The following is a 48,682-nucleotide window of genomic DNA, read 5'->3' on the forward strand; positions in this document are numbered from 1 at the left end:
GTCGCCCTTGGCGCCGTATTTGTCCACACTATAGTCCTTGGCGCTGGCGGCCGGCATGGCCAGCGCCATGACCGCTGCCAACCCGGCCGCCAGCGCGGCGCGTATCCAGTTTGTCTGCATGATGCTCCTCATTTGATTTGCTCTGACAGCAGGAGCACGGGGCCGAGCATGCCGGATGGCCTGGGCTCGATCAGGTGGGTGTCCTGCGGGACGAAGCGCTGCCCGTAGCGGGCGGACAGCAGACGGTAGTCGGGGCGTTCCTGGCCGGCGAGGCCGTTCAGCGCGAGATTGGCGACGCGCACTTCGATGCGATTGCTGCCTGCTTTGAGCCATGGGGTGACATCGAGCTGGTACGGCGGCTTCCAGACCGAGCCGGCGCGCTGGCCGTTGATATAGACCACGGCGGCTTCACGCACGGGGCTTTCCAGCATAGCGCGCATACCTGCCGGGACCTTGGGCGTGCTTTCCAGCGGTGCGCCGGGGCCAAAGTCCAGCGTGACGCGCGAGCCTGCCTGCGGCGCTGCCGGCAGGTTCACGTCTTTCGTGTAGACGCCTTCGCCGGAGTAGTAGCGTTTCGCGGGGGTGTCGGTCCAGGAACGCAGCTCTGGCATGGCCTGCGGCTGGGCGCCGGGGAAAGCCAGCCGCCAGTCGCGGCTCAGGTCCGCCAGGAGCGCCGGCGCGCTCGCCGGCGTGGCGACGCCAGGCGCGCCGGCTGAACCGGCTGCGCGGGGCACGGTGGCCTGCGCCGTGTCGGACAGCACCAGCACGCGCGACTCGTAGGGCGCCAGGGTCAGCGCGAAGCCGGACTTCACGTCGGCCGGCGTGACTTTGCCGTCCTGCGGATCCCACCACGCGGCCGAGCGGCGCGTGTTAGCTAGCGTCGCGGTGGTGCGGACTTCCCGGTTGCTGGTATTGGCGATGAAGTAGATATCGCCGTCGGCCAGCTTGCGCCGGATGAAGCCGACGTCGGACTGATCCGTTGCCAGGCGCAGATCGCCCGGCAGCGCCTTCTTCAGCGCCGCGCCCACAGCGCCGTCGTCGCCCACCAACTGCGCCCGCGAACCGGAACCGAACATGAGATCCGATATGGCCGCGACCTTGGCGCTGAGGCGGGCGGCATCGGCATAGCCGGGCGCCAGGGACGGCTTGCTGCCGACCGCGATGATCTTGCCGCCGTTCCGCACGTAAGCATGCAGCCTGGCCAGCACGTCCGGCGCCAGCCTGGTTACGTGCGGCATGACGACCACGTCGTGCTTGATGTCCTGCGCCAGGATGGACTCGGCGTCGATATAGTCGAAATTATGGCCGCTGTCGAGAATCTGCTCCGTCAGCAGCGGCGTCACGTGCTTGTGCATTTCGGCCGACAGCGACACCTTGGCCGGCTTGAGTGCGGCGTAGACGTCGTCATTCGGCAGCAGCACGGCGACCCGGTTCGCCGGATGCCCCTGGCGCAGCAAATAGCTGGTGCGCTGCAGATAGGCGTTCACGTCCGGCATGACGCTCCACCATGGCTGGTGGTCGTTGAAGACGGCGGCGGCGTAAAAGGCATAGCCGGGTTCCTGCGCACCGGGCGGCGTATACGGCCAGCCATGGCCGACGAACTGGTTGACGCCCTGCAGCAGCATGCGGTCCGCTTCGACTTTCATGTCCAGCGGCGTGGCGCTGAAGGCAGGCGAGTTGAGCCAGGTCCAGGTCTCGGCGGAGATCACCGGACGGTTGTACAGGTGGCCGGCCGACGTGGCCAGCCGGGTGAACGAGAAGCTGCGGAACTGCGGTCCCTCGCCTTCCGGCAGCGCCACCAGGCGGTTGCTGGACATGGAGACGGCCGGCTCGCCGTAAGTCTGGGATCGGAACTGCGTGCGGTGGGCGGTGGCCCAGTCGTTCAGCGGGGTCAGGTAGCGTTCGTTGACCAGTTCCGTTTGCGTGAGCGCCCAGTCGCGGCGCAACGCGCCTGCGTCCGGCCCCTGCCCGCTGTAGACGGCAGGCAGGTGCGGCTTCAGGTCGTAGCCGCGGCGGCGCCGGAACTCGGACAGGAAATCGTCGGTCCAGTCGGTGCCGTAGACTTCCAGGCTATCCGAAAACACGGCGTAAGGCGGCCGGTCGCCGAAGGCCTTGAGCAGCGGCTCGGCGACAGCGTTCAGGTGGTGGTCGATGGCGGTGCGGCTCAGGTGGTCCAGTACGAAGCCTTCGGCGCCGAGCGCGGCGCGCTTGACTTGCTGGCCGGTGCGGCTGGCGATGTAGTACACGGCCACGCGGTCTTGCGCGGCCGGCGCGGCGGAGGCGCGCCCGGGGCCGGCCGATTGGGCGTCCGCAGGCCCGATCAGGCGCAGCTTGGTGGCGTCGTACTGCTTGTCTGTACCCTCGCCGATGAAGGCGGCCACCAGCTTTTCGCCGCTCATGACGGACGGCAGCGGCCATGATTCGGCATTGGCGGGGATGGCGACGGCAGCGACCCGCATGCGGCTTGCCGCTTCGGTGACCGGCACGTTGGGACCGCCGTATGGCCAGCCGCTGGCCAGCGTCATGTCCACGCGCAGCTTCTGCTCGTGCGCTTTCATGTTGACGAAGCCGAGCGCGTCGAGGAATTCGGGGGAAAGATAGGGAACGTTGCGGATGCCGCGCGCCGGGTCGTCCAGCTCCATCGGGTATACCGGCTGGATCTCGAAACCGCCGAAGCCGCCCGCCTTCATGGCCTGCATTTCGCGCTCGAGCTGCGATTTGACTACGTTGGGGCCGAACCACCACCAGCGCACCAAGGCTTTGGCGTCGTCCGGCGGGGCCGCCAGCCGTTCGGCAACGTCTGCCACGCGGTTGAACCGCACCGCCGCCGGCGGCACGTACGGCTTGGCGCCGCCAGCGGCACCGGGGGCAGCCGCCGCACTCGCGCCAGCCGCTGCGGCACCGGCGCCGGCCGAGGCAAGCGCGCCGCCGGCAGCCATGGCGGCCACTGCGGCAGCCGCCGCCGCAGCGAGCCATGTTGAGGAAATGTTACGCGTAGCCGCCGTCCTGCGCATGGTGCGCTTGCTCATCGATAGACTCCGGGCGAAGGCTTAGACGATGCCGCTGCTGCTGGCGCCTGCCTTTGCTGGACGTGCTTCGGCTGCCTTTTCGCGGTAGCCCGAAGCGCGGTAGCATGCCACCGGATCGATGGCGCCGCCGGAACGCACGCGGGCCATGGCCAGGATGGCACTGACGTCGGTGCGGTAGGCCTGTTTCAGCGCCTGCGCCGATTGCAGCGCGTCGTTGGCTTCCTGGTACTGCTTGAGCGCCGAGCGATCCACCAGCGCAGCCTGGACCGCTGCGCGCTGCACTTCAGCGGCGCTGTTCATCAGGCTTTCGATTGGATCGGTCACGTTGTGCGACTGGTCCAGCATGTAGGCCGGATTGAAGTTGGCGCCGTCGCGCTGCTCCGCGTCGGCCAGCTCGTTGAAGACCAGGAACAGCTGGAAGGGGTTGATGCTGCCCGAGTCCAGGTCGTCGTCGCCGTACTTGCTGTCGTTGAAATGGAAGCCGCCCAGCTTGCCGAACTGCGCCAGGCGCGCCACGATCATCTCGATATTGGTGTTGGGCGCGTGGTGGCCCAGGTCGACCAGGCATTTCGCCTTCGGGCCCAGTTGCTGCGCGCAGGCGAAGCTGGTGCCCCAGTCGGCGATGGTGGTGGCGTAGAACGCAGGCTCGAACAGCTTGTGCTCGATGTACATCTGCCAGTCGTCCGGCAGGGCCGCGTAAATGCCGCGCGCGCTGTCCAGGTAGCGTTCCAGCGCGCCGCGCAGGTTGTGCTGGCCGGGGAAGTTGGCGCCGTCGCCCACCCACACGGTCAGGCCTTTCGAGCCGAGCGCCTTGCCCAGTTCGATGCATTCGATATTGTGCGCAACCGCCTGCGCGCGGGTGGCCGCGTCCTGCGAGGTCAGGCTGCCGTACTTGTAGCTATGTTCCTGGCCCTGCTGGTCCTGGAAGGTGTTCGAGTTGACCGCGTCGAAGCCCAGGCCATAGCCTTCGGCCTGCTGGCGCAGCGCGCTCGGGTCGGTGGTCTTATCCCATGGGAAGTGCAGCGACACGCTCGGGGTGGCGCGCGTGAGCTGGTGGATCACGCCGCAGTCTTCCATTTTTTCGAACACGTTGCGCGGCTCGCCTTTGCCCGGGAAACGCGCGAAGCGGGTGCCGCCGGTGCCCACGCCCCAGCTCGGGAGCGCTACCGCGAAGCGTTGCGCGACGGCGGTCAGCTTCTCGATGTCCTGGCCACGGCGGGCCAGCACGCCGGCCAGCGCGTCGTAGTCGGCCTGCAGGTTAGCTTCCAGTTTTGCGTTGTGTTCGGCCACGCGGCCAGCGTCGATCAAAGTGCTCATTCCAGTCTCCATCTCTATTCTTTTTACGAAGCGGGCCGCGGCCCGCCCCCTGCATATTAACGCGTGAAGGCGGCCGCGTTGCCGGCGTCCACATTCAGGATGTTGCCGGTGCTCTTGCCTGCCTTGTCGCTGGCCAGGAAGTACACCGCTTCGGCGATATCTTCAGGCAGCACGCTCAGTTTCAGCATGCTGCGCTGGCGGTAGAAATCTTCCACGTCGTCCGCGCCGATTTTATTCGACTGAGCGCGTTCCTGCTTCCATTTCCCGTCCCAGATGCGGGAGCCGCGGATCACGGCGTCCGGGTTGACCACGTTGACGCGGATGCCGTGCGGCGCGCCTTCCAGCGCGATGCAGCGGGCCAGGTGGATTTCGGCAGCCTTGGCGGTGCAGTATGCCGATGCGCCGGCCGAGGCCACCAGGCCGTTCTTGGACGCCACGAACACCATGCTGCCACCCAGCTTCTGCTGCTTCATGATGCGGAACGCGGCGCGGCTGGCCAGGAAGTAGCCGGTCACCAGGATGTCCTGGTTGCGGTTCCAGATTTCCAGCGTGGTCTCGTCCAGCGGCGCCGACGAGGCGATGCCGGCGTTGGAGACCAGCAGGTCGATGCCGCCGAAACGCAGCGCCGAAGCGTTGATCACGTCCTCCACCGCCTGTTCGCTGGTGATGTTGGCGACGATGCTGCCCACGCTGTCCTTGCCTGCGGCCTTGGCCAGGTCTTTGTGGGCCTGTTCCAGTGCCTCGGCATCGATATCGGTCAGCATCACGCATGCGCCCTCTTGCAGCAGCTGGCGGGCAACCGCCTGGCCGATGCCGCCGGCGCCGCCGGTTACCAGCGCGATGCGGCCGGCCAGGCTTTTCGGCTTGGGCATGCGCTGCAGTTTCGCTTCTTCCAGCAGCCAGTATTCGATGTCGAACGCTTCCTGCTCCGGCAGGCCGACGTAGGTGTCCACGCCGTTCGCGCCGCGCATCACGTTGATGGCGTTGACGTAGAATTCGCCGGCGATGCGCGCGGTGGCCTTGTCCTTGGCGAACGACAGCATGCCCACGCCAGGAATCAGGTAGATGATCGGATTGGCGTCACGCACGGCTGGGCTGTTGTCATGCTTGCAGCGCTCGTGGTAGGCACGATAGTCGGCGCGGTAGGCTTCCAGCTGCGCGTCCAGGCCGGCCACCAGGCCGTCGAAGTCCGGCTTGGCCGGATCGAAATCGATCACGAAGGGACGGATCTTGGTGCGCAGGAAGTGGTCCGGGCAGGAAGTACCCAGCGCTGCCAGCGGCGCCAGGTCTTTGCTGCACACGAATTCCAGTACCGCGTCGCTGTCGTCGAAGTGGCCCAGCTTGTATTCGTCCTGGCTGATCTTGCCGCGCAGGACAGGCATCAGTTTGGCCGCCAGCGCGGAGCGTGCTTCGGCCGCCAGCGGCGTGGTGCCGGCGCCGCCGAACACGGGTTGCTTGACGTTCGCTGCCAGCCATTCCTCGGCGCGTTTGATGATGTTGAGCGTGGTTTCGTAGCAGCTCTTGGCGGTATCGCCCCAGGTGAACAGGCCGTGGCCCTCCAGGATGATGCCCTTCAGCTGCGGCTGCGATTTCGACAGCGCTTCCAGCTTCAGGCCGAGATCGTAGCCTGGACGCTGCCAAGGCAGCCAGCCCAGTTCGCCTTCGAAGATCTTGGCGGTCAGCGCTTCGCTGTTCTTGCACGCCGCGATGGCGATGCAGGAGTCCGGATGCATATGGTCGACATGCTTGCGGTCGATGTAGGCGTGCAGCGGGGTGTCGATACTGGCGGCGCGCGGATTCAGGTTGAAGGTGCAGTGCGGCAGGTAAGCCACCATCTCGTCTTCGAGCGCCAGGCCGCGGTAGCGCTGCTTGAGCGCCTGCAGCTTGTCCATGTACAGCGTGGAGAAGCCGTCCAGCTTGATGCTGCCCAGATCGCCGCCGGAACCTTTCACCCACAGCACTTCCACCTGTTCGCCGCTGAGCGGGTCGGCCATCATGACCTTGGCGGAGGTATTGCCGCCGCCGAAATTGGTAATGCGCAGGTCCGAACCCAACAGGTTGGAACGGTACAGCAGCAGTTCCGGCTCGCTCATGGCGGCGGCGGCGCTGTCATTCCATAGGGAAGCGATCGGTTCTTTCTGCTTCGGGTCTTTCATTTGCTGATCTCCGTTGTGGGGTATGTGTGACTTTTTGCCGTCAGGGCAACTGCAATCAGTAGAAATCAGCGGGGTATGGGGTGTCAATGCGGAAGCAATCAACATGATGACTAAGAACGAAATAATCATATCGTTGATTGAAACGTGCTCGCTATGCTGCAATGCGGCGGAAATAATCAAGTAGTTGAGCGAAGCCTGATTGACTGGTCAGGCCAAAATGATTAGTCTCTACGTTAATAAAGTGATCACCTGGCACCGCCGGCGGATAAAACCGGCGGGCGAACTTGAGTAGACACAAAATAAGAGGAGACAGAAATGGTAAATCACAAGCGCCGTAAACGTTTGTTGAAGCTGCTCGCCGAACATAATACGGCTAGCGTGCCTCAACTGGTCGAGTGGCTCAATGCCTCGCCTGCTACCGTCCGCAGGGACATCAGCTGGCTGGCCGGCCGCAATCTGCTCACCCGCACACGGGGTGGCGCAACCAATCTGCAACAGAAAAAGCGCGGTTTCCCGCTCACCAGCGAAACCTTCCAGAACAACATCCAGTGCTACGCCGAGCGCAAACGCGCCATCGCCCGCTACGCGGCCGGCATGTGCACCGAGGGCGAAACCATCATCATCAACGGTGGCACCACCACCTTCATGATGGCCGAGTTCCTGGTGGACCAGCACCTGAAGATCCTCACCAACTCCTTCCTCATGGCCGAGCGCCTGCTGGTATCGAGCGAGAACGAGATCATCCTCCCCGGCGGCAAGGTATACCGCGAGCAGAACGTGATCCTGAGCCCGTTCGACAACGACATCACCCAGCACCACTACGCGGCCAAGATGTTCATGAGCGTGTACGGCTTGTCGCTGCTGGGACTGATGGAGGCGGACCCGCTGCTGATCCAGGCCGAGAAGCGCCTGATCAGCCAGGCCGAAGAATTGATCGTTCTGGCCGACAGCTCCAAGTTCCAGAAGAAGGCCGGCCTGATCCTGTGCGGCTTGAACCGTGTGGCCACCGTCATCACCGACACCCACGCCTCCGATTCGGCAGTGCAGTTGATGGAGCAGTCGGGCATCCGCGTAGTGACCGTGGAGCCGGAAGCGATGCCGCCGCAAATCAATACCCCCAACTACAACCCGGCGTTCGACTATCAGACCGCGTCCATGTACCAATCGGAGATCTCGCATTGAAGCTCAAGAAACTCGCAATCGCGGCGCTGGCCGCCAGCATGCTCGTTGCCGTCGCAGGCTGTGAAAAAAAGCCCGAGAAGGTGCGCATCGCCATGGTGGTGAAGAGCCTGGGCAACGGCTTCTTCGACGCGGCCCACAGCGGCGCCAATGAAGCGGCCGCACAGCTGAAGGATGTGGAAATCATCTACACCGGCCCCACCACGCCGAGCGCTGAGGGCCAGATCGAGATCATCAACTCGCTGATCAGCCAGAAGGTCAGCGCCATCGTGATCTCGGCCAACGATCCGGATGCGCTGGTGCCGATCGCGAAGAAGGCCATGGCGCGCGGCATCAAGGTGATTTCCTTCGACAGCGGCCTGGCGCAGGAAGGCCGCCTGATGCAGCTCAATCCCTCGAACGCCAACCTGATCGGGCAGAAGCAGATCCAGATGGCCTCGGACGCCATCGGCGGCGCGGGCGAGATCGCCATCCTGTCGGCGTCGGCGCAGGCCACCAACCAGAATATCTGGATCAACGTGATGAAGAGCGAACTGGCCAAGCCGGAGTTCTCCAAGCTCAAACTGGTGGCCACCGTGTACGGCGACGACCAGTCGGACAAGAGCTACCGCGAAGCCATCGGCCTGCTGCGCAGCAATCCGAACCTGAAAGCCATCATCGCGCCGACCACCGTGGGCATCAACGCGGCCAGCAAGGCCGTGGTGGACGAGCACCTGGTGGGCAAGGTGTTCGTGACCGGCCTGGGACTGCCTTCCGAAATGGCCGGCCATGTCAAGACCGGGGCGGTGCGCGAGTTCGCCATCTGGAATCCGATCGACCTGGGTTACGCGGCCACCTACGCGGCGTATGACTTCGTCAAGGCTGCGCCGAACGCGAAGGCAGGCGGTTCCGTCTCGGCCGGCCGCATGGGCACCATCGCGATCGACGCGAACGGCGAGGCGGCTATGGGCGCCCCGTTCACCTATAACAAAGAGAACGTCGACAAGTTCTCCAAAATCTTCTGACGCGGACGTAGCATGCAACTCAATTTGTTAGTAGATGGCGGCCTGCCGTTGCAGGCGGGCGGCGCGGCGGTCACGGTGCCGGGAGCCGGCGCGGCGGCTGGCGCGCCCTCCAATACCGCCGCCCTGTCCGCGCCGGTGCTGGCGTTGACCGGCATCAGCAAACGCTTCGCCGGCATTGTCGCCCTGAACAAGGTAGCGCTATCCGTGCGCCCAGGGGAAGTGATGGCGCTGATCGGCGAGAACGGCGCCGGCAAATCAACCCTGGTCAAGACCCTGACCGGCATTTACCGGCCGGACGAAGGCACGATGGAACTGTGCGGCAAGCCGGTGACCTTCGCCAGCGCGCAGGAGGCCATGCGCGCCGGGATCACCGCGGTGCACCAGGAAACGGTGATGTTCGACGAACTGACCGTGGCCGAGAACATCTACGTCGGCCGCCAGCCGTGCAAGGGTGCGCTGGGCCGGGTCGACTGGCGCCTGATCGAGGCTGAAGCCGAGAAACTGTTCGAGCGCCTGGAGGTCTCCCTGCCGGTGCGCGCCAAGGTGAAAGACCTGAGCGTGGCGCAGCGCCACTTCGTGGAGATCGCGCGCGCCCTGTCGCAGGATGCGCGCGTGGTCATCATGGACGAGCCGACCGCTTCGCTGTCGCAGCGCGAGATCCAGGAGCTGTACCGCATCATCGCCCAGCTGCGCGCGGCGGGCACCGCCGTCATCTTCATTTCGCACAAGTTCGACGAGATTTTCGCCGTGGCGGACCGCTACACCGTGCTGCGCGACGGCCAGTTCATCGCCGAAGGCGCACTGTGCGACATCACCGAACCGAAACTGGTGGCGCTGATGGTAGGCCGCGCGGTGCACCAGGCCTATCCCAAGGCCGACGTGGCCCCCGGCCCGGTGCTGCTGGAGGTGGACTCGTTCTGCCACCCCACCGAGTTCGAGAACGTCAGCTTCACGCTGCGCCAGGGCGAGATCCTGGGCTTCTACGGCCTGGTCGGCGCCGGCCGCTCCGAAGTGATGCAGGCGCTGTTCGGCCTGAGCACGGGCGTGCGCGGCGCGGTCAAGCTGGGCGGGCGGCAAGTGCGCATCACCTGCCCAGCCGACGCCATCGCCAATGGCATCGCCTACGTGCCGGAAGACCGCCAGCACCAGGGCGCGCACCTGTCGCTGCCCATCCTGCATAACATCACCCTGCCCATCCTCGACAAGGTGGGCTTCCTGCTGCGCGGCCGCCGCGCCAAGGAAAACACCATCGCGCGCCACTTCAGCGAACAGCTGGAACTGAAGGCCAGCCACCTGACGCAGCTGGTGTCGGAACTGTCCGGCGGCAACCAGCAGAAAGTGGTGCTGGGCAAATGGCTGGCCACCAATCCACGCGTGATCATCCTGGACGAGCCGACCAAGGGCATCGACATCGGCTCCAAGGCCGCCGTACACAAGTTCGTCAGCGAACTGGTCGGCAAGGGCCTGTCGGTGATCCTGGTGTCGTCCGAACTGCCGGAGGTGCTCGGGCTGGCTGACCGCGTAGTGGTCATGCACCAGGGGCACATTACCAATGTATTCGAGCGGGCCGAGGCCACGCCAGAGAAAGTGGTGGCGGCGGCTTCGGGCTGCGCGCTGCCGGTAGAGGAATGCGCATGAACGCACTGAAAAGCGTACTGAAACAAAGGGAGGCGCTGCTGGCGCTGATGATAGTCGGCCTGATCCTGCTGGTCGGCCTGCGCGCGCCGGTGTTCCTGAGCGGCGCCAGCCTGGCCGGCCTGCTCACCGACAGCACCTTGCTGGTCATGCTGGCGCTGGCGCAAATGCTGGTGATCGTCACGCGCGGGGTGGACCTGTCGGTGGCGTCCAACCTGGCCTTGTCGGGCATGATGTCCGCGCTGCTGGCGGCGCGCTACCCGGAACTGCCGCTGGTGCTGGTGGTGCTGTCCGCCGTGGCCATCGGGCTGGTGCTGGGACTGATCAACGGCTGGCTGATCGGCTACCTGCAACTGCCGCCCATCGTCGTCACGCTGGGCACCATGAGCGTCTACCGGGGCATGGTGTTCGTGCTGTCCGGCGGCGCCTGGGTATCGTCGCACCAGATGCCGCCCGGCTTCATCGCCTTCCCGCTGGCGCGCCTGTTCGGCATCAGCCACCTGGTCTGGATCGCAGCGGCCACTGTTCTGGCGGCCCTGTTCATTGCCCGCCACAGCCGCTTCGGCCGCGACCTGTACGCAGTCGGCAACGAGCCGGCGTCGGCGCGCTACGTCGGCATCCCGATCGCGCGCCGCCTGCTGTGGACTTACGGCCTGTCGGGACTGATGGCCGGGTTGTGCGGCTACCTGTGGGTGGCGCGCTACGCGGTGGCCTATACGGAAATTGCCTATGGCTTCGAGTTCACGGTGATTGCCGCCTGCGTTATCGGTGGCATCAGCATCGCCGGCGGGACCGGCACGGTGGCGGGCGCGGTGCTCGGCGCGCTGTTCCTGGCGGTGATCGGAAACGCGCTGCCGGTGCTCAAAGTGTCGCCGTTCTGGCAAAGCGCGCTGACCGGCATCGTCATCCTGACCGCCGTCATGATCAACGCACGCGGCAACAAGAGCGCCGGCCGCCAGATCCTGCCGCTGCATCTCGTTAAACCTGCTCAACCTGCCACTGGGAGTGCCGCGTGAATCCTGCGCCTGTTTCTTCTACATCCACGTCCGCGTCCACCTCGCGCTACGTCATCCAGGACCGTCCCGGCTTCCGCCTAAGTGCGGCGCTGGGCCGCTGGGAGAGCCTGCTGGCCTTGCTGCTGCTGGCGTCCTTCGTGGTCTGCGGCATCGTGCTGCCGAACTTCCTGGACCCTTACAACCTGGCCGACGGCACCTTCAACTTCAGCGAGAAGGCCCTGATCGCCCTGCCGATGGCGCTGCTGATCATCTGCCGCGAGATCGACATTTCCGTGGCCGGTACGCTGGCGCTGTCGTCGGTGGCCATGGGCTACGCCAAGTCCATCGGCCTGCCTCCCGAAAGCCTGCTGTTCGTGGCGCTGGCCACTGGCACCGCGTGCGGCTGGCTAAACGGATGGCTGGTGACGCGCTGGGCGCTGCCTTCCATCGTCGTCACCATCGGCACCGTCTCGCTGTTCCGCGGCCTGGCCAGCGTGGTGCTGGGCGACCAGGCCTACACCGGCTACCCGCAGATCATGATGGACTGGGGCCAGGGCTACTTCTTCGACTTCATCCCGCGCGAGTTCGTGGTGCTGCTGGTGTTCGCCGCCCTCTTCGCATTCGTGCTGCACGCGACGACCTGGGGCCGCCGCATCTACGCCATCGGCAACAACCCGGTGGCGGCACGCTTCTCCGGCATCCCGGTGGAACGCTACCGCCTGGTGCTGTTTATGGTGGCAGGCGCCATGGCCGGCCTGGCGGCCTACCTGCTGACCGGCCGCATCGGCAGCACGCGTCCCAACATCGCCATGGGCTGGGAACTGGAAGTGATCACCATGGTGATCCTGGGTGGCGTCAGCATCGCCGGCGGCGCCGGCACCATCGGCGGCGTGCTGCTGGCGGTGCTCACGCTGGGCACCGTGACGTACGGCCTGTCGCTGGCCAACATTCCCGGCATCTACATGACCATCGTGGTCGGCATCCTGCTGCTGGTGACCATCGCCCTGCCACGCCTGCTGCGCGGCCGCAAGGTGGCCAAATGACGCAATCCAATCCAGCCACCATCGTCCTCGACATCGGCAAGACCAACGTCAAGCTGGCGCTGATCGATGGCGGCGGCCGCACCCTGGCCGAACAGCGCAGCCCGAACGCCATCGTCATGGACGGGCTCTATCCGCACCACGACACCGAGCGGATCTGGACCTGGATGCTGGACGCCATGCGGGCATTTGCGCAGTTGGCGCAAGTGGCCGCGATCGTGCCCGTCACCCACGGCGCCACGGCGGCGCTGGTGGACGACGACGGCCTGGTGCTGCCGGTGCTTGACTACGAGTTCGGGCTGCCGCCGTCGCAGGACGCGGCCTACCGCGCGCTGCGCCCATCTTATGCGTCCAGCTATTCTCCCCTGCTGCCCGCCGGCCTGAACCTGGGACGCCAGCTGGCCTGGCAGGCGCACGCCTATCCCGAGCAATTCGCGCGCGCGCGCCACATCCTCATGTATCCGCAATACTGGGCGTGGCGCCTGAGCGGCGTGCCAGCCAGCGAAGTGACCTCGCTCGGCTGCCACACCGATTTGTGGCAGCCGGCACGGCAGCAGTATTCCGCACTGGTGGAGCGCATGGGCTGGAGCGGCCTGTTTCCTGCGCTGCAGCCAGCCTGGGCGCCGCTCGGCGCACTGAAGCGGGAACTGGCGGCGCAAACCGGCCTGCCGGCGGACTGCCAGGTGATCTGCGGCATCCACGACAGCAACGCCTCGCTGCTGCGCCATCTGAACGGCGCGGGTCCGCGCACCGTGCTGTCGACCGGAACCTGGGTGATCGCCGCCGCCATCGGCATGCCCCTGGACGGCTTGCGGGAGGCCGACGACATGCTGGCCAACAGCAACGCGCTGGGCGAGCCGGTGGCCTGCATGCGCTTCATGGGCGGGCGCGAGTTCGCCGAACTGGCCGGGCCGGCGCCAGAACCGTGCTCGGTGGACGATCTGCAGCGGCTGATATCGCAAGGAAGCATGGCGCTGCCGTGCTTCGCCGCTGCAGGCGGCCCGTTCGGCGGCCGGGCGGGCGCCATTGCCGGACCGGCGCCGCAGACAGCGCAAGAGCGCTATGCGCTGGCCACGCTGTATTGCGTACTGATGAGCGACTATTGCCTGTCAGCGCTGAACGCGGCGCAAGGCGATGTGGTGGTGGAAGGCAGTTATACCGGCAACCCGCATTTCGCGCCGCTGCTGGCGGCACTGCGGCCCGGGCAGGCGGTCGGCTGTTCCGACGACGCCAGCGGCACGACCTGCGGCGCATGGATGCTGGCGCATTGGACCGCCGCCGGCCGGGACGGCGACGGCGTAATCGGCACCGGCAGCACGCCCCCGGCAGCCGCCAAAGCGCTCACGCTGGACGGTTGGACAGAGTACCGCGCACGCTGGCTGGCGGCACTGTAAGCACGGGATCTATCCGCGAACGGCTGCCTCGATTCGGGCGACATCGATCTTCCGCATCGTCATCATCGAATCGAAGGCGCGCTTGGCCACCTCGCCACCCTGAGCCATGGCGTCGGTCAGCACGCGCGGGGTGATCTGCCACGACAGGCCCCATTTATCCTTGCACCAGCCGCAGGCGCTCTCCTGCCCGCCGTTACCGACGATGGCGTTCCAATAGCGGTCGGTCTCTTCCTGGTCGTCGGTGGCGATCTGGAACGAGAACGCCTCGCTTTGCGTAAAGGCCTTGCCGCCGTTGAGTCCCAGGCACGGCACGCCGCAGACGTTGAACTCCACCGTCAGCACCTGTCCTGCCTGCCCGCCCGGAAAATCCCCCGGCGCGCGGTGCACGGCGCCAACCGAGCTGTCCGGAAAGACGCTGGCGTAAAAGTTCGCGGCGTCTTCCGCGTCCCGGTCGTACCACAGGCAAATCGTGTTCTTTGGCATTTGTCGTTCCTTAGAAAATAGTCAGTCGAAGTACCCGGATCAGCCTTGCCAGCATAGCAAAAAAAGCCGCGACATGGCGTTGGCCAGCATCGCGGAGAACGCCCCGCATTGAACGTGCGGGGGGCGGGAGCTCGTACCCCCGGCGCTAAGGCGCCGGCGCTTTCAGCAGGATATGCGTCGGCTTGTCGCGTTCGGCGCGCAGCACGCCGTTGGATTCGGCCAGCTCAACTACCTGGATCGCGCTGCGGCGCTGTTCGGGGCCGTCGAGCCTGGCGTCCGCGCCGCGCCGGCCTGGATGGGTAAAGTAGAACAGGTAGGCCCGTTCCTCGGTGACCACCACGTCCGCGTGGCCGCCCATCACCTGGTCGTCGGCGCCCTGCCCGGCAACTTGCAGCAAATTGTCCGGCTGGCGCTTCCAGTTCACGGCATCGTCCGAGCGGTACACGCCCAGGCCTTGCCACACGTCGGTGATCATCCACCAAGAGCCGCGCCACTGGAATACCTTGGGCCCCTCGCCGCCCTGGTCGCCGACGGCGCGGCCACGGTCGGTCCAAGTCGCCAGATCCTTGCTGTCCGCGTAGTAGATGGCCTTCTTGTCGGTTTCATTGTTGTACCACATGCGCCATCCGCCGCCTGGCATGCGCGACACGCACGCGTCGATTATGCGGTCGGACGCCAGCTTGATCAGCTCCGGCCTGCGCCAGTTGCGCATGTCGGTGCTGGTCAGGTGCACCATGTGGCGCGGGTGCTTCCAGTCGGTGAACACGCCCGGCACCACGGTCAGGTACATGTGGTAGACACCGTCATCGCCCTGCACGATCTCTGGCGCCCAGTGCGTGGCGTCCTTGCCGCCCAATTCAGGCGGCAGCTCAATATCCGCCGTGCCCGTGTAGGTCCAGGTGGCGCCCGCGTCCTCCGACTCGGCGATGCCGATGCGGGTGCCGTGCACCCAGGTGACACCGGACAGGCCGGGAGATTTGGCGCGACGGTTGGTGTAGTACATCCACCATTTGCCGCGCGCCGCATTCCAGATCACCACCGGGTCGGCCGCGCCATCCTCCACCGGATCGCGGAACAGCGGCTTGGCCGCCACCCTGGCCTGGTCGGCCACCGGCTCGCCGAAGTCGGGCGTGCCGTCTGGATGCCAGCGCAGCACTTGCGCGCGGGTGTGCCGGTTCTGGTCGCGCAGCGGATCGCCCTTGATGTCGCGGTAATTGCGCGCGTGGTAGACCAGCAGGTCGTTCTTGCCGTCCGGCGTGGTGGTGAAGGAGTTGTGGCCCGGCCCGTACTGGCCGTTGGCGCTCTTGAACACCGGCACCGGCGATTTGCGCCACGAGGCGCTGTCCAGCAGGTTGGCGTCCACCGGCGCGCTCAGCAAGCCCAGCGCGTAGTTGGCGTCGGTGGCGCTGGCCGAATAGGTCAGGAACACGCGGCCGTTGCGCACCAGCGCAGAAGGCGCTTCGTTGACGTCGTGCTTGACCTTCTCCCAAGCGTACTGGGGATGCGACAGCATGGTGGCCGGGCCCTTGATCGACAGCGGCGTATCCATCTCGGCCAGGTAGATATTGGTGCCCTGGTATGCCGGCTCGGCGCCGCGCTGCGTCCATGCCAGGTAGCGCTTGCCGCCCAGCGCGAAGGTGGTGGCGTCCAGCGCAAAGCTTTCCCAGCCGGTTTTCAGCTGGCCGCGTTCCACCCACTCGCCCTGCAGCGGGTCCGGCGAGCTGTTCTCCAGCACATACAGGCGGATTTCCCAATGCGCGTCGGCGCGGCCGGCAGTGAAGTAGATATACCACTTGCCGTCGATGCGGTGCAGCTCCGGCGCCCAGATGTGGTAGCTCATCGGCCCGCTGGCGTGCTGGCGCCAGAGCACTTGCGCCTTTGCGCTGCCCAGTTCATCCAGCGTGCGCGCGCGGCGCAGTTCGATGCGGTCGTACTCCGGCACGGTGGCCGTGAAATAGTAGTAGCCGTCGCTGTGCAGCGTCACATGGGGATCGGCGCGCTGGCGCACCAGCGGGTTGCCGAACACGGGACCGGTAGCGGCAGCCGTCTCGGTGGTGGCCGCCGATGCCGCTGGCGGGAAGGCGATCAGTGCTGCGGCGGCGAGTAGTGTCAGTTGTGGAAGCATCAGTTTTAATCGATACGCGGAGGAAGTGGCGGCGGCCCGCGAAGGCGGCCAGTGCCCGGCCCTTCAGCTTCCCGCCCTGATTGTTAGCGATACCACAGCATTGTATCGGGACTGGAACCGCGCGTCGAGCGGCAACAGCTGCGCCCGTCGCGTCCTCGTGCGGAGCCGCGCTGCCCGCCCTTCCCTTTCTTTGCCGCCGGCTGTTGTCGGGCGGCGGCTTGATGTAGTTCTCAATCGACCCGGGAATGGACGGCGCCATGGCAACCGCTCCCACACTGCGAAGCGGCGCCGACAGATGTCGCAGGGCTGCAAGGTTGCGGCGGCGATCTCCGTTCTCCGGAGTACCGTGCAAGACCTGAAAAAAAAGCCGCGCCATTTCTGGCGCGGCCTGGTCAGCGGCTCACTGGCGCGAGCTGCCAGATATCAGAACTCTTCCCAGTCGCTGCTGGCAGGCTTGGCGTTGGCCAGCTTGGCCGGCGCTGCGCGCTTGGCTGCGGGCGCCGCAGGCGCGCGGGCCACGGCCGTGCCGATAGGGGCGACCTTGGCACGGTTGGCCGCCTGCCGGGCGGGTTGAGGCGCCGCGACAGCGCTGATCTTGAAGGCGGCCACCGCCTGCGACAATTCCTCGGCCTGGTCGCGCATCAGCTGCGCGGCGGCGGCCGTTTCTTCCACCAGCGACGCGTTCTCCTGCGTCACCTGGTCCATCTGCGTGATGGCCTGGTGCACCTGGGCGATACCCGCGTTCTGCTCGTCGGTCGCGGCGCTGATGGCGGCCACGATGTCCGTCACCTGGCGCACGCTGGTCACCACCTGGCTCATGGTGGCGCCTGCCTGCTCGACCAGCTTGGTGCCCGAACCGACCTTGTCCACCGAGTCCTCGATCAGCACCTTGATTTCCTTGGCCGCCGCCGCCGAGCGCTGCGCCAGGTTGCGCACTTCGGTTGCCACCACGGCAAAGCCGCGGCCCTGCTCACCGGCGCGCGCCGCTTCCACCGCAGCATTCAGCGCCAGAATGTTGGTCTGGAAGGCGATGCCGTCGATGACGCTGATGATGTCCACGATCTTGCGCGACGATTCGTTGATCGACGACATGGTCTCGGTCACCTGGTCGACCACGCTGCCGCCCTTCACCGCCACGTCCGATGCTGACAGCGCCAGCTGGTTGGCCTGGCGCGCGTTGTCCGCGTTCTGGCCGACGGTGGAGCTCAGTTCTTCCATGCTGGACGCGGTCTGCTCCAGCGCCGCCGCCTGCGCGGCGGTGCGCGAGGACAGATCGCCGGTCCCGGCCGCGATCTGCTGCGACGCCGAGCTGACCGTCTCGGTCGAGGTGCGCACCTTGCCGATCACGCCGCCGATATCGGCCAGCAGCTTGTTGAAGGCGACCGCCGTGTGCCCCACTTCGTCCATGCGCTCGACGCGCACCTGGTGCGTCAGGTCCAGCGATTGGCTCACATCCTCCAGCGTGCCCTGGATATTGCTCAAGCTCACGCTGATGATGCGGTACAGCTGGTAGCCCAGGAAGCCGGTCACCACCAGCGCGGCGACGATCACGCCCACCAGCAAGGTAAAGGCGGACTGGTAGGCGGCGATGGATTCGGCCCGCACCTTGTCGATTAGGGTATTGTTGTAGGCGATATGGTCGTCCAGCGCTTTCTTCACGCCGGCCGCGCCGATCGCCAGCGGCGAGCCGCCAACCAGGGTGGCGCGCACACCGTCCATGTCGCCCGCGTGCGAGGCTTCCAGGAAGGGCACCAGCGCCTTGCGGTAAGTGGCCATCGCTTCGCGGTCCGCTTCGACCATCTTGCGGTCGGTCTCGTCGGTGACGTTCTCTTTCTCGTACTTGGCCAGGATCTCGTCGAACTTGGCGTGCGCGTCGTTGTAGGCTTTGAGCAGCGAGGCTTTGTCCGGCATCTTGCATGGGTCCGGGCATTCGGCCGGCGCGGGCGCGGAAAACACGGACAGGCGATAACCGGCCAAGCGGCTGTCGGACACGGCATTCTTGGCCATGTTCAGGCCGGCGATGCTGGGAATCAGTTCTGTCTGCACGGTGTCGAGGCGGGCTTGCGCACGCTGCAGCTGCAGCACGCCGTTTCCGCCGACAAATAGCAGCGCCAGCAATGCCACTGACAGTGTCAGCATCAGGCGTTTGGTAATCGTCATGGTGATTCTTCTCTGAAGGTTTGATACGGGATGGTGACTATGGTGTGACTATCGTGTGACTATTATATTGCCATGAAGTGACTATCTTGTTACAAGGCAACTAGTTCCATTCCCATTGTAACTAGCGGGCCTGCTCTTGGCTATAATGCCGGGACCGCCGAACTGGCATTTATCAAGGACTGTTGGGATGACACATCACATAGCGGCGAAGGCGGTGAAAAAGGCGGCCGGAATCGCCGGCAATTTAACCTTTGCGGCAATCCTCTCGGTGCCCGCGGCCGCCATGGCCGGCGATGCGTATTCTTTCGAGCTAGTGGAAAGCAAGCCGCTGAGCGAACTATGGATCAACCCGGGCTTCTATTCCTACCATTTCGACCGCGAAAAGAATCTGAACGACCGCAATCCCGGCATCGGCGCGGAATACCGTTTCTCCACGGTCGCAGCAGCGACTGCGGGACGGTTCTATAATAGTGACCGCCAGTATTCCAATTACGCGGGCTTGTACTACCAGCCCTTTGCAATTGGTCCGGTGCGCCTGGGCGCGGTGGTCGGCGGCTTCAACGGCTATCCCAAGATGCGCGACGGCGGCTGGTTCCTTGCCGCCATTCCCGTCATGAGCTTCGAGTACCAGCGCGTGGGCGCCAATATCGCCGTCATCCCGCGCTACAAGGACAGGTTGCATGGGGCACTATCGATACAGCTGAAATTCAAACTGACCGACTGACATGGATCTCACGGCACCACAGGACGACGCCACCCGGCTGGCCGCCTACATCAGGCGCGACGCGCTGGCCGATCCCTGCGCCCAGCAGGCGGCGCTGGCGGCGCTCGAGCGGCTGCGGCTGACGCAGGCCGAGCTGCAGGAAAAGCTGGTGCGCCACGACAGCTTCTATGTGCTGCTGTCGCGCCTGACCCCGGTGGTGTCGCGCGCGCGCTCGCTGGAAAGCCTGTGCCTCGGGGCCTGCCGCATCATCGCCGCACAACCCGGCATCCAGATCGTCGACGTCAGCTATTGCGACGAAACCACCGGCAAGCTGCGCCTGCTGACCTCCGTGGAGCGCGACGGCGCCGAACGGGAATGGCACAGCGGCGAGGCCACGGACGCCGCCGACTGGTTTACGCCCGAACTGGCGCTCGAGGCGCTGGAAGCGGGCGAAATGCGTTTCTCCAACCAGCTCACCCCCGGCTGCCAGCGGCGCTGCATCGCCTCCTGCATGGCTATCCCGCTGTTCGCCAACAACCGGCGCTGGGGCGTGCTGTCGCTGTATTCGCTGCACAGCGACCTGTTCGACGCCTTCTACCTGGAGCGCGCCGGCGAGATCGGCTCCGAACTGAGCTTCGGCCTGGAACGCCTGGTCAACGCGCAGGAGCTGTACCGGCTGGCGCGCACCAATCCCCTGACCGGCCTGCCCAGCCGTACCCACTTCGAAGAACAGGTCGCCGTGCTGGCCGCCGCCGAGCAGCGCGGCACCGTGCTGCTGATTAACATCAACCGCTTTGACGAAATCAGTTCGGCCTACGGCAACAGCGCCGCCATCGGCCTGATGCGCGCCATCGCGCAGCGCCTGAACATGGAAGTGGCGCCGCGCATGCTGCTGTCGCACATCGGCATCGGGCGCTTTGCGCTGTTCTATCCTGCGGACGAGGCGGGCACGCCTTCGGCCTTCGTGCGCGACACCATCGTGCCGCTGCTGCAGGGCTCCTATCACGTGGACGAGCACCGCATCTGGTGCACCATCAATGCCGGCGCGGCGGCGCTGCCCGAGGACGGCACCTCGGCCGACGCGCTGCTGGTGAAAGCCTGGGATGCGCTGGCCGGCGCGCGCCTCAAGGAAGAACGCTTCGGCTATTACGACCGGCACGCCGACCAGGCCCTGGCCCGTGAGCTGAGCCTGGAGTCCGAACTGCGCGACGCCATCGTGCGGCGCGAGTTCGTCAACTACTACCAGCCCAAGATCGACATGAAGACCGGCAGGCTGTCCGGCGCGGAGGCGCTGATACGCTGGAACCATCCCACGCGCGGCATTGTGGCGCCGGCCGAATTCGTGCCGGTGCTGGAGCGCAGCGGACTGGTGATCGCGGCCGGACGGCAAGTGATGGAACAGGCCATGGCCGATTGGCGCGCGTGGTACGACGCCGGCCTGAAGCCGCCGCAGATCGCCGTCAACGTGGCGCCGGCGCAGTTCCGCTGCGATACGCTGATCGGCGATATCGAACGGGTGCTGCAGACCGCCGGCGCCGAGCTGCAGCCGCTGTCGATAGAAATCACCGAGAGCAGCCTGGTGGCCGACCATGCGCGGGTGGTGGACATCCTGACCCGCATCCGCAGCCACGGCGTGCCGATCGCCATCGACGATTTCGGCACCGGCTACTCGTCGCTGGCCTACCTGGTGACGCTGCCGGTGGACGTGCTCAAGGTAGACCGCTCGTTCGTGATGAAGATGGCGCACGACGCAGGCTATATGGGCCTGGTCAGCACCATCGTGTCGCTGGCGCACAACCTGGACTTGAAGGTGGTGGCCGAGGGGATAGAAACCGAGGAAGAAGCCAAGCTGCTGCGGCTGCTGCGCTGCGAGCAGGGACAGGGCTATCTGTATAGCAAACCTGTCCCCGCCGCGGACTTCGCCGCCATGCTGTGCCGCCCGGAAGGCGGCGGGTTGCGCGCTGCCGGTTAGTGCCCCCGGCCCTTCGACGACACCGCAATCTGGTCGAGGATGTGCTTCGGCACCTCGGCATAATGCTTGAACTCCATGGTGTAGGTCGCCCTGCCCTGCGTCAGCGAACGCAAGGTAGTGGAGTAGCCGAACATCTCGGCCAGCGGCACCAGCGCGCGGATGATCTTGCCGCCGCCGCCCGGGATCTCGTCCATGCCCTGCACCATGCCGCGCCGCGCCGTCAGGTCGCCCATGGCGTTGCCCATGAACTCTTCCGGCGTCTCCACCTCCACGTGCATCATCGGCTCCAGCAGCACCGGCGAAGCGCGCCGCATGCCCTCCTTGAAGGCCATCGAGCCGGCCATGCGGAATGCGTTCTCGTTCGAGTCCACGTCGTGGTAGGAGCCGAAAGTGAGCGTCACTTTCACGTCCACCACCGGATAGCCCGCCAGCACGCCGGTCTGCAAGGTCTCCTGGATGCCCTTGTCCACCGCCGGGATGAATTCGCGCGGTATCACACCGCCCTTGATGGCGTCGACGAACTCATAGCCCTTGCCCGGCGCTGCCGGCTCCACCGTCAGCACCGCGTGGCCATATTGGCCGCGCCCGCCGGACTGTTTGACGAACTTGCCTTCCACGTCGCTGGCGGTCTTGGTGATGGTTTCGCGGTACGCCACCTGCGGCTTGCCCACGGTCGCCTCCACGCCGAACTCGCGCCGCATGCGGTCCACCAGGATCTCCAGGTGCAGCTCGCCCATGCCGGACATGATGGTCTGGCCCGATTCCTGGTCTGTGTGCACCTTGAACGACGGGTCTTCCTGCGCCAGGCGGTTCAAGGCGATGCCCATCTTTTCCTGGTCGGCCTTGGTCTTCGGTTCCACCGCCTGCGAAATCACGGGCTCGGGGAAAATCATCTTCTCCAGCACGATCACGTGGTCCGGATTGCTCAGCGTATCGCCGGTGGTGACGGCCTTCAGGCCCACCGCCGCCGCGATGTCGCCGGCGTAGACCTCCTTGATCTCCTTGCGCTCGTTGGCGTGCATCTGCAGGATGCGGCCCAGGCGCTCCCTCTGGCTCTTGGTAGGGTTGTACACCGTGTCGCCCGAATTGACCACGCCGGAATAGACGCGGAAGAAGGTCAGCTGGCCCACAAAGGGGTCGGTCATGATCTTGAAGGCGAGCGCCGAGAACGGCTCGTCGTCCGTCGGATGGCGCTCGATCGGGTTGTCCTGCTCGTCGTGGCCGTTGATGGCGGGCACGTCGACCGGCGAAGGCAGGTACTCGATCACAGCGTCCAGCATGGCTTGCACGCCCCGGTTCTTGAACGCGCTGCCGGCCAGCATGGGCACGATCTCGTTGCGGATGGTGCGCGCGCGCAGGCCCTGCTTGATCTCGGCCTCGCTCAAGGCTTCGCCATTCAGGTATTTGTCCAGCAGTTCGGGCGAACCCTCGGCGGCCGCTTCCACCATGTGGTCGTGCCACTTCTGCGCCAGCTCTTTCAAGTCGGCGGGGATTTCCTCATAGGTGAATTTCACGCCCAGGCTGGCGTCGTCCCAGTTAATGGCGCGCATTTTCACCAGGTCCACCACGCCGTGGAAATTGTCCTCGGCGCCCAGCGGAATCTGGATCGGCACGGCGGTGCCTTTCAGCCGGTCCTTGATCTGCTGCTGCACGCGGAAGAAGTCCGCGCCCACGCGGTCCATCTTGTTGATGAAAGCGATGCGCGGCACCTTGTACTTGTTGGCCTGGCGCCAGACGGTCTCGGACTGCGGCTGCACCCCGCCCACCGAGTCGTACACCATGACTGCCCCGTCCAGCACGCGCATGGAGCGCTCCACCTCGATGGTGAAGTCGACGTGGCCGGGCGTGTCGATGATGTTGATGCGGTGCTCGGGGAAGTTGCCGGCCATGCCTTTCCAGAAGGCCGTGGTGGCGGCCGACGTGATGGTAATGCCGCGCTCTTGCTCCTGCTCCATCCAGTCCATGGTGGCCGCGCCGTTGTGCACCTCGCCGATCTTGTGATTGACGCCGGTGTAAAACAGGATGCGCTCGGTGGTGGTGGTTTTTCCGGCATCGATGTGAGCGCTGATGCCGATATTGCGGTAACGCTCGATAGGTGTCTTGCGGGTCATCACAATCTCCTTGGAACGAGGGCCCGGCAGTGGGTCGTCGTTGATTCTAACAGTAATGGCAACTCAGGATCACTGAAGTATGGCGTGCTTGACAGAATTCAAGCCCACCCAAAAGAGGGGTATGCACCGGCGATATTCGCCTGTAGTGCGCCGCATTTGCCAATAATCAATATAGACTGCCTGCCAACGCATACTTTTCGTCATCCCATGAAGACCAACCAGACCCGATCGCAGCACACCATCCAGTCCCTGATCGCCACTGCGGCGCTAAGCGCCATCGCGCCGCTACCCGCCTGCGCCCAGGACGCTGCCGAAGTCGAAGTCCTGCTGCAGCGCTGTTCCACGCTGGGCGACCCGAGCGCCCGCCTGGCCTGCTACGACGCGCTGGCCAAAAAAGGGCCGCTGGCTTCGACGCCGGCGCCCGCCGGCGCCGCCCCGGGCACCCACGCGGCGCCAGCCACGGAAACGGCTGCCGTGATCGCCCCGGCGGTGGCGGCTGCCAAGGCCGAAGCCGCGCCCACCGCCATGGATGCGGTGAACGGCGCCGAGCCGGAACGGGAACTGTCGCGCATGGTGCAGCGCTGGGAGCTGGATAAGCCGTCCAAGCGCGGCGTGTTCTCGTTCAGCCCGCACCGCGATACCTACCTGCTGCTGGCCAACTACAGCAATGGCACCAATGACGGCCCGTTCAAGGATTTCACGCCGGCCGGACTGAAAAGCCAGCACGTGGAGCTGAGCTACCAGCTCAGTTTCAAGATGAAGATGATGGAAGGCATCGCCAACAGCCCATTCGACCTGTGGTTCGCCTACACCCAGCAGAGCTTTTGGCAGGCCTACAACCGTTCCGCCTCCAGCCCGTTCCGCGAAACCAACTACCAGCCCGAGCTGATGGCGGTGGCGCCGCTGACCGCCGGCATCGGCGAGGCGCGGTTACGCTATGTGAATTTCGGCCTGGTGCACCAGTCCAACGGCCAGACTTCCACGCTGTCGCGCAGCTGGAACCGGCTCTATGCCGAGGTGGGCGGCGAATGGGGCAAGCACTTCAGCGGCTCGCTGCGCTACTGGCGCAGGCTGGACAACGCCAAATCGGACAACGACAACATCGACATCAGCGACTACATGGGCCGGGGCGACTTGCGCCTGGCCTACCGCAACGCCGGCCACGAGTACTCACTGCTGGCGCGCCGCAACCTGAGCACCAAGCACGGCTTCCTGCAGCTGGGCTGGAATTTCCCGCTGCGGGACAATCTGAAGGGTTATCTGCAAGGCAGCACCGGCTACGGCCAGAGCCTGATCGACTACAACTACGCCCAGATGTCGGTGGGCGCAGGCGTGCTGGTGGAGTTTTAACGGCCGGGCGAACCGCGCAGCACGCGGGCCGGCAGCATGACGATGGCGCGCAGCAGCTCGAACACGGCTTCCGCGCCGACGCCGATCAGCCGGAACGGCAGCAGCACCAGCCACACCAGCGGGTAGAGCAGCAAAGCCAGCAGGGCCAGCGGCCAGCACAAGAACAGCAGAACCAGCCACAACATAAAACTCAGCATGATGCGCTCCAGGACGGTACGTTACGGACAACGTTAATGTAACCGAAGCGGCGGCCCTGCCAGCCGCGATGCGACCGGCTGCACGCTGGACCGACAAAAGGCAGAAAAGCGGGGCCGAACGGCGCGCCGCCCCGTGCGCCTGCGCTTCTGGCCCCTCAGCCGGCGCCGCCCGGCCGCACGGGGATGCGCGCCAGCACGCCGCTGCCGAAGTCCGAATAGAACGGCAAGTCCTCGCGGTGCGCATAGCCGATGTAGCAGTCGCACTTGTGGCGCGGGCAGGAGCGCTGCTGCAGCAGCTGTTCCAGCGGGTCCGTATAGAGGTTTCCCAGCCGCTCAGGCAGGAAGTGGCAGCGCCGCAACTCCCCATCCCCATCCACCGACAGCACGTCGGCGCCCGCCCGGCATGGCTTGCCGCGCGACGGCGCCGGCCTGCGGCTGTAGGCAAACCACGGATCCAGCGCGTCGAGCCACGCCAGGTCTTCCTCGCGGTAGTAGCCCGGGCCGCGCCGGTCGTAGGCGTTGAGCCAGATGTAGTGCCGGGCCGGCAGCGCCGCGCGCAGCGCGCGGATGGCGCCGAAATGCTCGCGCATGGCCACCACGCCGACCGAAAAGCGCGCACCCAGCCGCTCCAGGCGGCCGCAGCGCTCCAGGAAGCGTTCCAGGCTGGTCTGGTCCGGATGGTAGGTGCACCACAGGCCGATCTTGTTGCGGTCCGCATCCTGCAGCCAGGCGAGCGGACCCGACAGATTGGTCTGCAGCGCCACCTGGCCGACGTGCGGCATGAGCGACAGCGCCTGGATTGCGGTCCGGTAATGGCGCCGCACCAGCGCTTCGCCCCAGGGGGTAAACAGCACGTTGAGCGGGTCCTGCCGCTGCGCCGCCCAGGCGGTGAAGCGGGCCACCTCGGCCGCGTCGCGCGCCAGCCTGGCCCGGCTGTCGACGCGCTTGGCGAACGGACAGTAGCCGCAGGTGTAGTTGCAGCTTTCCAACGTGCCCCGGTACAGCAGGGTCAGCCCCTGCCCTGCCGCCAGCGCGGCGGCCGGCGCCATCGCCAGCGCCTGCGGCCCGGCTAGCATGCAGGTCCGCCCTCGGCCATCAGCGCGCGCACAGCGTCCGAGGCCAGCCACGGCCCTATCGTATCGGCGTAGGCATAGCCGCGCTGGTTCAGGCGCATCAGGTCCGATTCGCCCTCAAGCAGGCCCAGCTGGTCGAGCTCCAGCAGCTGGGGCAGGTCCCGCAGGCAGTCGCTGCCGAAGCGCGCGCGGTAGGCGGCCCGGTCGAGCCCGGGCTCCGTCAGCAGCGACTGGATCACGTAGCGCCTGCGCTGCTCCTCCGGCCCCAGCGCAAAGCCGTGATGCGCCTGGGCGAAGCCGTCCTCGCCGAGCGCCAGGTAGGCTTCGATGATATCGGCGGTGCCGCTGCGGCCCACCGCGTAGTCCGTTGAATAGTGCAGCCGCTGCGTATAGGCGCGTGCCCCCGCCCCCATGCCAACCATGCCGTCGTTCTGGCAGCAGTAGGACGGGCCGTCCTGCGCGGGCGCATGGGGAGCGCGGAACATGCGCATCGACACCTGCTGGTAGCCGTGCGCCAGCAAATGGTCGCGCGCCGCCTGGTACAGGTCGAGGCGGCTGTCGCCGGCTTGCGCCAGCATCACCGGGTCGAACGAGGTGACGCCTTTGCGGCTGGCCAGCTTGCCCAGGCCGGTATGCGGCCGCACGTACAGCGGATACAAGTACAGCTCTTCCGGCGCGAATGCCAACGCGCTGTCGATCGAGGCCAGCAGGCTGGCGACGCTCTGTCCTGCGATGCCGTAGATCAGGTCCAGGTTCAGGGTGGGGAAACCGGCAGCGCGGATGCGCGCGATGGCCTGCTGCACCACACTGTTCTGTTGCGGACGGGCCAGCGCGCGCATTTCTCCGGCGGCGAAACTCTGGATGCCCAGGCTTACCCGGTCCACCCCCATGCTGCGGCACACGGCCAGCCGCGCCGGCGTGACGGTTTCCGGCGACGCTTCAATACCGGCCGGCGTGGCGTGCAGGTCGATGCCGAGGATGTCGCGCGCGCCGTCCAGCAGCGTTTGCAGCTGCGCCGCGCTCAGGTAGGTCGGGGTGCCGCCGCCAATGGCGAAACGGGCGAAGCGGCGCTCGCCCAGCACGCGGTCCAGCACCCGCATCTGCCGCAGCACCTGGGCCACATAGCGGTCCACCATCTCGGGCTGCGGACGCGCCATGGCGAACAGGTTGCAGAAGCCGCAGCGCATTTCGCAGAACGGCACGTGGATATAGGCGAACAGGGCCGAGCGGTCCTGCTCGGCCCACAGCCGCTCCAGCGATTCCGGCTGCGGCAAGGCGCGGTAAGCCGCCTTGTGCGGGTAGGAATAGGAATACGCCTGGTAAGGGGTCAGGCGCAGGCGCTGTGCCAGTGTGCCCGGGGCATCGGATTGGTTCACGGTGGGCTCGCTCCTTGTTGTTCGATGAAGAAATGCGCGTAGGGGACGGTCCAGACCGTTTCATGCGCCACGCGGTGGCCCTGGTAGCCATCCTCGCCATAGGCGCTGCCGTGGTCGGAACACAGGATGACAAAGGCCGGCCCGGGCGCCGCGCAGCCGGCCAGCAGCGGCGCCAGCGCGGCGTCCACATGGCGCAGCGCGGCCGCGTGGCTTTCAACAGTATCGGCGGCGCTGCCGGGCAGGTGCACCCGGTTGGGCGCATGGATCGCCGCCACGTTAATGAACAGAAAGACGCGCTGGCCGCCGGCCCGGCGGATTTCCTGCAGCCGCTGCAGCGCCAGGGCCACCTGGCGTTCGGCCGAGCGCCGCTGGCCGACACCCATCGCGGGCGACCAGTGGCTCTCGTCGAACATGGCCGGCAATACCCGCCCCAACGCCGTGAGCTTGTTGAAAAAACCCACGCCGCCTACGCAAATGGTGCGATAGCCGCGCGCGGACAGCCCGGCGACGATGCTCTCCTCCTGGAACACGCAGGTGTGCGCCGACGTGGTCTCGCTGCCGCGAAAGGCGGTGGCGAACAGGCGCGCGTGGCGGCCCGGCGCGGCCGGCGTCGGCAGGAAGCCGGCAAAGAAAGCATGGTGCGCGGCGTAGGTGAAACTGGCCGGGCTGTGGCGCCGCTCCCAACCGCCGGGCGGAAGGTGCGGCCCCAGCACCGGCAGCTCGCCGTCCAGGAACAGCTGCTGCGCCACGTCGTAGCGCAAGGTGTCGAGGGTGATGAAGACGATGTCGTGGCTGCCCACCACCGCCCGCATGTCAGGAATCGCGTTCGGATCAGGTTTCATGGCGCGGCAATGCCTGCAGCTGCCCGGCATAGCTGTCCCAGCCCTTGTGCAGCAGTCCGGGCAGCAGGTCGCCGAAGGCGTTGGCTTCGAGCACGTGCGCGTGGCCGCGCCGCACCACGATGTCCAGCCCGATCACGTGGCTGGCCGGGAAGGCCGCCGCCGCCAGGCAGGCCGCGTGCTCCAGCACGAGCTGGTCCGGGGCGGCCAGCAAGCTGTCGGTCTGCGCGCGCTGGTTGCCCAGGTGGAGATTGGTCATCATTTGCGTCCCCATGCGCGCCACGCGGTGCGCCGGCTGGCCGGCCAGGGTCAGCATGCGCACGTCGAAGTGCCCGTTGGCGCAGCGCGGCTTGGGCAGCCAGGCTTCCGCATACGCCTGCTGGCCCGCCAGCAAGTCGACCAGCTGCACGATGTCGTCCTGCCTGTGGTAGCGGCGCAGTTGCTTCACGTTGTACAGGCGCGCACCGCCCGCGCCCGCCACCAGGTGCGCCGAACTGGTGGCCTGCTCGGCCCCTCGGCTGTTGCGGCGGTAAGCGATCACGCCGGAGGCGCTGGAACCGTAGCGCGCCTTCACAAACAGCTGGTTCAGGCAATGTTGGTCCATGATGGCCCGCAAATGGGCATAGCCGTCCAGCGGCCCAAAGAGCCGGGGTGCCGGCACCTGGTGGGCGATCAGGTGCTGCTGGCAACGCAGCTTGTCCGTCATCAGCAGCAGTTCATCGGGCGCATTCAGCACCCGCACGTGGGGCCGCCCGGCCACCAGCGCGGCGATGCGCGCCATGGCGGTGGACAGGCCGGCGTACCATATGGGCGACACGGCCAGCTCCCCGAACTCGGGCGCCGGCGGCGCGGCGCAGCCGAACGCCCGCGCGCCCTCCCGCACCAGCTGGTGGTGCAAGGCCGGATCGTCGCCGGGGGATTCGATCTTGAAAACGCAGGGCCGGGCCAGCGCCGCTTCGAGCAGCGCCGGTTGGGCCAGCCACGCGCTCCACTCGACCAGCACCGCCGGCGCCAGGCCCAGCCCGCCGCGCGCGGCCTGCATCAGCCGCACCCGCTTGCCCGAGCCAACGCCCAGCAGTACGAACGGCAGCCTATTCACCAGCGGTGCACCAGCTATCGGGCAATTACTCGCCAACGGCAACGTAGCGGTCACCGTCGTCTTCCTGCGCCGGATCGTCCAGCAGCACCTGCAGTGGCAGGGTGCCGAGCTTGGCCTGCCATGCAGCCGAAATGTAATGGTGCGACAGATTCAGGCATGTGAGCCGGGCTACCAGCTGGCTGCCGTACAAGGCCTCGGCGCCGGTATCGCCGATGGTACCCAGCGACAGGTCTAGCGTGTCGAGCTGCCCCAGCACTGGATGGGAAGCCAGCATGACGGCCAGTTCATCGGCGATTTCCGAATCGCGCAATCCCAGGTACTTCAATTCCGGCGTCAGCAGCGCGTCAAGCACGCGGCGGTACAGTGCCACGTCCCCGGAGAAGCCGTACTCCTCAGTGCCGAGCCACAGCTCGAGGTGGGCCAGCTTGGGCATGGACGACGCCGCCAGCGATTCCGCCACCCCGGCAGGCAAACCGCCGCTTTCGATGGTGAAGGAACGCAGCGCCTGATGGGTGAAGGGCGAGATCTCAAGGTCGGTGCCGCCACGGATGCGCAAGGCTTCCAGCTGCGGGAAAGCCGCCAGCAAAGGCGTGTAATCGCCCTGGATGATCCAGGAGATTTCGCACTCTTCAAACGTCATGTCGCCGATGAACAGCGCGCGCAGCTTGGGCAACTCCGGCGCCAGGACAACCAGCTTGGCCAGGATGTCCTCCACGCCGTTTTCCGCGGGCGCGCCCCAGCTGCCGATAATCAGCGCGTCGAGCTCTGCCTTGTCGGCCTGGGCCAGGAATTCGTCGATCAGGACCACCATTTCCTTCTCGTCGTCATAGTCGAGCGCCAGGCGGTAGACCGACTTCCCAGTATCGATCGCCTCGCCGGGCACGAAGGCGGCTACCGGCTTGTTGAAAAAAGTCTCTGTTTCCTGTGAAATCGTCATTGGGCCATCCCCTGGGTTAGAAAAGCAACTGGCCCACAGGATAGCAGCTTGCCCGCGTAAAAAATGCACGCTTTGTCACGTTTGCCTAAAAGTACATACTCAAGTCTCGGGGTCTTGCAGCGACAGCAGCACCGCGCGCACGGCCGACTTGAACAGCGCGTCGGGGTGTTCCTTCTTCAGGTAGAAGCCCTTCAGCTCCAGGCTGGCGATCCCGTGCAGCGCCGCCCACAGCAGGCGCGCCGCCGCCGTGGGGCTGGACTTCGGCAGCAGGCCCTGCTCCATGCAGCGCTCGAACTGCCTGATCAATGGCGTGAAGGTGCCCCAGGCGGACACGCGCGACGCCAGCGGCGGAATAAAGCCGGCGATGGCGTCGCCGAACATCACCTGGTAGTAGGCCGGGTTGCGGCGCGCGTAGTCGAGGTAGGCGCGGGCGCAGATCCAGACGCCTTGCAGCGCATCGGTCTGCGCCAGTTCCGGCTCGGCGGCGGCGAAGTCGCGCTTCAGGCGCTCGCAGCCCTCCAGGTAGAGCGCGTTGCTCAGTCCGTCCTTGCCGCCGAAGATGGAATACAGCAGCGTGGTTGAGCAATTAACCGCCTCGGCCACCTTGCGCACCGTGAGCGCGGCCGGCCCCTCCTCCACCAGCAAACGGCTGGCGGCGTCCAGCATGCCCTGGCGCAGCGCGCCCCGCAAATCTTCCTGTTCCTGGCGGAAATCGACCACTTTGGCTTTATTCATGAAGCTGCACTCTAAATTTCAATGGAAAAAACAGCGTTTTTTCTGATAACATCGTATCAGACCTAACCCGACGGAGCATATCATGACATCGAACCACATCCCCGAGGTATTGCGCAACCTGGCCCTGCCTGTGATCGGCTCGCCGCTGTTCATCGCCAGCGGCCCGAAACTGGTGGCGGCGCAGTGCAAGGCCGGCATAGTCGGCTCCTTCCCGGCGCTGAACGCGCGGCCGGCCGAGCTGCTGGACACCTGGCTGACCGAGCTGAAAGCCGAGCTGGCCGCCTACAAGGCAGCCAATCCGGACGCCATTATCGGGCCCATCGCCGTCAACCAGATCGTGCACCAGTCCAACACCCGCCTCGCGCACGACGTGGAAATGTGCGTCAAGCATCAAGTGCCCATCATCATCTCCTCGCTGCGCGCGCCGCCGAAAGAGATGCTCGACGCCATCCATAGCTACGGCGGCATTGTGCTGCATGACGTGATTTCGATCCGCCACGCACAGAAAGCGCTGGAAGCGGGCGTGGACGGCCTGATCCTGGTGGCCAGCGGCGCCGGCGGCCATGCCGGCACCTTGTCGCCGTTCGCGCTGGTGGGAGAAGTGCGGAAATTCTTCAAGGGACCGATCGCCCTGTCCGGTTCGATTGCCACCGGCGACGCCATCCTGGCCGCGCAGGCCATGGGCGCCGACTTCGCCTACATTGGCTCGCGCTGGCTGGCCACGCAGGAATCGAACGTGGACGACAGCTACCGCCAGGCCATTATCGAATCGACGGCGGCGGACATCGTCTACACCAACCTGTTCACCGGCGTGCACGGCAACTACCTGAAGAAATCCATCGTGGCAGCCGGCCTGGACCCGGACGCGCTGCCGGAAGCCGACAAATCGGCCATGAACTTCGGCTCGGGCAGCTCGAGCGAAGCCAAGGCCTGGCGCGACATCTGGGGCGCAGGCCAAGGCGTGGGCCTGATGGAAGACGCGCCGACGGTGGCCGAACTGGTCAGCCGCCTCACGGCCGAATACGAAAGCGCCCGCGCCCGCCTGCTGGACAAGCGCGCAGCTTAACTTTCGTCAACCGGGGCGATGGATTTTGCAGGATTTATAAACGCATAAGCAACTTCATCTCCCTTTCCAGCCGCCCCAGCGTCAGAGCTGGGAGAATTGCTGGTCCGCCTGTCACGCGGACAGGCGGCATAGGGCATGGCTGAATTACTGGCCGACGCAGATGATCTTGGTTTCGTACTCTTTTGCGTTCGGCTTTTTCTTCTGGGCCCAGGCGATGGCCTGCTCGGCCTCGGGCACGGTCAAAATCGTGGCTTTTTCCTTCGACTTGATGAAGGATACGCCCTCGAACACGCCCTCCTTGCTGCGCATTACCTTCGCGAACACGGGCGGCTTGTCGCCTTCCGAGATCTTCTTCTGTTGCACGATGTAGCGGCGGTCTTCTTGTTCCATGGCGAATACTCTTTAATCAAAACCCGGAGTATACCGCCATGGCGCCCTCAGGCGAAAGCCGGGGCGTAGTGGTGGGGCTGAAGCGCCGATTCGTACAGCACGTCCACCCGCAGCGAGGCCTGCAGCGACGGCAGCGAGCCGCCGGCGCGGTACTGGAAGCTGACCGCCAGCACGTCGCCTTCCTTGGCTTGCACCGGCTTGGCCAGCGGCAGAGTCATGTAGTGGTTCAGCCAGTCGATGGTGCTGTTGCGCTCCTGGACCACGGACAGGATGTTCTTGGTGACGAAACGCATGGCGTTCACGCAACCGCTGCGCTCGACTACGAATTTGCCTTCCCAGCCGATCAGCAGCTCGTTCGGCTGCGTGAAGTCGAGCACGCTGTACACGGCGGGCTGCGCCATCTCGACGGTGCCGGGATAGATGACCTGGGTTTCCTGGAACTGCACGATGGGCGCGAAGAAGCCTTCGAAGTCGTACTCCTGCTGCAGCGGCTGCACCGCCATGATGACCGCTTCCGGCATAAATACCGGCAACGGCCCGCCGAAGCGCTCCAGGTAGCGGCGCTTGAACGATTCGATCACTTCCACCTGCTTTTCGCGCAGCATGCCGACATGGATCATTTCGCAGATCACCACGTCCACCGGCTCGGGCGGCAGGTATTCGAACGCGTCGGCGTGGATGACTTCGACTTTTTCACCGTTCGGGTTGATGGCGAGGAATTTGCGCGCTTCCTTGACCATGTCCGGGTTGAATTCGACGCAATAGACTTTGCCGGCCTTGGCTGCGGCGAAGAAGGAGAGCACGCCGGTGCCGCCCCCGAGTTCCAGCACTTTCATGCCCGGCTTGACGGCGTAGTCGATGGCCGACTTGAAGCTGTGCATGCGGTTCTGGTCCATCAGCATGTTGTGATGGTAATGGACCGGGATGAATTGTCCCAGGTAGCAGCTCTCTATTTCACGTTCGTTCAGCATGGTTTTTCCTTGTTAGCGCAACGTAGCCATTATCTTTGCCCGCCGGGCAAAGTTAAGCGGCGAGTTGGCGCGGAAAAACCGTCTACTTTGCCGCTTTCGCGGCCAGGTGGGCCTTGATGGCCTTGGTAATCCAGGGTTTGTCGGCGCGCGCGGCGAACTCGGCGGCATCGATGCGGAAGGCGCCGTCTTTCAGCGCGGCGTCCGCGCCCTGCTCCAGCAGCAGCTTCACGGCGTCCTCCATGCCTTCGCGCGCGGCCAGCATCAGCGGCGTGAGCCCGGACGGCGAGCCGGCGTCGATGTAGGCGTGGTGTTCGAGCAGAATGTTCATGATGTCCAGGTCGCCGGCCGCCGCAGCGAAGTGCAGCGGGGTCCAGCCTTTGCGGTTGACTTGCGCGCCCTTGGCGATCATGGCCTTCACTGCACGCTTGTTGCGCTTGAAGGCCGCCATCATCAGCGCGGTGCTGCCGTTGGCGGACTGGGCTTCCAGGTCGATCTTCGGATGCTCCAGCAGGAGCTTGAAGACACGGTTGGCGTCGTGCCGCATGGCGATGATGAGCCCGGTTTCGCCGCGCTCCGGTTCGTGCAGGTTCGGGTCCAGTCCGCGCTTGAGCACGTCGCGCACCACCACCGTGTTGTCGATCTGGGCGGCGCGGAAGAACTGGACTTCGTCTTCGGTCTCGGAAAACGCCGGGGCGGCCGGCAGCAGGGCGATAGCGGTGAGCAGAGACAACAATACCCGGCGTTTTACGATCATGTTTTACCTTAAAAGATCAACGTAGCACGTTGAATAATTTGAAGAAATTGTCGCTGGTCTGCTGCGCGACCTGCTCCACCGGCACACCTTTCAGCTTGGCGATGTACTCGCCCACGTGGGCCACGAAGCCGGGTTCGTTCATCTTGCCCCGGTGCGGCATCGGCGCCAGGTAGGGCGAATCGGTTTCGATCAGCATCTGTTCCAGCGGCACTTCCATGGCCACCGCCTGCAACTCCTTGGCGCTCTTGAAGGTGACAATGCCGGAGAACGAAATGTAAAAACCCATCGCCATCGCCGCGCGCGCCACGTCCAGCGATTCGGTGAAGCAGTGCATCACGCCCGCCACGCCGCCCTTGTCGGTGCCGGCCCGCTCCTCCTGCATGATGCGGATGGTGTCTTCGCTTGCCGATCTTGTGTGGATAATCAAGGGCTTGCGGGTGATTCTTGAAGCTTTGATATGGGTGCGGAAGCGCTCACGCTGCCACTCCAGGTCGCCTTCCAGGCGGTAGTAGTCCAGCCCGGTTTCGCCGATGGCGATGATGCGCGGGTTGTCGGCCAGCCGCACCAGCTGCTCGACGCTGGGTTCCGGCGTGTCTTCGTAATCGGGATGGACGCCGACCGAGGCGTAGATGTGCGGGTACTGCTCGGCCAGCGCCAGCACTTGCGGGAAGTCCGGCAGGTCGACCGAAACGCAGAGCGCGTGCGTCACCTTGTTCTCGGCCATTTTGCCGAGAATCTCGGGCATGCGAGCAGCCAGCTCGGGGAAATTGATGTGGCAGTGGGAATCGATAAACATGACGTGATTGTACGCGAGCGAGCGGGCCCGCGCCAAACCCCGCGCAGCGGACACCGGGACCGGCGCCGGCCCCGGGGCGCCGACTAGGGCATCAGCCGGTACGCGGCAACGAAATCGCGGATGCCGTCCGGGCGCGCCTTCTTCCAGGCTTCAAGTTCCGGCCGGTAGGCTTCGCGGTACATCAGCAGCAGGATGGCCGCTTCCAGGTCGGCCGGGGACTTCAGGCCGCGCAAGGTCAGCAGCACGGGAGACGCCAGCGGCGGCGCCCCCTTCTCCTGCAGCTCGCCGGCCACCTTGAGGGCGGTGCTCCAGCCGGCCTGCTCCAGCGCAAACGGCGACAGCGTACGGCCTTCCTTGGCCGCCGACGTGAGCGCATTGGCCTGCGCCAGCGCGTACGCCAGCCAGACCGCGTAATCGCTGTTGTCCTCGACCTTGGCGCCTTTGAACTGTTCGGCCAGGCTGATGGTGGCCTTGCCGGTCTTCGGGTCCAGCGACACCGTGGCGAGGCGCACCACTTGCAGGCGCGTCAGCGGCTTGCCGTCCAGCCTGGCCACCGCCGCCAGCCGGTCCCAGCTCGGCATTTGGCTGGGTTGCGCGGCGACGGCGTGCAAGGCGGCGTGCTCCAGCCCGGCCCGGTTACCCAGGCGCGCCAGGGTATCGGCCAGGAAGCGCCAGGCTTGCGCGTTCTGCGGATCCACTTGCGTGGCCTTGTTGAACAGCATTTCGGCAGCCAGCCAGTTCTTCTCCATGAAATAGGTGTCGCCTTCCATCAGGAAGGCCGCGGAAAACGTGGGATCGGCCAGCTGCGCCTCACGGTACTTGACGCGGGCGGCCTCGTACTGGCCCTGGTGGAACAGCACTTCCCCTTCCGTGTACGCCTTGTCCGCTTCCGCGTTGGGCTTGTAGCCGGAAGTCGCCATCGGGTCCTCCAGCATGCGCAGCACTTCGGCGGCCAGCGGATCGTTGGCCGCCAGCTTCAGCGCTTCGCGCGCCAGGCCCTCGGCCTGCCGCCGCGCCTTGCCGGCGGCGTCCTCGGGCAGGCCGGGAAGCAGCATTTGCAGCAGGTAGGCCGCCGAGGACAAGGGGCTGGACGCCTCAGGCGACAGCTTGCGCGCCGCTTCGAACTTGTCCAGCGCTTCCTTGTACTTGCCGGCCGCCTGAAGGGCATGCCCTTCGGACACCAGCTTCTGGCTCTCGGCGTTGCCCAGCAGTTCGGCCCCGGCCGGCCGTGCTGCGCAAATGCCCAGGATCAGGGCGAAGGCTAGTTTACGCAGCATGGTGGCGTTCAATTCAGGCGACGCGTTTGCCGAGGATGATCAGGTCACGCTCGATGCCGTCGAGGTTGGCGACTTTGGGCAGGTTGGCCCAGGTTTCAAAGCCGAACTTGGTGAACAGGCCCAGGCTGGGCTGGTTATGGCCGAAGATAAAGCCCAGCAAAGTATGCACCTTGATGCTGGGCGCAAAGTCGATTGCTTGCTGCAAGGCGTAGCGTCCAATGCCTTTGCCGCGCGCCGCTTCGTCGATGTAGATCGACACTTCAGCCGTGCCCGAGTAGGCCGGGCGGCCATAGAAATTGGAGTATGAAATCCAGCCCAGGACGGCCGGTGAGGCCGAATCGTCGCCGGCGCGTTCGATCACCCACAGCGGGCGGCGTTCCGGCGTGTGCTCGTGAAACCAGGCCAGGCGCGACTCGACCGAGACCGGTTCGGTGTCGGCGGTGACTTCGCGGGAAGCGACGGTGCTGTTGTAGATGGCGACGATGGTGGGCAGGTCGTTGAGCGTGGCGATGCGGTGGCGGAAAGACATAGGCAAAGGCTAAGATGATTAAAGGGTATGCGTGGCGCGCGAAGAGCGCAGCGCGGCGCCGAGGATTTCCTCGATGCGGGCGCGCACGCGCTGGCCGGTTTCGTCGTCGGGGAAATGCAGGCCTATCCCTTGCGCCTTGTTGTGGGCGGCCGAAGGCGGCGTGATCCAGGCTACTTTGCCTGCGATCGGGTACTTGGTGGCGTCGTCCATCAAGGCGAGGATCAGGTAGATCTCGTCGCCTATCTTGTAGGGCTTCTGGGTCGGCACGAAGATGCCGCCGTGCTTCAGGAACGGCATGTAGGCCGCGTACAGCGCAGCCTTTTCCTTGATGGCCAGCGACAGCACGGTGGGCCGCGCTATCGGTACGGCATTCGGATCGATGGTACTGCCGGTCAATTCGGTTCCTTTCAAGCGCAGCTAGCCGTGTAGTCCAGCAGCATGTCCTCGATAAACAGCTTGGGCGACAAGGGATGGTCGGCAATTGCGCGGCGTTCGTTGACGCCCTTGATCGCCGCCATCAGCCTGGCCGTGTGCACCTTGTCGGCCAGCCCGGCCAACTCCTTGCGGTACCGAGGATAATAACGGATGTTGCCTGACAGTTTGTAGGAAAACATATCGTAAAGCCAGCGCTGCAGCCACGAAACCAGCGCGGCCAGCGGCACTTTCTGCATTTTGTCGGCCGCGCGCAGCGCCGCCTCCACGCTGGGGTGGGCCAGCATTTGCAGCAGCAAGTCCATTTCCTCGCGGCTGCCGGACTCGGACTGGGCCATGGCCGCCAGTGGTGCGCCGCCCTGCTCGCGCAGCCAGCTGTCGGCGTCGGCCACGCCTTGCGCCTTGAGCCAGGCCAGCGCTTCGTCATGCCCGGGCATCGGCAGCGCAAACTTGCGGCAGCGCGACAGGATGGTGGGCAGCAGCCGGTCCAGGCTGTTCGATGACAGCAGGAACACCGTGCCGGGCGGCGGTTCTTCCAGCGTTTTCAGCAAGGCGTTCGAGGCCGGCATGTTGAGCGCCTCGGCCGGATACAGCACCACCACGCGCAAGCCCTGGCGGTGGGTGGAAATATTCATGAAGTCCGACAGTTGCCGGATCTGCTCGATCTTGATCTCTTTCGACGGCGTCTTGCTCTTGGCCGCCTTCTTTTCCTCGCCATCCTCGCCCTCGCCGGTCACTTCGTCCTCGAAGGACTCGGGCCGCACGCGGCGGAAGTCGGGGTGGTTCTGCTGGCCGAACCAGCCGCAGGAGACGCAGGCGCCGCAGGCGTGCCCGCCGGGTCCGGCATTCTCGCACAGCAGCGACTGGGCGAAATGCTCGATAAAGTCGGCCTTGCCGGTGCCGGCCGCGCCGTGGAACAGGATGGCGTGCGGCATGCGCGCGCGCAGCGCCTTAAGCTGCGTCCAGGCCGCTTCCTGCCAGGGGTAGATGGCCGTGCTCATGCCAATGCGCCGTCCAGGATGGCCGCCAGTTCCTGCTGGATCACGGCGATGCTGCGGGTGGAGTCGATCACGCGAAAGCGCTGCGGCGCTTCGGCCGCGCGGCGCAGGTACTCGTTGCGGGTCGCATGAAAGAAGGCTTCCTTCTCGCGCTCGAACTTGTCCAGTTCGCGGGTGGAATCCAGGCGGGCGCGCGCCACTTCCAGCGGCACGTCGAACAACAAGGTCAGGTCCGGCTCCAGGTCGGCGTGCACCCAGTGCGCCAGCGTTTCCAGCTTGGCGCGGTCCAGGCCGCGTCCTGCGCCCTGGTAGGCGAAGCTGGCGTCGGTGAAGCGGTCGGTCAGCACCCAGTCACCCCGGGCCAGCGCCGGCTCGATCACTTGCGCCAGATGTTCGCGGCGGCTGGCGAACACCAGCAAGGTTTCGGTTTCCAGGTGCATTTTCTCGTGCAGGAACAACTCGCGGATCTTCTCGCCCAGCGGCGTGCCGCCCGGCTCGCGGGTGCTGACCAGCTGGATGCCGCGCGCGCGGATGTAGTCGGTCACAAAGCTGATGTGGGTCGATTTCCCGGCGCCGTCTATGCCTTCGAAACTGATGAACTTGCCGCTATATTGTTTCATGTAACTCTGAATTCTTTAACGTTGGTACTGATTCACTGCCCGGTTGTGGTCGGTCAGATTATCGGAAAACTGGCTGGTGCCGTTGCCGCGCGAAACGAAATACAGCGCCGGCGTCTTGGCGGGAGCCAGTGCCGCCGTCAGCGACTGCATGCCCGGCAAGGCAATCGGCGTCGGCGGCAGGCCGGCCCGGGTGTAGGTATTGTAAGGGGTGTCGGTCTCCAGGTCCTTTTTACGGATCTTGCCGTCATACCTGGCGCCCATGCCGTAGATCACGGTGGGGTCGGTCTGCAGCAGCATGCCGAGGCGCAGGCGGTTGACGAACACGCCGGCGATCATGCCGCGCTCGGACTTCTGCCCGGTTTCCTTTTCCACGATGGACGCCATGGTCAGCGCTTCGTAGGGGTTCTTGTAGGGCAGGTTCGGATCGCGCTTTTCCCAGGCCTCGCTCAGCTTGGCGATCAGCATGGTGTGCGCCTGGCGGAAAATGGCCAGCTCGCTCGAACCCTTGGCGAACAGATAGGTATCCGGGAAGAACAGCCCTTCGGGCGCCTTGAACTCGGGCGAGACCAGCGCCATCAGTTCCGTGTCGGACATGGCGACGGTATCGTGTTTCAAGCCTTTGTGGGTGGCCACGGCCTGGCGCATCTGGCGGAAGGTCCAGCCTTCGATGATGGTCAGTTGCTCCTGCGCGAACTCGCCGCGCACCAGCTGGTCAATCAGCCGCAGCGGCGTGGTGCCGGGCTTGAGCTCATACGCGCCAGCCTTGAGTTTGGACGACTTTTGCGTGAAACGGGCCAGCAGGTTGAACAGCAGCGGCTGGATCGGAACGCCGGCTTCGGCGATCTGCTGGCCTGCTGCGTGCGCGCCGCTGCCGGGCACGATGGTGAAATCGATCGGCGGCTCTTCCGTGATGATGGGCTGCCTGGCCCACCAGGCAAATCCCCCGCCGGCTGCGGCAGCAGCCAGGATACCCAATACTATCGTCTTTTTTATGAATGCCATCTTTGCTAGCCACTTGGCCGGCAGTCAAGGCCGGCAGTTAATGCCGAGCACGCGCTTTTTTGCGGTGTCCGGCGCGAATTCTTCTACATCACTATAATTAGGCCGTAATGATAATGCTTTAATCGTCAAATTATTGGAATTTATGAGTAACTGGAATCAACTTCTAACGCCGCAGGGCAAGCCGCTGACCCCGACCGAACTGGCCGTGGGCTTTGTTGCCGCCGTCACCGACCAGGGCCTGATCGCATTGACCGGCGAAGACTCGGCCGGTTTCCTGCACAATCAGCTCACCAACGACGTCGAACACCTGGGCCAGGACGACGTGCGCCTGGCCGGCTACTGCACCCCGAAAGGCCGGCTGCAAGCCACTTTCCTGATGTGGCGCAACGAAGAATCCATCTTCCTGCAATTGCCGCGCGAAATCCAGCCTCCGCTGCAAAAACGCCTGAGCATGTTCGTGCTGCGCGCCAAGACCAAGCTGGCCGACGCGACCGATGCACCAGGCACGCAAGTGGTGCTGGGCCTGGGCGGCGGCATGGCCGAAGCGGTGCTGCAGACCTGGTTCGAGCCGCTGCCCGAGCGTCCGTACAGCAAGACCGAGCACGCACTCGGCACGCTGCTGCGCGTGGCCGACGCCTTCGGCGCGCCGCGCTACCTGTGGCTGACCTCGGCGGACATCGCCGCCACCGTCGCACCGGTGCTGGCGGACAAGCTGAACGTGGGCGGCAACGAAGCCTGGCGCCTGGCCGAGATCCACGCCGGCGTGCCGCAGATCGGCGCCGGCACCCAGGAGCAGTTCGTGCCGCAGATGATCAATTTCGAGCTGCTGGGCGGCGTGAATTTCAAGAAGGGGTGCTATCCGGGCCAGGAAATCGTCGCGCGCAGCCAGTATCTGGGCAAGCTCAAGCGCCGCACGGCCCTGGTGCGCATTGCGGACCCGTCCGCAGCTGCGGGTGCGGAAGTGTTCGCCGAGTCCGACCCTTCCCAGCCTTGCGGCATGGTGGTCAACGCCGCGCCGAACGGCCTGGGCGGCGTGGACGCGCTGGTGGAAATGAAGCTCGATGCGCTGGAGCAGGGCCAGGTGCGCCTGGCTGCGGCGCACGGCGTGGCGCTGGAGTTCCTGCCCATGCCCTACGTGCTGGACAAGCTCGACGTCTGACATGACCGATTTGTATATTTACTACCAGGTGCGGGAAGCCGACACGGCAGCCCTGCACGGAGCGGTCACGGCCATGCAGGCCGGGCTGGCCAGCGCTTGCGGCGCCGCGCCGCAGCTGAAGCGCCGTCCGCAGGCCAGGGATGGCTTGCAGACCTGGATGGAAGTTTATCCGGCGGTGCCGGACGGGTTCGAGGCCGCGCTGTCGGCCGCCGTCCAGCAGTCGGGGCTGGCGCCGCTGACCGCCGGCCCCCGCCACACTGAAGTTTTTACGGACTTGAACTCATGTGTTTGATTGTTTTCGCGTGGCAAGTGGTGCCGGCCGTGCCGCTGATTGCCGCCGCCAACCGCGATGAGTACTACGCGCGCGAAGCGGCCCCGGCTGCACCATGGCCGGACCAGCCGCGTATTTATGCGGGCCGCGACCTGAAGGCCGGCGGCAGCTGGATGGGCATCAGCCAGGCCGGGAACGACGCCGGGGCGGACGCCGGCGCCGCGGCAGGCGGCGCTTCGCCCCGCTTTGCGGCCATCACGAACATCCGCGCGCCGCAGGAACACAAGGCCGATGCGCCCTCGCGCGGGCAGCTGGTGTCCGACTTCCTGGCCGGCAGCCTGTCGCCGGCCGAGTATATCGACCATATCCGCGAAGGCGCGCATGCCTACAACGGCTTCAACCTTGTCATTGGCGACCGCGACACCTTGATCTGGTACTCCAACAAGGGCGACGGCGACCCGCGCAACGGCCAGCCGCTGACACCCGGCATCTACGGCCTGTCCAACGCCACGCTGGACTCGCCGTGGCCGAAAGTGCTGAAGACGAAAGCCCAGTTCGCCAGCCTGCTGTGCCTCGGCGCGCCGGACGACGCCTACTTCGAAATGCTGGCCGACACCACCCGCGCCCCCGACCTGCGCCTGCCGGAAACCGGCGTGCCGATCGAGGTGGAGCGCCTGCTGTCGGCAGTGCGCATCGAGTCCCCCGGCTACGGCACCCGCAGTTCGACAGTCGTCAAGCTCTACGCGGATGCCCCCGCGGTACTGCATGAAATGCTCATACAGTAAGGCCACGGCATATTGCATGGAGGCGGCCCAAGGCGTGGACCGGCAGCCTGGAAAAGACACCCCACTCCCCGCGCGGATTCCGGACTCGACCGTCGCCATCGTCCGCGTCTGCCACACTCGCGAGCAAGGCCGATCGGCTTAGCCTTCCGCAGCGCAGATCGCGTGAACCAGGCCGCGCAGCCAGCGGTGGGCCGGGTCGGCTTCCATGCGCGGATGCCACAGCATGGACACCGTGATTTGCGGAGCGGCCAGCGGCAGCGGGAAGCTGTGCAGGCCGTCGCGCAGTTTGCCGGTTTGTCGTTCAGGCACGCTGGCGATCAGATCCGTGGCGCGGGCCAGCGCCAGCGCTGCTGCGAAACTGCCGACAACGGTGACCACCGTCCGCTCTTGACCCGCTTGCCGTAGTGCTTCATCTATCGGCCCTCTTTCCTGTCCTTGCCGCGATACCGCGACGTGCCGGCCCTGGCCGTAACGGGCTGCCGTCACCGTGCCCTCGCCAAGCGCATGGCCGGCGCGCACCACGCCCACGAAGCGGTCCCGAAACAGCGCGCGGGTGCGCACTTCCGGGCCGGTGGCCTTGCCGACCACGCCTGTTTCCAGGTCCACCGTCGCGTCGCGCAACCCGGTACTTTCCTTGTCCAGCTTGTCGATGAAGCATAGCCGTACGCCGGGCGCTTCGGCCGAGACACGGGCGATCAGCTCGGCGCCGAAATTGTCGATGAAGCCTTCCCGCGCGCGGATCGTGAATGTGCGCACCAGGCCGGCAAGGTCCAGTCGTTCCGCCGGCCGCAGCACGGACTCGGCTTCCTGCACCAGCTGGCTGACGCGCTCGCGCAGTTCCAGCGCGCGCGGCGTAGGCACCAGGCCGCGTCCGGCCCGCACCAGCAGCGGGTCGCCGGTGGTTACACGCAGCCGCGCCAGCGCCCGGCTCATGGCCGACGGACTGAGCCGCAGGCGCCGCGCCGCACGCGCCACGCTGCCCTCGGACAGCAGCACATCCAGCGTAACGAGCAAGTTGAAATCGGGGGAAGTCATGCCTCAACGATAGCACGGATGCGTTTCATATATGGCGTCGGCTGCACTAATAAGCTGCAATTGCTGCGCCTTCCGCCGTATCCCGCGCGCCGGTACGATGCTCGGTAAGCAATCAACCAGGACGCCCTTATGAATATCACCACTCCGCCGCTCGCGCGCGCCGCCGGGCGCGCGCTGGCCGCGCTCTCGCTGACCACGCTGCTTTCCTCATTGGGAACCAGCATCGCCAATGTCGCCCTGCCGGCGCTGGCGCTCGCCTTCGATGCCACCTTCCAGCAAGTCCAATGGGTGGTGCTGGCCTATCTGCTGGCCGTGACGACGCTGGTCGTCAGCGTTGGCAGGCTGGGCGACCTGGTGGGCCGGCGCCGCTTGCTGGTCGGCGGCATCCTGCTGTTCACGCTCGCTTCGGGCCTGTGCGCGCTGGCGTCGGAACTGTGGCAACTGATCGCTGCCCGTGCCTTGCAAGGCCTGGGCGCCGCCGCCATGATGGCGCTGTCGATGGCCTTCGTTGCAGCTTCCGTACCCAAGGCGAAGACCGGCAGCGCCATGGGCCTGCTGGGCGCCATGTCGGCCGCTGGCACGGCGCTGGGACCGACCTTGGGCGGGGCGCTGCTCGGCCTGGCCGCGTGGCCTGCCGTATTTGGCGTGACTGTGCCGCTGGGCCTGCTTGCCGCCCTCCTCGCGCAGCGCTTCCTGCCCGCAGACCATCCGGCCGGCGCCGCGCCGCGCCCGCATTTCGATCATCTCGGCACTTTGCTGCTGGCCCTCACGCTGGCGGCGTTCGCCACCGCGATGACCACCGGGCGCGGCGATTTCGGCTGGCTGAACGCCTCGCTGCTGCTGTGCGCCGGCGCAGGCGCGGTCGTTTTCGTGCTCTCCCAGAAGAAGGCACGCTCGCCGTTGATCCGGTTGGCAATGTTCAGCGACGCAGCCCTCGGCGCAGGCTTTGTGGCAAGCGCGCTGGTGACAACGGTTGTGATGGCGACGCTGATAGTCGGCCCGTTCTACCTGGGCGGCGCACTGGCGCTGGATGCCGGCCAGACAGGTCTCGCCATGTCCGCCGGACCGCTGGTGGCGGCAGTGGCCGGTTTTCCAGCCGGCCGGCTGGTCGACCGCCTCGGCGCGCACCGCATGAGCCTGTCCGGCCTGGCCGCCATGCTGGCCGGCGCCGCAGCGCTGCCTTTGCTGGCGGCCCGCTACGGCGTGCCCGGCTATGTCGGCCCGCTGGCCATGCTTACTGCGGGCTATGCGCTGTTCCAGGCGGCCAACAATACCGCCGTCATGGCAGCCGCCTGCCAGGATCAGCGCGGCGTAGTGTCGGGCTTGTTGAACCTGTCGCGCAATCTGGGCCTCATTACGGGTGCGTCAGCCATGGGGGCCGTGTACGCACTGGGCGTGGCGGCGTCCGGCCTGCCTGCCGCCGATCCGGGCGCCGTGACGGGCGGCATGCAGGCTGCATTCGGGGCAGCAGCGGTACTGATCCTTGCCGCCTTTGCCATCGTCCACCTGGGACGGCCGCTGCCGGGCGCCGCCCGGACCGGGAGCGCCGGTTGAAGCCGTCGGCATCAAACGCCATCCGCGCGGGGCTGGCAAGCGTGTTGCTGGGGGCGGCGCAGTGCCCGTCGTGGGCGCTTGGCGAGCCGGCGTTTGCGCTGAACGGTGAGGCACGCTTGCGCTACGACAGCTTCAACAACGCCCAGGCCGTGCGAGGCAACGACTACCGGCAAACGCTGTTTCGCGGCATCCTGGGCGCCAAGCTGCACCTCGGCCCGAATCTGCGCCTGGTTGGCGAGGCCGGCACCGGGCAGGTTGCGGGGCGCCGGGACAGTGCCGGCGCCAACTTCCAGAACACGGTGTCGCTGCAGCAGTTTTACGCCGACGCCAGCGCCAGCATGGGAAGCGCCGTCATCGGGGCGGCGCTAGGCCGGCAGGAATTCGCCGACGGACCGAAACAGCTGCTCAGCGTAGGCGACGGCCCGAATATCCACCGCAGCTGGAACGGAGTACGGCTGTACGGCAAGGACGGCGCTTTGCGCGTTACCGCGTTCGACTTGCGGGCGACCACGCTGCGGCGCGGTCCTTTCGATGAGAAGATTAATCACGCCGAGCGGCTGCAGGGGCTCAGCGCAAACCTCGCCATGCCGGGCGATGCTGGCAACGGGGAGGCGGCGCTCTCGCTCGATCCGTTCTGGCTGCGCACCAAGAATCCAGCCTTCCGTCTCGGCGGACGCACAGGACTCGACAAGCGCGACACCCTCGGTCTGCGCATCTGGGGCCGCAGCGGCCGGCTGGCGTTCGACTGGACGCTGGCGCACCAGGCAGGCCGGTACACCGTCCCGGCTGCGGGTGGCGCCATGCCGGCAAGCGGAGTGGGAGGGAGCAGTCCAGGCCGCAAGACCGAAGCGTGGGCGCTGTTTGCCGTCCACAGTCTCGCATTGTCCGGCCAAGGCTGGAAGCCGCGTATCACCGCGCGGCTGGACGTGGCCTCGGGCGGGCGCATCGATGGCAGCGGAGCCGATGGCAGCGTTGCACCTGCCAGCGCTCCCCAGCGCAGCTTCAACCAGCTGTACGCCAGCTCCAACTACCTGGGCGAAGGCCAGTTTCTCAGTTTGAGCAATCTCGTCATGGTAACGCCCGGCCTGGCGCTGGCGCCCACGGCACAGACCAGGCTGTCGGCAGAATACGGCTTTGCACGCCGCTATACGGAGCGCGATGCGGCCTATGCGGGCGGTATGCGCGCCTATGCCGGCACGCAGAACGTGGCGGGCCACGAGATAGGAGGGCTGTTGCGCGTGGTTGCCAGCTGGTCGCCGGAGCCTGCGTTGACGCTTAGCCTCAATATTGAGCGCTTCAATGCCGGCTCAGTGCTGAACCGCGCAGGCCGACCGTCGGGCGGCTACGCCTACGTTGGCGCGTGGTACCGCTACTGACCCGGCTGGCGACCGGCAGGACCTGGCTGCCGCAGTCAGGCGACAATCAGGCGACAATCAGGCGAACATATGCGTCATCTCGACGTGGGGAATGCCGGCTTCGGCGAACTCGTCGCCGACGATGGAGAAACCATGCTTTTCGTAGAATGGCGCCGCATGCGTCTGCGCACCCAGCACCACGGTCTTGTGGCCGCGCAGCTTGGCCTGGGCCATCAGCCCTTGCAGCAGTGCGCCGCCGATCCCGCTGCCGCGCGCCGGCTTGCGCACGGCCATGCGGCCGATATGCCCGTCCGGCAGCAGACGGCCGGTGCCGATGGGCGCGCCGGCCGCGTCGTAGGCCACGGCATGCAGGCATGCCGCGTCGTTGTCATCCATTTCCAGCTCGGCGGGAACGTTCTGCTCCACCACGAAGACCTCCATGCGGATGGCCTTTGCGTCTTGTTGCAGGGTGCTCCAGTCGCCGAAGCGAATATCGTGCGCAGTATTCATGCGCAGGATTGTCGCATATGGAATCAGGCTGCGCCACCGCCTTTGACCATGTCCTTCAGCATCTGCCGGATGTGCGGGGTGGCGTCGTTGGGATCGGTCGGATTGCGGCCGGAAATCATGTCTTCCATGCGCGTCTTCAGGCCGCCCAGCGCCTGCGGATGCGTGTAGATGTAGAACTGGCCATCCTCGATCGCCTGGAAGGTGATGTTGGCCACGTCTTCGGCGGTCACCTTGCCGGAGCTGACGGCCTTGTCCGTCATGGCCTGCGAGGCCAGCTGGCTGCGGGTCGGCTTGGCGTCCATCTTCACGTCGTCCGGGCGGTTGCGGTGCGACTGGTTGATGCCGGTCGGGACGAAGAACGGGCACAGCACCGAGGCGCCGATAGGCGCGTCCACCAGGCTCAGGTCGTGGTACAGCGTTTCGGACAGCGACACCACCGCGTGTTTGGACACGTTGTAGACGCCCATCGCGGTCGGATTCACCACCCCGGCCATCGACGACGTGTTGACGATATGACCCTCGTAGCCCTCCTCCTTCTTGGCGCATTCGAGCATCAGCCTGATGAAGATGCGCACGCCGTGGATCACGCCCCACACGTTCACGCCCAGCACCCACTCCCAGTCCGCCACCGTGTTTTCCCAGATCAGGCCACCCGAGCCCACGCCGGCGTTGTTGAATACCAGGTGCACCGAGCCGAACTCCTTCATGGTAGCGTCGGCCAGCGCCTGCACCTGCTCACCCTTGCGCACGTCGCAGATCAGGCCGATCACCTGCGCGCCCTGCTCCTTCAGTTCGGCCACGGTCTTGTCCAGCGTGTCCTGCTGCACGTCGGCCAGTACCAGCTTCATGCCCAGCTTATGCGCCTTGATGGCGAATTCGCGGCCCAGGCCCGCTGCGCCACCGGTGATGACGGCTACTTTGTCTTGGAAGTTTTTCATTCGTGTCAGCCTTAAATCAGTTTTACCAGTTGCTTGCCGAAGTTTTTGCCTTTGAGGAGGCCCATGAATGCCTCCGGCGCGGCGGCCAGGCCTTGCGCCACCGATTCGCGGTATTTGAGCTTGCCGGTGGCGACCAGGCCGCCCAGTTCGCCCAGGCCCTGCGGCCACAGCTCGATGTGTTCGGAGACGATGAAGCCGCGCACCGTCAGGCGGTTGGTCAGCAGCACGCGCGCATTGCGGATCGGGACGTCTTCGCCGTTGTAGCCGGCGATCATGCCGCACAGCGCGACGCGGGCGAACGCGTTGGTGCGCGCCAGCGCGGCGTCGAACACCGCGCCGCCCACGTTTTCGAAGATGGCGTCGATGCCGTCCGGTGTGGCGGCCGCCAGGTCCGCGTCCAGCTTGCCGGCCTTGTAATCAATGCAGGCGTCGAAGCCCAGCTCATTGACCACGTAGTCGCACTTGTCCTTGCCGCCGGCGATGCCTACCGCGCGGCAGCCGCGCAGCTTGGCCAACTGGCCCACCACGCTGCCCACCGCGCCGCTGGCTGCCGACACGACCACCGTCTCGCCGGCCTTCGGCTGCATGATCTGGTTGAAGCCGAACCATGCGGTCATGCCGGGCATGCCGACCGGACCCAGGTAGGCAGACAGCGGGATGTGCGTGATATCGAGCTTGCGCAGCAGCGCGCCGTCGGATACGCCGATCTCGGACCAGCCGAACATGCCGGCCACGAAATCGCCCGCAGCGAACTTGGGGTGCGTCGATGCGATCACCTGGCCAACGGTCCCGCCTATCATGGTGGCGTCCAGCGGCTGCGGTTCGGCGTAGCTCTTGGCGTCGCTCATGCGGCCGCGCATGTAGGGGTCCAGCGACAAGTAGTGGTTGCGGATCAGGATCTGGCCGTCGGCGATCGCCGGGATCTCGGCAGTCTCCAGGCGGAAGTTACTGGCCTGGACTTCGCCGCTTGGGCGGGAAGCGAGGACGATGCGCTGGTAGGTAGTCATTGCAGGTCTCCTTACAGCGCGGACACGCCGCCGTCGACAGGCAGGGTCTGGCCGGTGATGTGCTTGCCCGCGTCGGAGGCCAGCAGCACCACCGGCCCTTTCAGGTCTTCATCGTCGCCCAGGCGGCGCAGCGGCGCTTCGGCGGCCATCTGCTCTTCGCCCAGCGCGGCCAGCAGGCCGGCCGTCATCTTGGAAGGGAAGAAGCCAGGCGCAATGGCGTTGACCGTGATGCCATGCACGCCCCATTCCGCCGCCAGGGTGCGGGTGAAGTTGATCACTGCCGCCTTGGAGGTGTTGTAGGCGATGGTCTGCATGCCCGGCGGA

At 65.8% G+C, this 48,682-nt stretch carries 44 protein-coding genes; 15 read left to right on the plus strand and 29 right to left on the minus strand.

The genetic code is table 11. The annotated features are described in order from the left end of the window. Positions 1–128: 128 nt before the first annotated feature. From AC6H42_RS25630 to AC6H42_RS25640, 3 genes are read right to left on the minus strand one after another with little or no spacing between them, the layout of a single operon-like run. On the minus strand, positions 129–3,029 hold the full coding sequence (locus AC6H42_RS25630; protein WP_497549262.1) for a glycosyl hydrolase: 2,901 nt from the start codon (positions 3,027–3,029) through the stop codon (positions 129–131). 21 nt (positions 3,030–3,050) lie between these two features. Then, positions 3,051–4,346: an L-rhamnose catabolism isomerase gene (gene rhaI / locus AC6H42_RS25635; protein ID WP_057156553.1), complete on the minus strand. Its 1,296-nt coding sequence runs from the start codon at positions 4,344–4,346 to the stop codon at positions 3,051–3,053. A gap of 56 nt (positions 4,347–4,402) precedes the next feature. After that, positions 4,403–6,502: a bifunctional rhamnulose-1-phosphate aldolase/short-chain dehydrogenase gene (locus tag AC6H42_RS25640; protein WP_497549263.1), complete on the minus strand. Its 2,100-nt coding sequence runs from the start codon at positions 6,500–6,502 to the stop codon at positions 4,403–4,405. A gap of 315 nt (positions 6,503–6,817) precedes the next feature. Here AC6H42_RS25640 and AC6H42_RS25645 point away from each other — a divergent pair, with 315 nt between their 5' ends. The 6 genes from AC6H42_RS25645 to AC6H42_RS25670 are packed head-to-tail and all read left to right on the plus strand — an operon-like array spanning position 6,818 to position 13,749. Then, entirely contained in the window at positions 6,818–7,684 is an 867-nt protein-coding gene (locus AC6H42_RS25645; RefSeq protein WP_057156551.1) for a DeoR/GlpR family DNA-binding transcription regulator, read from the plus strand. Next, entirely contained in the window at positions 7,681–8,685 is a 1,005-nt protein-coding gene (gene rhaS, locus AC6H42_RS25650) for a rhamnose ABC transporter substrate-binding protein (RefSeq protein ID WP_057156550.1), read from the plus strand. The genes AC6H42_RS25645 and rhaS overlap by 4 nt, the downstream gene beginning before the upstream one ends. 12 nt (positions 8,686–8,697) lie before the next feature. After that, the gene (locus AC6H42_RS25655; RefSeq protein WP_497549264.1) at positions 8,698–10,323 is read left to right on the plus strand and encodes a sugar ABC transporter ATP-binding protein; all 1,626 of its coding nucleotides are present in this window, start codon (positions 8,698–8,700) and stop codon (positions 10,321–10,323) included. Beyond that, on the plus strand, positions 10,320–11,336 hold the full coding sequence (locus tag AC6H42_RS25660) for an ABC transporter permease (RefSeq protein ID WP_057156549.1): 1,017 nt from the start codon (positions 10,320–10,322) through the stop codon (positions 11,334–11,336). The genes AC6H42_RS25655 and AC6H42_RS25660 overlap by 4 nt, the downstream gene beginning before the upstream one ends. After that, on the plus strand, positions 11,333–12,358 hold the full coding sequence (locus AC6H42_RS25665) for an ABC transporter permease (RefSeq protein ID WP_057156548.1): 1,026 nt from the start codon (positions 11,333–11,335) through the stop codon (positions 12,356–12,358). The genes AC6H42_RS25660 and AC6H42_RS25665 overlap by 4 nt, the downstream gene beginning before the upstream one ends. Then, complete coding sequence (locus AC6H42_RS25670; protein WP_057156547.1) at positions 12,355–13,749, plus strand: FGGY-family carbohydrate kinase; 1,395 nt, start codon at positions 12,355–12,357, stop codon at positions 13,747–13,749. Before AC6H42_RS25665 ends, AC6H42_RS25670 begins: the two co-directional genes overlap by 4 nt. 9 nt (positions 13,750–13,758) lie before the next feature. On the opposite strand, the gene AC6H42_RS25675 is transcribed toward AC6H42_RS25670, so the two are convergent. The 3 genes from AC6H42_RS25675 to AC6H42_RS25685 all read right to left on the minus strand — a co-directional run bounded on the left by AC6H42_RS25675 (position 13,759) and on the right by AC6H42_RS25685 (position 18,517). Further along, on the minus strand, positions 13,759–14,232 hold the full coding sequence (locus AC6H42_RS25675) for a VOC family protein (RefSeq protein WP_057156546.1): 474 nt from the start codon (positions 14,230–14,232) through the stop codon (positions 13,759–13,761). A gap of 145 nt (positions 14,233–14,377) precedes the next feature. Next, positions 14,378–16,357: a family 43 glycosylhydrolase gene (locus AC6H42_RS25680; RefSeq protein ID WP_082551939.1), complete on the minus strand. Its 1,980-nt coding sequence runs from the start codon at positions 16,355–16,357 to the stop codon at positions 14,378–14,380. Between the two features lie 423 nt (positions 16,358–16,780). After that, positions 16,781–18,517, minus strand: a complete 1,737-nt coding sequence (locus AC6H42_RS25685; RefSeq protein WP_497549265.1) for a methyl-accepting chemotaxis protein — start codon at positions 18,515–18,517, stop codon at positions 16,781–16,783. Between the two features lie 283 nt (positions 18,518–18,800). Here AC6H42_RS25685 and AC6H42_RS25690 point away from each other — a divergent pair, with 283 nt between their 5' ends. Next, positions 18,801–19,241: a hypothetical protein gene (locus tag AC6H42_RS25690; RefSeq protein ID WP_057156764.1), complete on the plus strand. Its 441-nt coding sequence runs from the start codon at positions 18,801–18,803 to the stop codon at positions 19,239–19,241. A 1-nt stretch (position 19,242) separates the two neighbouring features. Further along, entirely contained in the window at positions 19,243–21,192 is a 1,950-nt protein-coding gene (locus AC6H42_RS25695) for a putative bifunctional diguanylate cyclase/phosphodiesterase (protein WP_057156544.1), read from the plus strand. On the opposite strand, the gene fusA is transcribed toward AC6H42_RS25695, so the two are convergent. Continuing rightward, positions 21,189–23,303, minus strand: a complete 2,115-nt coding sequence (fusA, locus tag AC6H42_RS25700) for an elongation factor G (protein ID WP_057156543.1) — start codon at positions 23,301–23,303, stop codon at positions 21,189–21,191. The genes AC6H42_RS25695 and fusA overlap by 4 nt on opposite strands. A 207-nt stretch (positions 23,304–23,510) precedes the next feature. On the opposite strand from fusA, the gene AC6H42_RS25705 reads away from it, so the two are divergent. After that, positions 23,511–24,653: a phospholipase A gene (locus AC6H42_RS25705; RefSeq protein ID WP_497549266.1), complete on the plus strand. Its 1,143-nt coding sequence runs from the start codon at positions 23,511–23,513 to the stop codon at positions 24,651–24,653. On the opposite strand, the gene AC6H42_RS25710 is transcribed toward AC6H42_RS25705, so the two are convergent. The 7 genes from AC6H42_RS25710 to AC6H42_RS25740 form a co-directional block, all read right to left on the minus strand. Further along, entirely contained in the window at positions 24,650–24,850 is a 201-nt protein-coding gene (locus AC6H42_RS25710) for a hypothetical protein (protein WP_057156542.1), read from the minus strand. The genes AC6H42_RS25705 and AC6H42_RS25710 overlap by 4 nt on opposite strands. A 155-nt stretch (positions 24,851–25,005) precedes the next feature. Further along, positions 25,006–25,926, minus strand: a complete 921-nt coding sequence (locus tag AC6H42_RS25715; protein WP_229418255.1) for an STM4011 family radical SAM protein — start codon at positions 25,924–25,926, stop codon at positions 25,006–25,008. After that, positions 25,920–27,299, minus strand: a complete 1,380-nt coding sequence (locus AC6H42_RS25720) for an STM4012 family radical SAM protein (RefSeq protein ID WP_057156540.1) — start codon at positions 27,297–27,299, stop codon at positions 25,920–25,922. The genes AC6H42_RS25715 and AC6H42_RS25720 overlap by 7 nt, the downstream gene beginning before the upstream one ends. Further along, positions 27,296–28,141 carry an STM4013/SEN3800 family hydrolase gene (locus tag AC6H42_RS25725; protein WP_057156539.1) on the minus strand — a complete coding sequence of 282 codons (846 nt, stop codon included), beginning with the start codon at positions 28,139–28,141 and terminating at the stop codon, positions 27,296–27,298. The genes AC6H42_RS25720 and AC6H42_RS25725 overlap by 4 nt, the downstream gene beginning before the upstream one ends. Next, entirely contained in the window at positions 28,131–29,237 is a 1,107-nt protein-coding gene (locus AC6H42_RS25730; RefSeq protein ID WP_497549267.1) for an STM4014 family protein, read from the minus strand. The genes AC6H42_RS25725 and AC6H42_RS25730 overlap by 11 nt, the downstream gene beginning before the upstream one ends. A gap of 25 nt (positions 29,238–29,262) precedes the next feature. Next, positions 29,263–30,174, minus strand: coding sequence for an STM4015 family protein (locus AC6H42_RS25735; protein WP_497549268.1), 912 nt, complete (start codon positions 30,172–30,174; stop codon positions 29,263–29,265). A 99-nt stretch (positions 30,175–30,273) separates the two neighbouring features. Further along, on the minus strand, positions 30,274–30,909 hold the full coding sequence (locus AC6H42_RS25740) for a TetR/AcrR family transcriptional regulator (protein ID WP_057156536.1): 636 nt from the start codon (positions 30,907–30,909) through the stop codon (positions 30,274–30,276). A gap of 82 nt (positions 30,910–30,991) precedes the next feature. On the opposite strand from AC6H42_RS25740, the gene AC6H42_RS25745 reads away from it, so the two are divergent. After that, entirely contained in the window at positions 30,992–31,975 is a 984-nt protein-coding gene (locus AC6H42_RS25745) for an NAD(P)H-dependent flavin oxidoreductase (protein WP_497549269.1), read from the plus strand. A 144-nt stretch (positions 31,976–32,119) separates the two neighbouring features. Here AC6H42_RS25745 and AC6H42_RS25750 read toward each other — a convergent pair whose 3' ends face one another. The 10 genes from AC6H42_RS25750 to mltG form a co-directional block, all read right to left on the minus strand. Continuing rightward, on the minus strand, positions 32,120–32,365 hold the full coding sequence (locus AC6H42_RS25750; protein WP_057156534.1) for a hypothetical protein: 246 nt from the start codon (positions 32,363–32,365) through the stop codon (positions 32,120–32,122). 47 nt (positions 32,366–32,412) lie between these two features. Beyond that, positions 32,413–33,336 (minus strand): class I SAM-dependent methyltransferase, encoded by a 924-nt coding sequence (locus AC6H42_RS25755; RefSeq protein WP_057156533.1) that lies wholly within the window; start codon positions 33,334–33,336, stop codon positions 32,413–32,415. Between the two features lie 82 nt (positions 33,337–33,418). After that, complete coding sequence (locus tag AC6H42_RS25760) at positions 33,419–34,090, minus strand: ankyrin repeat domain-containing protein (RefSeq protein ID WP_497549270.1); 672 nt, start codon at positions 34,088–34,090, stop codon at positions 33,419–33,421. A 16-nt stretch (positions 34,091–34,106) separates the two neighbouring features. Continuing rightward, on the minus strand, positions 34,107–34,886 hold the full coding sequence (locus tag AC6H42_RS25765) for a TatD family hydrolase (protein WP_497549271.1): 780 nt from the start codon (positions 34,884–34,886) through the stop codon (positions 34,107–34,109). A gap of 83 nt (positions 34,887–34,969) precedes the next feature. Continuing rightward, positions 34,970–36,163, minus strand: coding sequence for a tetratricopeptide repeat protein (locus AC6H42_RS25770; protein WP_497549272.1), 1,194 nt, complete (start codon positions 36,161–36,163; stop codon positions 34,970–34,972). Between the two features lie 13 nt (positions 36,164–36,176). Next, positions 36,177–36,692 carry a GNAT family N-acetyltransferase gene (locus AC6H42_RS25775; RefSeq protein WP_497549273.1) on the minus strand — a complete coding sequence of 172 codons (516 nt, stop codon included), beginning with the start codon at positions 36,690–36,692 and terminating at the stop codon, positions 36,177–36,179. An 18-nt stretch (positions 36,693–36,710) separates the two neighbouring features. Next, positions 36,711–37,088: a PilZ domain-containing protein gene (locus AC6H42_RS25780; RefSeq protein WP_057156528.1), complete on the minus strand. Its 378-nt coding sequence runs from the start codon at positions 37,086–37,088 to the stop codon at positions 36,711–36,713. Positions 37,089–37,099: 11 nt separating this feature from the next. Further along, entirely contained in the window at positions 37,100–38,125 is a 1,026-nt protein-coding gene (locus AC6H42_RS25785) for a DNA polymerase III subunit delta' (RefSeq protein WP_057156527.1), read from the minus strand. Beyond that, positions 38,122–38,742 carry a dTMP kinase gene (gene tmk, locus AC6H42_RS25790; protein ID WP_057156526.1) on the minus strand — a complete coding sequence of 207 codons (621 nt, stop codon included), beginning with the start codon at positions 38,740–38,742 and terminating at the stop codon, positions 38,122–38,124. The genes AC6H42_RS25785 and tmk overlap by 4 nt, the downstream gene beginning before the upstream one ends. Positions 38,743–38,757: 15 nt before the next feature. Further along, positions 38,758–39,744, minus strand: coding sequence for an endolytic transglycosylase MltG (gene mltG / locus AC6H42_RS25795; RefSeq protein WP_200953997.1), 987 nt, complete (start codon positions 39,742–39,744; stop codon positions 38,758–38,760). Between the two features lie 142 nt (positions 39,745–39,886). On the opposite strand from mltG, the gene ygfZ reads away from it, so the two are divergent. From ygfZ to AC6H42_RS25810, 3 genes are read left to right on the plus strand one after another with little or no spacing between them, the layout of a single operon-like run. Further along, a complete protein-coding gene (ygfZ, locus tag AC6H42_RS25800) occupies positions 39,887–40,903 on the plus strand; it encodes a CAF17-like 4Fe-4S cluster assembly/insertion protein YgfZ (protein ID WP_497549274.1) in 1,017 nt (338 codons plus the stop codon). 1 nt (position 40,904) lies between these two features. Beyond that, positions 40,905–41,195, plus strand: coding sequence for a DUF4936 family protein (locus AC6H42_RS25805; protein WP_057156524.1), 291 nt, complete (start codon positions 40,905–40,907; stop codon positions 41,193–41,195). Continuing rightward, positions 41,186–41,959: an NRDE family protein gene (locus AC6H42_RS25810; RefSeq protein ID WP_057156523.1), complete on the plus strand. Its 774-nt coding sequence runs from the start codon at positions 41,186–41,188 to the stop codon at positions 41,957–41,959. Before AC6H42_RS25805 ends, AC6H42_RS25810 begins: the two co-directional genes overlap by 10 nt. Before the next feature lie 138 nt (positions 41,960–42,097). Here AC6H42_RS25810 and AC6H42_RS25815 read toward each other — a convergent pair whose 3' ends face one another. Then, positions 42,098–42,994 carry a LysR family transcriptional regulator gene (locus tag AC6H42_RS25815; RefSeq protein WP_057156522.1) on the minus strand — a complete coding sequence of 299 codons (897 nt, stop codon included), beginning with the start codon at positions 42,992–42,994 and terminating at the stop codon, positions 42,098–42,100. Between the two features lie 129 nt (positions 42,995–43,123). Between AC6H42_RS25815 and AC6H42_RS25820 the strand changes: the two genes are divergently transcribed. Together AC6H42_RS25820 and AC6H42_RS25825 are read left to right on the plus strand one after the other, a co-directional pair. Beyond that, positions 43,124–44,548, plus strand: coding sequence for an MFS transporter (locus AC6H42_RS25820; RefSeq protein WP_497549275.1), 1,425 nt, complete (start codon positions 43,124–43,126; stop codon positions 44,546–44,548). Beyond that, positions 44,545–45,924 (plus strand): alginate export family protein, encoded by a 1,380-nt coding sequence (locus AC6H42_RS25825; protein WP_162249920.1) that lies wholly within the window; start codon positions 44,545–44,547, stop codon positions 45,922–45,924. The genes AC6H42_RS25820 and AC6H42_RS25825 overlap by 4 nt, the downstream gene beginning before the upstream one ends. A gap of 57 nt (positions 45,925–45,981) precedes the next feature. Here the strand turns inward: AC6H42_RS25825 and AC6H42_RS25830 are convergent, their stop codons facing one another. The 4 genes from AC6H42_RS25830 to AC6H42_RS25845 all read right to left on the minus strand — a co-directional run. Beyond that, on the minus strand, positions 45,982–46,413 hold the full coding sequence (locus AC6H42_RS25830) for a GNAT family N-acetyltransferase (protein WP_497549276.1): 432 nt from the start codon (positions 46,411–46,413) through the stop codon (positions 45,982–45,984). A 23-nt stretch (positions 46,414–46,436) separates the two neighbouring features. Next, on the minus strand, positions 46,437–47,351 hold the full coding sequence (locus AC6H42_RS25835; protein ID WP_497549277.1) for an SDR family oxidoreductase: 915 nt from the start codon (positions 47,349–47,351) through the stop codon (positions 46,437–46,439). Between the two features lie 11 nt (positions 47,352–47,362). Continuing rightward, the gene (locus tag AC6H42_RS25840; protein ID WP_497549278.1) at positions 47,363–48,358 is read right to left on the minus strand and encodes an NADP-dependent oxidoreductase; all 996 of its coding nucleotides are present in this window, start codon (positions 48,356–48,358) and stop codon (positions 47,363–47,365) included. Between the two features lie 11 nt (positions 48,359–48,369). Then, on the minus strand, positions 48,370–48,682 hold a 313-nt coding region (locus tag AC6H42_RS25845), incomplete at its 5' end, for an SDR family oxidoreductase (RefSeq protein WP_497549279.1).

The sequence above is a fragment of the Massilia sp. NBRC 108631 genome (assembly GCF_059704565.1).

What these genes read in the sequence shown, in the direction of transcription:
- AC6H42_RS25630 (WP_497549262.1), bottom strand. Translation starts at nt 3,029, where the DNA reads ATGAGCAAGCGCACCATGCGCAGGACGGCGGCTACGCGTAACATTTCC.
- rhaI (WP_057156553.1), bottom strand. Translation starts at nt 4,346, where the DNA reads ATGAGCACTTTGATCGACGCTGGCCGCGTGGCCGAACACAACGCAAAA.
- AC6H42_RS25640 (WP_497549263.1), bottom strand. Translation starts at nt 6,502, where the DNA reads ATGAAAGACCCGAAGCAGAAAGAACCGATCGCTTCCCTATGGAATGAC.
- AC6H42_RS25645 (WP_057156551.1), top strand. Translation starts at nt 6,818, where the DNA reads ATGGTAAATCACAAGCGCCGTAAACGTTTGTTGAAGCTGCTCGCCGAA.
- AC6H42_RS25655 (WP_497549264.1), top strand. Translation starts at nt 8,698, where the DNA reads ATGCAACTCAATTTGTTAGTAGATGGCGGCCTGCCGTTGCAGGCGGGC.
- AC6H42_RS25660 (WP_057156549.1), top strand. Translation starts at nt 10,320, where the DNA reads ATGAACGCACTGAAAAGCGTACTGAAACAAAGGGAGGCGCTGCTGGCG.
- AC6H42_RS25670 (WP_057156547.1), top strand. Translation starts at nt 12,355, where the DNA reads ATGACGCAATCCAATCCAGCCACCATCGTCCTCGACATCGGCAAGACC.
- AC6H42_RS25675 (WP_057156546.1), bottom strand. Translation starts at nt 14,232, where the DNA reads ATGCCAAAGAACACGATTTGCCTGTGGTACGACCGGGACGCGGAAGAC.
- AC6H42_RS25680 (WP_082551939.1), bottom strand. Translation starts at nt 16,357, where the DNA reads ATGCTTCCACAACTGACACTACTCGCCGCCGCAGCACTGATCGCCTTC.
- AC6H42_RS25685 (WP_497549265.1), bottom strand. Translation starts at nt 18,517, where the DNA reads ATGACGATTACCAAACGCCTGATGCTGACACTGTCAGTGGCATTGCTG.
- AC6H42_RS25690 (WP_057156764.1), top strand. Translation starts at nt 18,801, where the DNA reads ATGGCCGGCGATGCGTATTCTTTCGAGCTAGTGGAAAGCAAGCCGCTG.
- AC6H42_RS25695 (WP_057156544.1), top strand. Translation starts at nt 19,243, where the DNA reads ATGGATCTCACGGCACCACAGGACGACGCCACCCGGCTGGCCGCCTAC.
- fusA (WP_057156543.1), bottom strand. Translation starts at nt 23,303, where the DNA reads ATGACCCGCAAGACACCTATCGAGCGTTACCGCAATATCGGCATCAGC.
- AC6H42_RS25705 (WP_497549266.1), top strand. Translation starts at nt 23,511, where the DNA reads ATGAAGACCAACCAGACCCGATCGCAGCACACCATCCAGTCCCTGATC.
- AC6H42_RS25710 (WP_057156542.1), bottom strand. Translation starts at nt 24,850, where the DNA reads ATGCTGAGTTTTATGTTGTGGCTGGTTCTGCTGTTCTTGTGCTGGCCG.
- AC6H42_RS25715 (WP_229418255.1), bottom strand. Translation starts at nt 25,926, where the DNA reads ATGCTAGCCGGGCCGCAGGCGCTGGCGATGGCGCCGGCCGCCGCGCTG.
- AC6H42_RS25725 (WP_057156539.1), bottom strand. Translation starts at nt 28,141, where the DNA reads ATGAAACCTGATCCGAACGCGATTCCTGACATGCGGGCGGTGGTGGGC.
- AC6H42_RS25735 (WP_497549268.1), bottom strand. Translation starts at nt 30,174, where the DNA reads ATGACGATTTCACAGGAAACAGAGACTTTTTTCAACAAGCCGGTAGCC.
- AC6H42_RS25740 (WP_057156536.1), bottom strand. Translation starts at nt 30,909, where the DNA reads ATGAATAAAGCCAAAGTGGTCGATTTCCGCCAGGAACAGGAAGATTTG.
- AC6H42_RS25745 (WP_497549269.1), top strand. Translation starts at nt 30,992, where the DNA reads ATGACATCGAACCACATCCCCGAGGTATTGCGCAACCTGGCCCTGCCT.
- AC6H42_RS25750 (WP_057156534.1), bottom strand. Translation starts at nt 32,365, where the DNA reads ATGGAACAAGAAGACCGCCGCTACATCGTGCAACAGAAGAAGATCTCG.
- AC6H42_RS25755 (WP_057156533.1), bottom strand. Translation starts at nt 33,336, where the DNA reads ATGCTGAACGAACGTGAAATAGAGAGCTGCTACCTGGGACAATTCATC.
- AC6H42_RS25760 (WP_497549270.1), bottom strand. Translation starts at nt 34,090, where the DNA reads ATGATCGTAAAACGCCGGGTATTGTTGTCTCTGCTCACCGCTATCGCC.
- AC6H42_RS25765 (WP_497549271.1), bottom strand. Translation starts at nt 34,886, where the DNA reads ATGTTTATCGATTCCCACTGCCACATCAATTTCCCCGAGCTGGCTGCT.
- AC6H42_RS25770 (WP_497549272.1), bottom strand. Translation starts at nt 36,163, where the DNA reads ATGCTGCGTAAACTAGCCTTCGCCCTGATCCTGGGCATTTGCGCAGCA.
- AC6H42_RS25775 (WP_497549273.1), bottom strand. Translation starts at nt 36,692, where the DNA reads ATGTCTTTCCGCCACCGCATCGCCACGCTCAACGACCTGCCCACCATC.
- AC6H42_RS25785 (WP_057156527.1), bottom strand. Translation starts at nt 38,125, where the DNA reads ATGAGCACGGCCATCTACCCCTGGCAGGAAGCGGCCTGGACGCAGCTT.
- tmk (WP_057156526.1), bottom strand. Translation starts at nt 38,742, where the DNA reads ATGAAACAATATAGCGGCAAGTTCATCAGTTTCGAAGGCATAGACGGC.
- mltG (WP_200953997.1), bottom strand. Translation starts at nt 39,744, where the DNA reads ATGGCATTCATAAAAAAGACGATAGTATTGGGTATCCTGGCTGCTGCC.
- ygfZ (WP_497549274.1), top strand. Translation starts at nt 39,887, where the DNA reads ATGAGTAACTGGAATCAACTTCTAACGCCGCAGGGCAAGCCGCTGACC.
- AC6H42_RS25805 (WP_057156524.1), top strand. Translation starts at nt 40,905, where the DNA reads ATGACCGATTTGTATATTTACTACCAGGTGCGGGAAGCCGACACGGCA.
- AC6H42_RS25810 (WP_057156523.1), top strand. Translation starts at nt 41,186, where the DNA reads ATGTGTTTGATTGTTTTCGCGTGGCAAGTGGTGCCGGCCGTGCCGCTG.
- AC6H42_RS25815 (WP_057156522.1), bottom strand. Translation starts at nt 42,994, where the DNA reads ATGACTTCCCCCGATTTCAACTTGCTCGTTACGCTGGATGTGCTGCTG.
- AC6H42_RS25820 (WP_497549275.1), top strand. Translation starts at nt 43,124, where the DNA reads ATGAATATCACCACTCCGCCGCTCGCGCGCGCCGCCGGGCGCGCGCTG.
- AC6H42_RS25830 (WP_497549276.1), bottom strand. Translation starts at nt 46,413, where the DNA reads ATGAATACTGCGCACGATATTCGCTTCGGCGACTGGAGCACCCTGCAA.
- AC6H42_RS25835 (WP_497549277.1), bottom strand. Translation starts at nt 47,351, where the DNA reads ATGAAAAACTTCCAAGACAAAGTAGCCGTCATCACCGGTGGCGCAGCG.
- AC6H42_RS25840 (WP_497549278.1), bottom strand. Translation starts at nt 48,358, where the DNA reads ATGACTACCTACCAGCGCATCGTCCTCGCTTCCCGCCCAAGCGGCGAA.